This window comes from Apilactobacillus zhangqiuensis (assembly GCF_019656215.1).
GTDB classification, from domain to species: Bacteria; Bacillota; Bacilli; order Lactobacillales; family Lactobacillaceae; genus Apilactobacillus; species Apilactobacillus zhangqiuensis.
Map to the genome: position 1 here is coordinate 288,358 of NZ_BPLK01000003.1, position 57,671 is coordinate 346,028.

Below are 57,671 nucleotides of genomic sequence, written 5' to 3' on the forward strand. Positions count from 1 at the left end.
GATCTTCATTTTGGAGTTTGTATTTACGATAAGCGTTCTTATTTGGTTTACCATCCACAAACTGAATCATGGCTGAAACAATGTCCGCCCCTTGAATATGTGAGTGGTCAAAGGCTTCAATCGTTTTAGCTGAAGAAATGTTCAAGGCAACCGCTAATTCATCAGCAGCGCCCTTAGTCTTGATGTTATCTAGTTCCATCAAGCGGAACTTTTCATCCAAGACTAGCTTGGCATTCTTTTGTGCCATGTCAATTAAGTCCTTCTTTTGTCCCCTTTGTGGAACTCTAACCGGTGTCCCAATCGCTTCTGAAATCAAATCAGCATCCAACGTTTCTGGAATTAAGACTTCCTTTGGTGTTTGATGATTTTCTTCAGAATAGAACTGACCAATAAAGTCCTCCATTGTTTCAACCGGATCATCGACAATTGGGAAACTACGCTTAACTCGTTTTAATAAACGAGCTTGTCTGATAAAGAAGATTTGAATTGAAATCCATCCGTGGTTCACGTAGTAATTGAAAATGTCACGAGGTGTGGTGTCATTTGAAATAATCTTTTGTTTTTCTACAGTGATTTCGATGTACTTTAATTGGTCCCTGATTTCAGCGGCGCGTTCGTATTGCAATGAATCAGCCGCAATCTTCATCTTTTCGGTTAACATCTTCTTGGCAATTCCCACATCACCATTTAAAAAAGACTTAATGTGGCGAATTTGGTTTTGATATTCAGACTTAGGGACCTTTTTAAAACAAGCCCCTAAACATTGCCCCATGTGATAGTAAAGACAAGGTCGATGTTGATAACCATTACATCTTCTTAAGGGATAAACCTTTTGTAAGAAGTGCAAAGTTTCATCAGCAGCGTATACATTTGGATAAGGGCCAAAGTAGTATCCACCGTCTTTTTTAATGGTATTAACAATCTTTAGTTGTGGATCGCGTTCGTTTGTAATCTTGATATATGGGTATCCACCATTACCTTGTTTTAATTGAATATTGTAGTAAGGTCGGTGCTTTTGAATCAATGTGATTTCTAGTAAGAATGCTTCTTTATCATTAGTCGTAATAATGGTTTCGAAGTCCCTAATTTGTGAAACCAGCTTGGCTGTTTTTCCCTCATGGCTACTCTTAAAGTATGACCTAACACGATTCTTTAGATTTTTAGCCTTACCAACGTAAATGATTTTACCTAGTTTATTCTTCATCAAATAACATCCAGGTAAATCTGGTAATAATCTAAGTTTATGTTCAATGTGTGAAGTTGCCATTTTATCACCTCATTTGAAAAAACACTTCAATATGACAAATTCGATTTAATTTGCTATCATATACCATAAATAAGGAGATGCATAATTATGGGTTTAAATATTCAACGCAACAACGACTTAAATGCTATGTTCGATAAGTTTGCCAAACTGGACACTAAGAACGAAGATCGCGATAAATTTTTAAAACGTAAAGATAAAAAATCAACCGATAAAAAGAAAGAAAAATAATATAATTTAGGCATCACAATTAAATTGTGATGCCTATTTTTTATTGTTTATTTAGGCGGTTAATATTGAATTCAGCAATTTCTTCAAAATCAATATTGTTCCATTCTGCAACTTGAGATAGGTACCAAAGCACGTCACCCATTTCCTTAACTAGCTTTTCACGATCTAGTGAATCGCCATGGAAAGTGTACTTCTTAACTAGGTCAACAACTTGACCAGTTTCACTAGCTAATCCTAGTGCACAGTTAGTTAAGACTTGTTCATTTCCGTGTAGTGTTTTGTTTGCAGCTTTTTGGTAATCGTTAAATTCCACTTATTTTACCCCCGTTTTACTTTCAATCCAATTCCAAACCTCTTCTTTTCCGTACTTACTTAGAGCAGAGAATAATTGTATTTCATCACCATCGTTTAAGTCAACAGTCTTGTTCAAAATACTTACTTCTTTATTCCACTTGCTCTTAGGAGTCTTGTCCATCTTAGTAGCCAAGACTAAAGTTGGAATGTCATAGTATTTTAGAAACTCGTACATTTGCAAGTCGTCTTGACTTGGTGCACGTCTACCGTCAATTAATAAAACAACCCCTTTTAGTTGTTTTCTTGTGGTTAGATATGTTTCAATCATTTCTCCCCATTTAGCACGTTGTGCCTTTGAAATTTTCGCATAACCATAACCTGGAATATCAACAAAGAATATTTTTTCATCTAAGTTATAGAAATTCAATGTTTGAGTCTTTCCTGGCTTGTTAGAGGTTCTAGCATAACCGTTACGGTTAATTAACACATTGGTTAAAGAAGATTTTCCCACATTGGAGCGACCAACCAATGCAATTTCTGGATATCCATTACTTGGGTATTGTTTTGGTTCCACCGCACTGATATCGATATTGACGTTGTGTACATCCATCTTAATTCACTCGTTTCTGTAATTTTATATATCAATTTTACCATAAAAAAGGCACCTTCATAAATGCATTTACTACAAAAATACCTTTTAATTATTAAAAAAACAAAAGGCCCTACAATGCTAAACACTGTAAGGCTTTTTATTATTGAGCTTCTTTTACAATCTTTGGTTCTGACTTTTTCAAAACAGAGTCAGCGGTAACGATAACTTTCTTAACATCCTTATCGCTTGGTACTTCGTACATAATATCTCTCATAGTATCTTCCATGATTGATCTCAATCCACGAGCACCAGTCTTTCTTTCAATGGCCGTGTGAGCCATTTCCTTTAGCGCATCGTCTTCGAATTCTAATTTGACACCATCGATTGACATTAGTTTAATGTATTGCTTAACCAATGCATTCTTTGGTTCGGTTAGAATTCTAACCAAGTCTTCTTCACTTAACTTGTTTAAGGCAGTAAGAATTGGTAAACGACCGATAAATTCAGGAATTAGACCAAATTGTAGCAAGTCACTTGGGATAACATGTTGCATGATGTTATCATCGTTAACTTTAGCTGCTTCGCTGGAATCTGTACCGAATCCAATGGTCTTGTCTCCTAAACGGTGTTTTACGATGTCTTGAATACCATCAAAGGCACCACCAACAATGAATAAAATGTTCTTAGTATCAATTTGAATCATTTCTTGTTGTGGATGCTTTCTACCACCATTAGGTGGAACACTAGCAACAGTACCTTCTAGGATCTTCAATAGCGCTTGTTGAACACCTTCACCAGAAACATCACGTGTAATTGAAACATTTTCAGATTTCTTAGCAATCTTATCAATTTCATCAACATAGATGATTCCCTTTTCAGCTCTTTCAACATCAAAGTCAGCATTTTGAAGTAACTTTAATAAGATGTTTTCAACATCTTCACCAACATAACCAGCTTCAGTAAGGGTTGTAGCATCTGCAATTGCAAATGGAACATTTAAAATACGAGCTAGTGATTGAGCAAGGTATGTTTTACCTGAACCAGTTGGTCCAATGATTGAAATATTACTCTTTTGTAGTTCAGTATCCTCGTCATCATCTAAGTTATTAACACGTTTGTAATGGTTGTATACAGCAACTGCTAAGGTCTTCTTAGCTTCATCTTGTCCAATTACGTAATCGTTTAACTTATCAACGATTTCCTTCGGACTTAATGATTTAATGGTTGTATCTGCATTTTCTTGTGCTAATTCTTCGTCGACGATATCTTTACATAAATCTATACATTCATTACAAATGTATACGCCAGGTCCCGCGACGATTTTCTTTACTTGATCTTGTGATTTACCACAAAAAGAACAAGTAATGGGGCCTTTTCCTTCATTATCTTCAAACAAAAACTTCACCCCTATATAATTCCGATATTATTTTAAATAATACCACATTATTAATGTTGATAACATCATAATGCTTTAGTTTAAAAAAGGTCCAATTAACGAATTGTTAACTGGACCTTTAATATTAACAAAAGTCGAAATTATTTGTTAATTTTTGACTTTGGTTCTTGTTTTGCGTTGTCAGTGATTAACTTAACAGCGTTTTGGATTGAAATATCATGTTTCAACATGTCTTCAGTTAAAGCACCACGTACGGCTTCTTCTTTCATACCGTATTGAGCAGCTAAGTCCTTAACTTGTTGATCGATTTCTTCTTGTGAAGGAACGATGTTAGCATCCTTAACAATTGCTTCTAATACAAGGTTAGTCTTAACACGTTCGTCAGCACCTTGAGCAAATTGTTTCTTCAAGTCTTCTGGCTTAGTACCAGTTAGTTGGAAGTACATTTCAGCATTGATACCTTGTTGTTGCATGCTTGCAAGGTATTGATCCATTTGACGTTGAACGTCTTCATCGATCATTGCTTGAGGAATTTCTTTAACAGTAGCGTTTGCTACAGCACCCTTAATAGCTTCGTCTTCAACTTGAGTTGCACCTTCGGCCTTCTTTTGGTCCTTTAGTTGGTCCTTAATCTTAGCCTTTAGTTCTTCTAGACTGTCAACATCTTCGTCAACGTCCTTAGCAAATTCGTCATCTAGTTCAGGCATTTGCTTTTCTTTAACTTCGTGAATCTTAGTCTTGAAAGTAGCTTCTTTTGATGCTAATTCTTTAGCTTGGTAATCTTCTGGGAAAGTTACCTTAACATCAACATCTTCACCAGCTTTGTGGCCAACTAGTTGGTCTTCAAAGCCTGGGATAAATGATTTTGAACCTAATTCTAGTGAGTAGTTAGTTGCTTGGCCACCATCAAATTGTTTGCCGTCAACGTAACCATCAAAATCGATAACAACAGTGTCACCGTTTTCAGCAGCCTTGTCTTCTTTAAGAACTAGTTCTGCTTGGTTCTTACGCATGTCTTCAATCTTAGCGTCTACATCTTTTTGGTAAACACGAGTGTTTGGTTTTTCAACAACGATTCCTTTGTAGTCACCTAGTTCTACATCTGGCTTAACAGTAACGTTAGCTTTTAGAACCCATGGTTGATCCTTTTCTAGACTATCAATGTTAACTTCTGGTTGAGCAACTGGTTCAATGCCAGTTTCCTTGATAGCTTCACTGTATGCTTCTGGTAAAAGAATGTTTAAAGCGTCTTGGTATAGAGCTTCTTCACCGTACATTTCGTTAAATACTTGGCGTGAAACTTTTCCCTTACGGAAACCAGGAACAGTGATGTTTTTCTTGTTCTTGTTGAAGGCTTGATCTAAACCTTCTTTTACTTTGTCAACACTAATTTCGAATGTTAATTCACCGTCATTAGTGCCTTTTTTTTCCCATTTAGCTGACATTATTTTCCCTCCGACATGAAAATATAATTTTTACAATTTTCTTCTAATTGCGCACCTCTATATTTTAACGTAACACATGTAAAAAGTAAATAATTATAGGTTTTTCGCTTTATTTTATGTACAAAAAAAGATCCAGATATAAATCTGAATCTCTTTTCTAGAATTGATTATTCTTCGATGTCTGAAACAACACCGGCACCAACAGTGTGGCCACCTTCACGAACAGTGAACTTAGTTCCCTTTTCGATGGCAACTGGCTTAGTTAGCTTAACGTCGAATTCAACGTTATCACCAGGCATAACCATTTCAACACCGTCTTCTAGTTCGATAACACCAGTAACGTCAGTGGTGTGGAAGTAGAATTGTGGACGGTAGTTTGAGAAGAATGGAGTATGACGTCCACCTTCATCTTTACTCAAAGCATATACTTGAGCCTTGAATTCAGTATGAGTCTTGATTGAACCAGGTGCAGCGATAACTTGACCACGTACAACTTGATCACGGTTTACACCACGAAGTAACATACCAACGTTATCTCCGGCTTCACCTTCGTCAAGAGTCTTACGGAACATTTCTAGACCAGTAACAGTAGTCTTCAAGATGTCTTCAACAAGACCGATGATTTCAACTTCGTCACCAACCTTAACAACACCACGGTCGATACGTCCTGAAGCAACAGTACCACGACCAGTGATAGTAAATACATCTTCAACAGGCATTAGTAATGGTTTTGAAGCATCACGTTCTGGAGTTGGAATGTATTCGTCAACGATATCCATTAAGTGTAAGATTACGTCTTTTTGTTCTTGGTCGTCTTGTAGAGCCTTTAGAGCTGAACCACGAACAACTGGAATATCATCACCAGGGTAATCGTATTCTGAAAGTAATTCACGTACTTCCATTTCAACTAAGTCAACTAATTCATCATCGTCAACTAAGTCAGTCTTGTTTAAGAATACAACAATGTATTCAACACCAACTTGGCGAGCTAGAAGAATGTGTTCACGAGTTTGTGGCATAGGACCATCAGTTGCGGCAACAACAAGGATGGCACCATCCATTTGAGCGGCACCAGTGATCATGTTCTTAACGTAGTCAGCATGTCCTGGGGCATCAATATGAGCGTAGTGACGCTTTTCAGTTGAGTATTCAACGTGAGCAGTGTTGATTGTGATACCACGTTCACGTTCTTCTGGAGCAGCATCGATTTGAGCGTAATCAGAAGCGTCTGCTAGACCCTTTTCTGAAAGCACTTTAGTGATAGCTGCAGTTAAAGTAGTCTTACCATGATCAATATGGCCAATAGTACCAATATTTACATGGGGTTTTGTTCTTTCATAATGTTCTTTTGCCATTTATGAAAACCTCCTATAAATTTCGAAAGATTTGAGTTAGCCAATGCCAACTCATCTTTATGATTTATTATACTACATCTTCTCAAAAAGACAAAATCACATATCAGTCTCAAGAAGAATTCCTTTAATATTATAGCTACTGTATTTTTATTTGTAAACACAAAAAAGCATATTTAACAATTTTCTTCTATTTAATTGAATTAAATTGTCTCTTTATAATTTCGATTAATTTTACATAATCATCATTATCATCATCGGTGTACTCTTTTGCACTCAGATATGCCTGTATTGACAGGTCATACCACCTATTTGCATCCAGGATTATTTCATCATTGAATGGATACATCAAAATTGATTGATGTTGGAAATAACTACTCAATAGCATGAACTTTTCTGGATCCATCATATACTCGTCAGTTAATCGATTGAAGATGAGTTGATATGAGTTCATATCTTGAAGTGATTTAATTTCACCCATCTTAACTTTCTTTGTCTTTCCATCAATCCACATCATGTCAACGACCTCATTTGAACCGACATTTCTTAACGTGTCGATTACCTCTGCTTTAATCACAGATTGAACAAATGGGTCCATCAAAACAAATCGACTGTATTTTAAAAATTCATCGTATGGTAAATGTTGGCCATTTAAAAATGACTCCTTTTGCCAATACATCGTTTGCTTACTACTTATATGGTAGAACTTTTGTGCAAGTTGATGGATTTCTTCACTTGAATTACTTCTAAAAGAAGCTTCGCTTTCTTTAATTAGCTTTAAGCCACCATTATAATAGCTATCATTTGCTTTAAATGTTTCTACAATTTCTCGAGATTTAATGTATTCGTTGTTCTTCAATAACACATCAATCATTAATAAAAAGTCCTGCTCGTTTGTAGTAAACGCATTTGGATTTTCCATGACTTCTTTTCTTGCTTCAACATATTGCTTTAAGCTAAAAAGAGATTGAACTAATAATACTTCAATCTCATCGCTTGGCTGATCTTCTAAGTAATCTCTGGCTTTGTTAATAGCTAATTGATATTGTTTTTCATCAATGTTTGATTTAATATCTTTGGCTATTTGTGAACTATGTTCATCCATTAAAATCACTCCGAATAATTAACCTTATTTATTTTTGTGGACGCTTCTTTTTATGATGTTGGTTTACTTCCATAATAACTGGAAGAATTACCGGACGACGTTTTGTCTTATCAAATAAGAAGTGACTGATTTTTTCTCTTACTGATTGTTTCAAATGACTCCAGTCAAATTCCTTGTTATCAAGGTTTAATTGAATGGTCTTAGAAACAATTTGAGCTGCTTCATTCATTAGGTCCTTGTTTGACTTAACGTAAATGAATCCTCTTGAAGTTATCTTAGGACGAGAAATGATAATCTTTTTCTTTCTATCGATTGTAACAACAACGATAAAGATACCATCTTCTGATAATACCTTACGGTCACGTAAAACAATGTTACCAATATCTCCGACACCGATACCATCAATCATAGTGTTACCAGCTTCAACGGCGTTACCATGATGGAATTTAGCACCATCGTATTCGATAGTTTCACCCTTGCTTAGGATTAGAATCTTATCTTCATCTACACCCATGTTAGTAGCAGCACGTTTGCTTTCGTTCATCATCATGTATTCACCACTAACTGGAATGAAATATTGTGGTTTCAACAAGCTGATTAGCATTTGGATATCTTCGGCACTTGCGTGATCAGAAACGTTTAGGTCGTTTGAAATAACCTTAACTGTACCGTCTGCATGGTATACCATGTCATCGGTCTTAGCCATACTGTTATCCATTGCTGGAGATGGTGAGGTAACGATTAATACAACATCACCAGATTCGATGTTGATATCTTTTTGTTGTTGGGCAGCCATTCTTTGAACTAGCTTGATTGGTTCGCTAATTGGATTAGTTTCCAATATAACAATTTCGTCACTTTCTAGTTTCTTTAATTCTTCGATATCTTCAATTAATAGTTCTTCTGGTACAGTAATGAATCCAGCATCGATTGCAAGTTTAACCTTTGCATCTAAATGTTTTCCAACAAATACTTTTCTTTCAGACTTTTCAGCTGCGTCAAATACTTGTTGAATTCTTAATAGGTTAGCAGAGTTAGCTGCAACAATCACACGACTCTTGCTATCTTCGAAAGTATCAAAGATGTATTGGCTAGCTTGAATTTCGTTTGCCATTGGGAATGGATTGTCAGCATTTTGTGAGTCTGCTAGTAAAGCGATTACCTTCTTGTTACCAACTTTGGCGATTGAACTGTAATCAGTTGCAAAACCGTTACGTAATGCTGGATCAAACTTAAAGTCACCAGTGTATACGATTTGACCTTCTTCAACAGCCAATGAAATTCCCATTGAGTCAGGAACTGAGTGACTAGTCTTAAAGAAGGTAACTGTAACGTCATCAAAAAGGATTTCACTCTTTTCGTTGATTATGTTGAAGTTGTTAAACTTCTTTGATCTTTCGTTATTCTTCACTTCGTACTTAGCCATCTCAATGGTTAGTTTTGATCCAAATACAGGAACATCGAATTCACTGACGAAATATGGTAGTGCGCCAATTGAATCCATGTCACTATTAGATAGGAAAACTCCGATAATCTTTTCCTTGTTTTCACGTAAGTATGTGAAATCAGGAATAACTACATCAATTCCTAACATATCATTTTCAGGGTATTTTAGACCACAATCTAAAACATAAATTCCATTGTTAATCTCAACGGCATATAGATTCTTGCCACTCTCCCTTACTCCTCCTAAGGGAATGATTTTTACACTATTTTTCATGATTCACCTCATATAATTTTATGTATATTTTTTATTATGAAATAAAATAATTATTTTCAATACGATCTCATTTAACTATCTATAGTGTATCATACTTTTAAAGTGAATAATAACTGATAAGTGCATATATGTATGTATAAAAAAATGGAACCGCTCATAGAGCAGTTCCATTTTAAAAATATTAACGACGTAGACCTAAACTCTTGATTAAATCACGGTAACGTTGAACATCTGTGTTACGTAAGTATCTTAGTAAGTTACGACGGTGACCGATTTTCTTCAACAAACCACGTTGTGAATGGAAATCCTTCTTGTGTTCTTTCATGTGACCATTAATTTCGTTAATGTCAGCAGTTAGTACAGCAATTTGTACTTCAGCAGAACCAGTGTCACCATCATGTCTAGCATACTTCTTGATGATGTCGTTCTTTTCAGCTTGTGTTAGAGCCATTGTGTTTCCCACCTTTCAAAAGTAAATATACCAGATACTGAGTAGAGCGCCAGATGAGAGCAGCGACAAAACTAAGTATCGGTACCGTAGTTTTAAACTACGATAATCATACTACTATGATTACCTGAAAATAGCAAGGTAATATCACTATTAATATGATCGGACAAATCCGAATTATATAATTCTATTGCTTTTTTAAGTTGTCTTTTGTATAATAAAAGTCGTTGAAATTTAAGGATTTTAAATAAAATTCGACTTTTTTGGAGGTGAATTTCATGCCTGTTATTAAATCTGCTATCGAACGTGTAAAAACTAATGAAAAAGCAAACAAACGTAACGCATCTCAACTAAGCAAGATGAGAACTGCTGTTAAGAAGTTTGAAAAAGCTGATGCTAACGCTGACAACCGTGAAGAACTATTCAACAACGCTGTTAGTGCATTAGACCATGCTAAGTCAAAGGGCTTAATCAAAGCTAACACTGCTGCACGTAACAAATCACGTCTAGCTAAGTTAAACAAGTAAAAAGAACTCAGTTTTAACTGAGCTTTTTTTATTCCTAAAAAAGGACATCTCGTTTGAGATGTCCTTTTTTGTTTATCCAATTTGATTATCGACAAATTTCAAAGTAAACATTTGAAATAGTAGTTCTGGTGATTCCGGTGTTGATTTTAGTTTTTCTTCAACATCAACTAGTCCTAAATAAGCATCCCTCAAGCTACCAAATCGATACTTACGCACATTTTGCATTGCCAGTTTCACTCTAAACGGATGAACCCTTAGTTTCTCAGCAATATTTCCTTGGCTGTATCCCTTACGGCTTAATACATTCACTTGTAGTAATAGTCTAAATTGAGATAACAAGACAGCATTGATTTGTAACGGTTCTTGATCCTCTACGATTAGATTACGGTATAAATCGATGGCGTTTTTGGAATCTTTTTTCATGACATAGTCGATTAAATCAAAAACGTTTTGGTCCAATGACTTGGCAACCAAGCTATCGATACTGTCCTTAGTAATGACCTTATCCTTTTGACAGTATAGGAATAACTTTGGGAGTTCGTTCATTGCAGAAGATAAATCATTAGATACCCTACCTAGTAATTCTTGAAGGGCATCCCCTTCTGCCGTATATCCATTATTCTTAATGTTATTGGCAACGTATGATTGAATGGCACGATCATCTAGTTTTGTTAAATCAATCACCTCTGCATTGTTTTTCAACTGTTTGGTAACTTTTTTTCTAGAATCTAATTTTCCGTATGGTGCCATAATGACCATAACTGTGCTATCAACTGGATGATTAACGTATTCAATAAAACTATCGATGTCGTGATCTAAGGTCGACTTACTACGTTCACCGGTTAAAAAGTACGGATTGTTTACGACAACCAATCGCTTTTCACCAAAGAATGGCAAACTTTCAGCATCCCCAACGGCAGTGGCGATGTTTTGACTTTCCATATCATAACTAGCGAAGTTCATAGTTCTTTCTTCTTCCGGGATTAATTCCACGAAGTGTTTTTTAATTTCATTAATTAAATAGTCTTCTTTACCTAACACTAGATATATTGGGTTAATATTATTATTTTTAATTTTTGTTAATAGTTCGTTTACTTTCATTATTATTCCCCTTGCAATTTAAATATCCAGTGATTTCCTAATAATCCATATTTATATGATATCATACCCTGTTTTTGTGTGTTCACGTATGCTAAATTATTATCCTTTAATCTTTGCAGTGTTTCAACACTTGGATGGTGATAACGATTATTACGTCCCGCAGAAATTATCGATAACTTCGGATGGATGAATTTTAAAAATGCATCACTGCTGGAGGTATCACTACCATGATGACCTAGCTTTAAATAATCCGCTTTTAGCATCGGATATTTTTGCATAATATCACTCTCACCACTTGATGGTAAGTCACCCATAAACAGCCAACTGCGATTTCCTTGCATTGTGCCCAAGACGACCGAGTCCTCGTTTTTACCAAGACCACTTTCAAACGGATGATAAATATCAAACGGAAAGTCAGGTAGCTTTTGGTTTGCTTTAATTAACACTAGTTTTGTTTTATTCAAATAAGGACGGATTTTTCTCATTATCGATGGATTGTTCTGCAAGCCGTCACCGACAATAATCCGGTCTACTTTTAAATCCGCCAAGATTGCGGAAACATCCCCCGTATGATCAGCATCCTGATGACTCAACACTAGATTATCAAGATGGTTAATACCGATACTCTTTAGATAATTAATCGACGTTTTTTCCGCCTGATAGGTCACCTTACTGTTTTGCCCGCGTCCAAATTGCAACTTACCACCCGTATCAATCATGGTGATTGAATGGTTAAACGGCTCGCGAATTAAGATGCTATCACCCTGGCCAACATCGAAAAAAGATACCTCACCCTGCAATGGGTAGTGGATATACATAAATGTGATTAGATACATACATATTAGCATCGACACTCTTTTAAAACTCACTCTATCTATTACCAACAAAGTCATTACCAATAATACTGTCGCCACATACAGGTTGGGTTTCCCAAAATTAATCTGTCCTGGCAAGGCACCTAACCAATTGACCGCAGTATCAAAACTGTTTAATATCACCGCCACCACCGAACTAACCCATCCAGCAACTGGATATGTAATGACCGCAATTAATATCATTGGCATAATTAGCGTCGAAAATAGCGGAATTACTAAATAGTTGGCTATCATCGTCAGCGCATGCCACTGAAATAGTTTGTAAATAATAAAGGGCAAACTGACCAAGTTCATCATCACCGTTTGCTTAAGCGGTTTCATTTTATTCGTATAAATTAAACCGAATGCCAATGCATAACTTAATTGTGAACCAAATTGTAATAACATCTCTGGTTCAATTATTAAATTGGCCATCAGGGTAATCGAAAAGACATCCAAACTGCTTAAGCGTTTCTTTAGCATTAACGCAATAATCCTGATTTCAACCGTTAATATCGACCGCATCAACCCAATCGATGATCCAGCAATGACAAAGTACGTTGGTAAAAATATCAATGTAATCCACCGGGTCTTCTCCCGTGTCACACGGAATAATCCCAGTATCATCCTCAACAGGTTCACGATGTAAAAGACATGCAAACCTGAGATACTAAACAAGTGAATGAGTCCCAGTGTTTTCACGCCTGATAGTTCATCGTTGAAAGAATTATCCATGGCACCTAAAAACAAACTGCTGGCATAGAGGTTCAAGGGATGCGGTAATTGGTTCGTGTATTTTAGCATCAATGCGCGAAAAGAATGAAGACTACCAACGATTGAAAACCGATGTTGTTCTTCTACACTGTTTAACTGCTTAACCGTTAATCGACTGTAGATACCCATACTCTCATAATATTCTTTAGCATCAAACTGATTAAAGTTTCTAGCCTCATCAAATGGTTGAACAATCCCAGACACATTCATGACAATTGGCCTTGAATATTGCTTTACCCTCTTCGCGTCATTACTGTAGATCATTACCTGTTTACCGGTATCAGTAATAGTGCCGATACCATAGAACGAATCATCACTATACTTGATGTTATCCGGATAAATCAAAACACTTTGAGTTATTGATTGTTGCCCATCTAATTGATTATCACGATTTTGTTTGTACCTATAACCGCAAACCAGACAAAAAATAACCACCAAAATGGTGGTTATTTTTACTACTGTCGCGTTTTTTAATCGAATGATACGAATCATCCATAGACAAAAAAGCAGTAAACCTAGCTTTAAATCACCAAAGAAAATAATGCTTAATATTCCAATCGCAATCGATGGAAAAATATATAAATTATTAATTTATTTTGGTAAATAAGAGCTAAATTCGATTTGTTTGATTGTTTCTTCGTCCAAGATTACTTGGTTCAATTCAACATTGTTTTGTTTAATTAATGACAATGCATATTCGTCATTGTGATAGTTTCTTAAATAGTTAATCTTTTTGATTCCCGCTTGTAATAATACTTTTGTACAAGGAAGGCATGGAAAATCAGTTACATAGATTTCTGAACCATCTGTGGATTCACCAAATTTGGCACACTGAGAAATTGCATTCATTTCAGCGTGAATCGTTCTTAAGCAATGGCCATCTCGCATGTAACATCCTACATCAATACAGTGTTCATCACCCGCGACTGATCCGTTATAACCACCGGCAATGATACGCTTATCTCTAACGATGGTGGCTCCAACAGAAAGTCGATTACAGGTTCCACGTGTTGAAAGTAATACAGCTTGTAGCATGAAATATTGATCCCATGGAATTCTGTGTTTAGTCATAATTAATTACTCTCCCTCTTTTACTACTATTCATAGTATAGCAAAGATTATACTTGTAAAGAATCTTTTAATCTTTCAAATGTCTTATCACCAAATCCACTAACTTGTTTTATCTCTTCAATTGAATGGAATCCATTGTGTTGATTTCTATAGTCAATTATCTTTTGGGCTTTCTTTTCACCGACACGATCAAGTTTTTGCAATTCGTTTAAATCTGCAGTATTTAAATTAACTTTAACGTTATTGGAACTACTGCTTGTACCACTTACACTGCTAGAAAATGAAGAACTCCCGGATGCACCCTTTTTATTAACAACGACGACATCTTGGTCGTTTAATACCTTAGCCAGGTTAACGTTTTGTTCGTCGGCATCCGCCTTGAAACCACCAGCCTCTTTAATTACGTAGGTTACTCGACTATTGGATGGAATTTGGTAGACGCCGGGATGCTTAACCTCTCCCTTAACATCAATATACAAATTCTTGGTTGCAGTACTGCCATCATGGCCGACAGAAGATGAGGAAGCCACCACGCTACTTTGTTCTGAGTAATCTGTTGCAACGTTTCCAGTATCGTCGCTATTTTGATTCATAATTAAAATAATAACTAACCCTAAACTAAACGAAATTAATAACAAACCAATCAAAATTTTATATGCATGTTCATCAATAATTCCTTTTATTTGCGCCGAAAAATCTAATATCTTATTCACCTTTTCCTCCTTTCCAAAAACTAGATACGAAAAAAGGAATGTAATTTATTCAATTACATTCCTTTTTATTTTATTTTTTTCAATGCATTTAAAGCATCGCTAAATGACGTTACCGGAATAACTTTCATGTTTGGTGCATACTTCTTAGCTGTCTTAACAGCTAGTTGGTAATTGGTCATATGTTGATCTTCATACTTAAGAACTTCTTTGGTTGGTTTAACATATGGCGCTAAGAAATACTTAGCTCCAGCATCCCTGGCAGCAATAATTTTCTTATCAATTCCGCCAATTTCACCAACATTTCCGTTTTCATCAATCGTACCTGTTCCGGCAATGTTTTGTGAATGTCTGATGTTTTGTTGAGTTAGTTGGCCATAGATTTGAAGTGAGAACATTAGTCCTGCTGATGGTCCACCAACGGCACCCGGATTTACCTTAATCGGAATCTTGGTAGAAACCTGATTATCATCTGATAAAATAATTCCAATTCCGGCTTGATTAGTCCCAGCTAGCTTATAAAGTTTTCTAGTGATTTGAATTTTTTTATTGTTACGGTAAACGGTCAGAGTCATTTTAGAGCCAATCTTTTTAGACTTAACATAATTTCTAAACTGTGCTGAACTCTTAAATTGATGACCATTCAATGAAATAATCGAATCACCTGCTTTAACCTGGTTATAGAAATTAGAGTTACTATCAACAGCTAAAACATAAATACCACGATATTTTAAATGAACGTCTTTTTTGGCGTAATGAAATGCGTTGTAAATCGCATTGTTAATGGCACTTTCCATGTAAACATTTTGCAAGTTCATGTAGCTTTGTTGGTCTTGATTACCAGTTACATCGCTAATACTTTCAATTGTTTGGTGTGGATTAAACTTTGCAACAACATATGAAGCAATGGATGCCTGTGATTCGCTCACAGTGGTAAACATAAATTTACCCTTAAATTTGTCGTTATGTCCTTTTATTGAAACAACTGGTTTTAAATTTGGAGATGTTCCAGGACTTTCGATATATTTTGGTAAAAATGGAATATTAATGATAATCGCAATTGCTGCAATTGCCACGAACAGTGCGATTAATTTCTTTTGGCCTTTTTTCTTTAACATTAGCTCAACTTCTCTTTCAATGCCTTAGCAACGTTTTGTGGTACATAAGGTGTGATGTCACCGCCGAAATGAGCAATCTCCTTAATCAAACTGGATGAAACAGATTGAAATTCTGGACGTGTAATTAAAAATACTGATTCAATCTCGTTATCCAAATTGTAATTCATTGATGCAATTGAACTTTCTGCATTAAAATCACTGGAATTGCGAAGTCCTCTAACAATTACAGTTGCTCCAACTTGATTGGCAAGTTCTACTGTTAAACCATCTGCTGAGGTCACTGAAACATTTTCAATTTCTTTAATGTTGGGTTTAATGAGACTCATTCTTTCATCATAACTAAAGACACCATTTTTGCTGGTGTTTTTTGCCACAGTAACTACGACCTCATCAAACATCTTACTGGCGCGCTTAATTAGATCTAGATGTCCCTTAGTCAATGGGTCGAAGCTTCCCGGGAAGATTGCCTTTGTCATAACTATCCCCTCTTTATTCTGTAAATAGAAATAATAGTAATTCCGTATTTCTTTTGTTTAATCAAATCATATCCATCTACATCATCTTGTAAAACAACGTTATCATCGGTTTCACAAATAACGATTCCATCTTCATTAAGTAGGTCATTATCTTTAATGATATGTAGTTGGTCGACCATCTTTTGGTCTTTGTATGGTGGATCCAAGAAAATATAATCAAATTTGTCGTTTTGTTCAGCAAAACGATTTAATGCCATATCAGAATCCATCTTGTAAATTCTGAAAGCATCCATTTCCTTGGTCATCTTAACGTTTTCTTTAATCGTTTTAATCGCTAGGTATTGGTGGTCAACTAAAACAGCACTATCGATTCCTCTAGATACTGCTTCGATTGCAACCGAACCAGAACCTGCGTATAAATCTAAAAATGAACCACCCTTAAAAAATGGACCAATCATATTGAATAAGGATTCCTTCACTTTATCGGTTGTTGGTCTTGTCTTACTACCTGGCACAGGTTTAAGGCTACGACTACCAAATTTACCTGAAACAACTCTCATTTATTCAAACTCCTTAATAATCTTCATCATCATCGACATCTTCAAAATCACCTTCAAGAGATAGTTCACTTGAAAGTTGTTCGTAAGGTGTCTCTTCAATTTTCTTCACAATTTTTAAACTACCTATTTTTTCTTTAATCCAATCATAGTTATCTGAGTTCACATACATAACCACGTAGTGCATTTTTTGTGAGACATAATATATTAAGCCATACTTCTTTAATTGTCTGACTTGCTTAGTCGAATAAACATAAACAATTAGGCTTTTTCTATTTTCGATTGTATCTGTCAAAAAATTCCCTCCACTTTACTAACGGATTCTTCTAGTTTTTTGTGATTTTTGTTTAGCACTAATTACTAAAATCATTCCAATACATAATGCCAAGGTTAACATACTTGATCCACCATAACTAATAAATGGGAAAGTAACACCGGTGATTGGTAGTAAACCAATTACACCACCGACGTTGAAGTATGCTTGCACTAGCATGTATGTTCCAACACCATAGCAAATTAAAGTATCATATGTACTTCTTGAACGGATTCCTAGTTGAAATGATCTAACAATAATTGTAAGTAATAGGAATAATATGAACAATACCCCAATTAGTCCTAATTCTTCAGCAATAATAGCCATGATAAAATCGGTATTGGGTTCAGGAAGATAACCAGTTTTTTGAATACTGTTTCCTAAACCAACACCAAAGATTCCACCATTACTCAAGGCGTAGTAGGAATTAACCAATTGTTGTCCAATTCCATTAGCATATTTAAACGGATTACTGTAAGCAGTGATACGTTGGATTTGATAAATACTTGTTCCATCTTTAAACACGAAAGACAATATTTTTAGTGATATCCATCCGAATAGTAATCCAGCAGATGTAAGTAATGTTGCACCTCGCCAATTAACTCCGGATCCAAATAGGATGGCAAACATAATCGCTAAATTAATAACGGTACCACCCAAGTCGGGTTGGATAAAAACAAGGAACAACATAACGATGATTGAAAAAACTTGCACATGCGTTCTTGATTTTTCACCATTAATGACTCGATTTTCTCTAGAAGCCAAGAATTGAGACATTCTTAAAATGATATAAACCTTGGCAACTTCAGCTGGTTGAACATGCAAAGGTCCAATTGGAATCCATCCAGCAGACCCGTTAACAGAATGTCCAAATGCTTTTAACAAGATCAAAGCAAAGAATAATGCAAAAAAGAAGTAACCTAAAAATTTAGGTTTTCTAACGAATTGATTATCCCCAGCTAAACAAATTAAAATAATAACTAAACTAACTACCACAAACATGCTTTGCTTGATTAAGTATCCAGTTGGCGTCCCACCAATTTGAGTTGCAACGTTTGAACTGGCTGAATAGACCATGATGATTCCAATTACTGATAGTAGTAGAAACGGAATGAAAATATAGTAGTCCATTGCATCAATATTAAATTTCATTCTTTTTAAGTGCTCTGACATATGCCACTTGTGCCAATACTTGACGAATATGCGTATCATATTTTTTACATCTCCAACGTAACCTTTTAATATAACTAACATTATAGCATATCTAAACTATTTGCTTTAGTATTTTAAAGCTAACAAAAAAGGATGGACAAAATGTCCATCCTTTTTATTTAACGTAAAAGTATTAGCTGTTGTGGCGCTTGCGCTTAGCTTGCTTTTCACGTTCATTAGTGTTTAGAATTTCTTTTCTTAGACGAACGTTTTCTGGAGTTACTTCACAAAGTTCATCTTCGTTCAAGAATTCTAGTGATTCTTCTAGAGTTAAGTGTTGTGGTTCCTTAATCTTAGCAGTTTCATCCTTAGCAGAAGCACGAACGTTAGTCATTTGCTTACCCTTAGTGATGTTAACTGAGATATCGTTGTCACGACTGTTCTTACCAACAATCATACCTTCGTATACTTCAGTACCTGGATCTACGAAGATAGTACCACGATCTTCGATACCCATAGTAGCGTAAGTAGTAGTCTTACCTTCGTTAATTGAAACTAAGGCACCATTTCTTCTACCAGGGTTCCAGTTCTTGATAACTGGTTGGTAACTATCGAATGTGTGGTTCATAATACCGTAACCACGAGTGATTGATAGGAATTCAGTTGAGTAACCAATCAAACCACGAGAAGGTGCAAGGAATGTCAAACGAGTTTGACCGTTTCCAACACTTTCCATGTTTTGCATGTTACCTTTTCTTTCTGATAATGTTTGGATGATAGTACCTGAGTATTCATCAGGAGTATCGATTTGAACTGATTCGAATGGTTCACATTGTTCACCATCAACTTCTCTAATAATAACTTGTGGACGAGAAACTTGTAGTTCGTAGCCTTCACGTCTTAAGTTTTCAATTAAGATTGATAAGTGAAGTTCACCACGACCAGATACAGTCCATGAACCTGGTTGATCAGTTTCTTCAACACGTAGAGAAACATCAGTGTGTAGTTCTCTTTCTAGACGGTCTTGTAGTTGACGAGCAGTAACAAACTTACCTTCTTTACCAGCAAATGGTGAAGTGTTTGTACCGAAAGTCATTTGTAGAGTTGGTTCGTCAATTCTTAGGATTGGTAGAGCTTCTTGGTTAGATGGATCTACAACAGATTCACCAACGTTAATTTCTTCCATACCTGAAACGGCGATTAAGTCACCAGCTTTAGCTTCGTTGATATCTAATTTCTTTAGACCAAAGAATCCCATAAGCTTAGTAACACGGAAGTTTTGAGTTGAACCATCAAGTTTCATAACAGTAACGCTGTCCCCAACCTTGATAGTACCTCTAAATACACGACCAATACCGATACGACCAACGAAATCATCATAATCAAGCATAGCAACTTGGAATTGTAATGGTTCGTCTGAGTTGTCGATAGGAGCAGGAATAGCCTTAATGATAGTGTCAAATACAGGCTTCATAGTGTGTTCTTGAGTTGATAGGTCTTCATCATAACTTGAAGTACCGTTCATAGCTGAAGTGTAGATAACAGGGAAGTCTAGTTGTTCATCATCAGCACCTAATTCGATGAATAGGTCCAATACTTCATCAACTACTTCACTAGGACGTGAACCTGGACGGTCAACCTTGTTAATAACAACAACTGGAGTTAGGTGTTGGTCTAAAGCTTTCTTTAGAACGAAACGAGTTTGTGGCATAGTTCCTTCAAAAGCATCAACAACTAGTAGAACACCATCAACCATTCGCATGATACGTTCAACTTCTCCACCGAAGTCAGCATGTCCTGGTGTATCCAAGATGTTAATTTGTTTGTCTTGGTATCTAACGGCAGTATTCTTTGAAAGGATTGTGATACCACGTTCCTTTTCAATATCGTTAGTATCCATGGCACGATCATCAATTTGAACGTGTTCGTCTAAAGTATCTGATTGCTTTAGTAATTCGTTAACCAAAGTTGTCTTACCGTGGTCAACGTGGGCAATAATAGCAATATTTCTAATATCGTCTCTTGTCTTCATTATTAGTTTCCTTCCCTTCGAAGCATAAATATTTGTTTCTTTAATACTTAGCAACTCGGACCAAGTTTATTACATTAAATAATTAAATTTGCATAAAAAAACTGTGACATCAGTCACAGTCAGAACCGTACTTAACAATATTAAGTATGTCCTTTTGTGCAATCTTCGTCGCTACCAATACAATGTCTGATGATACCACATCAATTATATTTCCGTCAATATCCGACACCTTAATACCAAGCGTATCACAAAGCACCTTTCCAGCTGCAATGTCCCACGGCTTTAAAGTAGAAATGTATCCCACTAATTCACCTTTTAGCACCGCAATAATCTGGATACCGGCACTTCCGTATATCCTGGCACCTTCACTAGCTTTAGAGATTGCTTGCATGTTTTTCTCATTATTTATTAATAATGGTCCGCTTAGTCCCATTAAACCTTCTGATAAAGAAATATCTTCAGGTGGATTAATTTCTGTATCATTTTCATAAACTTTACCATCCCAATTGTGATAAAGTTTGTCATTCATAACATCTAAAATATAGCCAAGCTCTTCTTGTCCATCGATGTATAGGGCCAGCATTATCGCAAAATGATTGTGCTGTTTAACAAAGTTCATCGTCCCATCAATCGGATCTACTATCCATACGTGACCATCTAGATTAGTAACTTCATCTCCAAAGCCCTCTTCTCCTAAAATATGGGCCTTTTGATCAAAATCCCTAATCTTTTTGATGAAAAACTGTTCGTTTGATTTATCAACATCGGTGACCAAATCAGTTCGACTCGACTTAGTGGAAACGTCATGAATTTGATTAAGTGAACTGACAGTAAATTCACGAATTTCTTTAAACCAAGATTGAATGGCCTCGTCTGCATTTTTTAACCATAAATCATTCATACATATCTTCCTTAAAACAAATTACATTCTGATGTTTTTAGTATTAGCTTTTGTGGCTGCTTGAAAAGCCTTGTAAAGACTGTAACCAGAAATGCTTTCAAAGTCGCGGTCAATCTGCTTTTGTTCCATCTTGGCCGGATTAATCTCTCTAAAACGGTTGTATAGATTTACCACCTTTTCAGCATTAACCCCGTTTGCATCTTCATATGCACTTTCAACGGCATTGTATAAAGCCATCATGTCCATTAATTCATCTTTGGTCCAATCAGGGAAAATTGGATAAGAATAGTTATTCATAATAATTCCTACTTACTTTCTAAAATTTCATCAATTATTTCATTAGTATATTGTTTGGCATCATCAAAAGCTTGTTTTTCTTTATCTGATAATACTAATTCTACTGTCGGAACCAACCCAGTTTGATTCAACATAATCGGTTCACTAGTTACTACTATTTTACCATCTATTTGACTAACGTGTCCCACACTTGCTAGACATGAGTTACCCATATAAAAGGCATCTAGAATTACGCCAATGGCCTTAGCCTGAATCACTTCATCACAAGGCGTGTCAGACTTGTTGATAATTTCTTCTGCTTTAGCGAAAATTTCAGTGCTAAACATATTGTTAGGGTTGGCTAAGTACGCCAAAATTGGTGACTGCCCAATATAAGCTCTACTCCAAGAAATTAAGTTTTTAGATTCACTACCTAATACACTGACATTAATATCGGATAAACTAATATCGAAATAACGACGTAGCGTGTGCTTTAATAGTAGTGTCTTTGATAACATTCCGGTTGATACAACCTTGTTATTTTCTTTCCCAGAAAATTTCGTTGCAAAGTACGCAAACACTTCATCATGAAAACCATTAACGATAATTTTTCCGCTAAATCCTTCCTTAATCACTTGGTTTAGTGACTTTCTAAAGTAATCTAGGTAAGGTGATAAGAATGAAGTGACTTCGCTTTTTTCTTCAACTGTTGTCTTTGGAAAATCATATAGATACATGTACCCGTCAAAGTCATGATAATCCATTTTGTCATCAGCTAATTTGACTTCAAAATGTTCACATAGCAAATTAGATTGAAGTTGGTTGATAAAATCGTTCATCTTCAAGTTTGCAATGGTTAGGTTAACTGGATAATCCACTAAAATCATGAATTCAATTAATGATTCAATTCTTTTTTGCTCCCCATCAACTACCAAATTAGTTTTCATAATGAGCCTCCGTTTATTTTTGTATCTGTAATTATACCATTTTCTAAAAATAAGCAACTCTTAGGTATTATATTAGTATCAAACAATTTCCTTTATTATGTTATAATACAATAATAAACTTTTTGGGAGGTCATATTAGTGATACTAATGAAAGACATCGTTCGCGATGGAAATAAAGTATTAAGACAACAAGCTAAACAAGTTAAATTCCCACTTAGCGAGGAAGACAAAAAATTAGCTGAAGACATGATGGAATATCTTGAAGTAAGTCAAGATCCAGAACTTTGTGCAAAATATAAATTAAGAGCTGGTGTTGGTCTAGCTGCACCTCAAGTTGGTGTGTCAGAAATGATGGCCGCTGTACTTGTGCCAAACGACTTTGAAGGTGAAGGAGAACCAATCTTTAAGGATGTCATCATTAACCCTGTCATCCTGTCAAGCTCTGTTCAAAGATGTGCCATCACTGAAGGTGAAGGATGTCTATCAGTTGATGAAGACGTTCCTGGCTTCATTCACCGTGCCGCTAGAATTACTCTTAAGTATCAAGATGTTGATGGTGAAGAACACACAATCAGACTTAAAAACTATCCTGCAATTGTTTGCCAACATGAAATTGATCACTTACACGGAACTTTATTCTACGATCACGTTGATAAAGAGAACCCATTCTCAAAAGTGGACAACGACTTGTTCATTGAATAATCAAAAAAGACCTAACAAACTGTTAGGTCTTTTAATTTACCCTATTTAACTGTTGCATATCCAATACGTATTCGTACGTCGCAGCATTTAATAGATATGCTAAATCAACATGGACTTGGTTATTCCTGACAAATGAATCCGTTAATACCACTTCATGATTAAACATTTTGTCATCATTAGCTGATTCAATTGCTGCTTTGATTTTATCGATTAGTTCATGACTTTCTTCATCAGATTGGTCTTTTGAAATAATATATTCAAATGCATATATATTTCTTCCCCAAACATTGGATAAATCATGAACTTCTATAATTTCATTTTTTTCTTTTTCTAAGATGCTATTAACTAATCCATTCAATATTTTTAATGTTTCGTTATGACCTCTATCAATTGGCCTTGTTATAAAAAAATAATGGATTAAATTGTACGCTATAACAGCGACAATAAAGCCAATTACAATTTCAATAAAAAGTGACAAAATCATCTCCTCCTTGTAAATATAATCTGATTTTATTCTATCATTTTATCAAACTATTGGTTACTATACTTATCATTATTAATATGATAAAATTAAAAACAATTAGATGTGTATTACACAATCGATCGGTAAAAAAAACATAGAAGGAGATTTAATTTTTTATGATATTTAAAGTTTTATACCAAGAAGATACTAAGGCTAATCCTAAGAGAGAATTCACAAAATCACTATACTTAGATTGTGATACAGAAGTTGAAGCAAGAGAACTTGTTGACAAGAACACTGATCACAACATTGAATTTATTGAACCTCTTGAAGGTAACCACTTGGCTTACGAACAAAAGAGCCCAGATTTTAAAATTACGGAGTTTAAATAATTATGAACAAACTAAACGTCAAAAATAACGAAACAGCTATTTATGGCGTTGGTGGACTTGGTGAAATTGGAAAAAACACTTACGGTGTTCAATTTCAAGATGAAATCATCTTAATCGATGCAGGGATTAAATTCCCAGAGGATGATTTATTAGGGGTCGACTATGTTATCCCTGATTATCAATACCTAGTAAAAAACAAGGACAAAATCAAAGCATTAGTTATCACCCACGGACATGAAGATCATATCGGTGGTGTTCCATACCTAATCCGCGATTTAAATGTTCCCATTTACGCTGGTCCATTGGCGTCAGCATTAATCAAGAACAAGTTAGAAGAACATGGATTATTGAGAAGTACTGAAATTCATGAAATTAATCCACAAACCGTCTTAAAGTTTAACAAGACAAAAGTTTCATTCTTCCGTACCACCCACTCAATTCCTGATACTTTGGGAATCGCGGTTCACACCCCTTCTGGAGTGATTGTCGAAACCGGGGATTACAAGTTTGATTTGACCCCTGTTACGAGACAGCCGCCTGATTTACAAGAAATGGCAAGATTAGGACGTGAAGGTGTCCTTTGTCTTATGTCGGATAGCACAAACGCTGAACGACCAGTTTGGACTAAGTCAGAAAGTTGGATTGGATCTGCAGTTGAACACATCTTTGATGAAGAAACTGGAAGAATTATTTTTGCGACTTTCGCATCAAACATTTCCAGAATTAAGACAGCTTGTGATGCTGCCCTAAGACATGGTAGAAAAATTGCCGTTTTCGGAAGAAGTATGGAAGCAGCAATTGTGAATGGACAAGAATTAGGATACTTAAACGTTCCTGATGGTACATTCGTTGATGCTTCTGAATTACAATCTCTTCCTGCCGAAAAGACACTTATCTTATGTACAGGTTCTCAAGGTGAAACTATGGCTGCCCTTTCCAGAATTGCTAACGGCACTCATAGACAAATCGCAATCCAACCAAACGATACTGTAGTATTCTCAAGTAATCCAATTCCTGGTAACAAGGTTAGTGTTAACCGTGTTATCAACGAATTGGAAGAAGCAGGTGCTAAAGTTATTCATGGTAAGATTAACAAGATCCATACTTCTGGTCACGGTGGACAAGAAGAACAAAAGCTTATGCTTAGTTTAATGAAGCCAAAATACTTCATGCCTATCCACGGTGAGTTCAGAATGTTAAAAATTCATACTGAACTAGCGGAACAATGTGGTGTTCCAATGGAAAATAGTTTCATTATGAAAAATGGTGATGTCTTAGCACTAACTAAGGATTCAGCAAGAATTGCTGGTCACTTCGCTGCCGGAGATGTATACATTGATGGTAACGGAATTGGTGATATTGGAAACGTTGTTTTACGTGACCGTCAACTATTATCAGAAGAAGGATTAGTTGTAGTTGTTGCTACAATTAACCTAAAAGATCAAGAAATTCAATCTGGTCCCGACCTACTATCCAGAGGTTTCGTATATATGAGAGAATCTGGTCAATTACTAGACGAAGGAAGACGACTAGTGTTTAGAACTATTCGTCGTGCTATGCGTAACAAGAATGCCAACGAATCAAGCATCAGAAACGCTATCATCGATGATTTACAAGAATTCTTATATAATAAGACCGAAAGACATCCTTTGATTTTACCAATGTTAATTATGAATAAAAAATAATTTCAAATTGATGCTTATTAAAAACGAATTCTTAATTGAATTCGTTTTTATTTTTACATAGAAAGGAGTATTTAAGTTGAACACTGATTATTTAGTCATCTTCAATCCAGTGGCTAATAAAAGAAGAGCTAAACATCAATGGCCTGAAATAAAAAAGCAATTGGACGCAAATGATATTAAGTACCGTCTAAAAATTACTAGACGCCCTCTTCACTGCGTATCCATTATTTCGCATTATTTAGTTACATCATTTAGAAGCGACTCACTACCTAAAGCCATCATTGTTATCGGTGGAGATGGAACAGTTCATGAAACCATCGAGGGCATTCATGCTGCTCAAACAAAGAATGAATCAATTCCAAACATTCCGGTATTGATAATTCCAACGGGAGCTAACAATAACTTCTACACCCACATGAAACAAGAACATAACATAAATGATAACTTCATCGAACAAATCAATAATCATCATGTCGAAAACCATGAAATTGGATTATTTGATGAACACATAAAAAAGCAACGTGGTATCTTCCTAAATAACTTAGGAATTGGTCTAGATGCCAACGTCTTTAACCTAAAAAATAATTTCATTTCACATAAGATCAACTTAAAGACCAGAATGGAATACTACCTTTCAATATTCCCTACCATCTACAACCTAAGCACATTTCCTGTAGAGGTTAAGGCTAACGGTGAAAAACATAAGATTAAAAACGCATTTATGGTGACAGCCTTAAATCATGATAGTGACAGCAACATTGAATTACTAGTATTAACTAGAAAAAATATTTTCCAATTATGCTACTTAATCATGCAAGTGTTATTTAAACGTGATTTAAAGACCAAATCTGCATTTAGAGTCACGAGCGATAACATTCATGTCGAAATTCCATCGTTGGAATACGCTCATGCTGATGGTGAAACATTGGGAAGCCGTTTTTACGATATTGAATACCGTAAAACTAAATATCCATTTATATACTAAAAAAAGAGTGATATTAATCACTCTCTTTTTATATGGTAATTCCACCAGTAACTAGTTCATAAATCGCAATTACGGCTAAGATAACCAATGCAATCGCTAATAATCTTTCTAGTTTGGTAAAAATACGATCTTTTTTATTATCAACCTTTTGTAGGTAGCAATAAGCTGGTAGCCCTGCTGCAAACAAGATAGTGGTCAACAAGATGTAGTTTAATCCTGCTGCATAAATCAACCAAATTGAATATGCACTAGCAATAATTCCAAGAATTAAGTTACGTCTACGGTCGCTAGCACCCTTATCCAAGTAAGAGTACTTAACTTGGTATAAAGCTGAAAACGCGTAAGGAATTAATACTGCTGAACTTGAAATTGATAAGAACAAGTTATAAGCACTTGATGACAAGAAGAATGAAACCATAAATAATTCAACCAATACATTAGTAAAAATTAGTGAATTAACAGGTGTCCCGTTCTTGTTTTCCTTCGCAAAGAACTTAGGGAATGATCCAACTTTTGCTGCTTCATAAGGCACTTCTGCGGCAAACATTGTCCATGATAACCATGCCCCTAATACGGCAATGATTAATCCAATGTTTACGATGATGGCTCCCCATTTACCCATGACGTGTTGTAATAAATCAGCCATGGCTGGTTGACCCAATTGAGATAATTGAGCTTGGTGCATGACACCAAATGATAGAAGTGTAACTAACATGTAAATCATGGTTACGGCAATGATTCCCAGAACCGTTGCTCTACCAATATCTTTTCTCTTCTTAGCATAGCCTGAGAAGATGACTGCCCCTTCAATTCCTGAGAACACGAAAACTGTAACTAGCATTGTACTCTTAACTTGTCCCAAGACATCTGAGAAGTTAAATGGTCTGCCGTGCATTAACCAGAAATCGCTGGTAAACACATTTAGTTTGAATGCAGTAATCGTAATCACAATGAATAAGAAGATTGGAATCAACTTAATAATAGTAATAATTGTATTGATAAATGATGCTGAATGAATTCCTCTTAACACAAGGAAATGCCCACCCCATAGAATAATGGTGGCAGCAATGAATGATACTAAATTATGACCGTTATCAAAGATTGGGAAGAAATAAGTTAGTGAACTCATCAATAGAGTAGCGTAACTAATATTTCCTAACCAAACTGATAACCAGTATCCCCATGCTGAGTTAAACCCGATATAGTGACCAAATCCTGCATCAGCAAAACTGTAAATTCCAGCTTGTAAATCTGGTCGCTTGTTAGTTAAATTTTGAAATGTGAATGCTAAACAAAGCATTCCGATGGCTGTGATAACCCAACCAACTATCACTGAACCGACACCAGCTTGTGATGCCATGTCGTGCATAAGGTTGAAGATTCCTCCACCAATGATTGAACCAATAACTAAACCAATTAGTTCCGTTAAATTCAGCTTTTTAGCGGAATCTTTCATTCTATCTCTCCTTTATTAAACGATTGAAAACAATTTATTATTATAACGCATTTAAACCATGTTTGTCATATAAAAAAAGAGCAGTCCTAAAAGACTACTCCTCTTTATCAAATTTATTTTTTCAAAATTTCGTTGATACGTGTTAATTCATCTTCGGTGAAGTCTAGGTTATCTAAAGCCTTTAGGTTTGAATCTAAATGCTTAGGATCTGACGCACCAGTAACAACACTTGTAACGACAGGATCGTGTAACAACCAAGCCAAACTCATTTGAGCTAGTGATTGGTCTCTGTTCTTAGCCAATTCATTTAATTGGTTTAGACGTTTTACAACTTCATCCTTGTTTTCCATCATGAAACTGTTAGTAAAGTGAAGCTTCAAATCATCAGGTAATCCATTTAGATACTTGTCAGTTAGGATTCCTTCAGCTAATGGACCGTATGCAACTAAACCATCGTTATTTTCTTTTAAGGCATCGATGGTTCCGTCTGTTTCTGCAGAACGGTTTAACATATTGTATGATGCTTGGTTAACAACGAATGGTGTGTGTAATTCCTTGAAATACTTAATGATTTCACGAGTTTGTTCTCCATTGTAATTAGAAATACCAACATATAATGCTTTACCAGATCTAACAGTACTGTCCAATGCTTCGGCAGTTTCTTCTAAGCTAGTGTTTGGATCGAAACGGTGACTGTAGTAAATATCTACGTAGTCTAGACCCATTCTTTCTAGTGATCTGTCCAATGCAGCAATCAAAGTCTTTCTAGCTGAGAATGAACCGTATGGTCCAGGCCACATGTGGTAACCAGCCTTAGTAGTAATCACTAGTTCATCACGGTATGGCTTCAAGTCGTTCTTGTAGACTTGACCAAACATTCTTTCAGCTGCTCCTGAACCGGGACCGTAGTTATTAGCTAAATCATAACTAAAGATTCCTTTATCAAAAGCATTTAGCATTACTTCGCGACTGTCCTTAAAGTTGGCGTCATCACCGAAGCTATGCCACATTCCAAATGATAATGCGGGTAATTGTAAACCGGAATTTCCGGCTCTTCTAATTTTCATATTATCGTATCGTTCATCTGAAGCTTTATACATTTTAAACACCTCAATTTTCATAATACTACATCTATATTTTAAATTTTATTAGGTCTCAAAGCAAGAAAACAAGTAAACAAAAAAGCTCACCCCATTATGGGTGAACTTACTATCTAAATAATTTACCAACAGATTTGTTGTTATGGATACGTAAGATTGCCTTACCCATTAAATCTGCGACAGACACGATGTCTAATTTATCAATTTTCTTTTCGTCACTAATGTATACTGAATCAGATACAATCACCTTTTTGATTGGTGATTCTTCGATACGTTTAATTGCATCCCCAGCAAAAATACCGTGTGTAGTAACTAGGTATACTGCTGAAGCACCGTTCTTGGCTAAAACGTTTGCTGCCTTAACAGCACGTGAAGCAGTATCAATCATGTCATCAGCCACGATTGCAACCTTATCTTTTACATCACCAATGATGAATGTTGGAATGTGCGCATCGTTTTCAGGATCTCTGTTATCAATAATTGCAATTGGTGCATCAATTAATCCTGCAAAACCTCTGGCTCTTCCTACTCCACCATGATCAGGTGAAACGACAACGGCGTTATCCAAATCGTAGTTGTCTAACATGTGCTTAGCCATTAATTTATCAGCCTTTAAGTTATCAACTGGTTTGTTGAAGAAACCTTGGATTTGAGCTGCGTGTAAATCAAGCGTTAATACACGGTCAATTCCTGCTCTTTCTAATACACGTGCAATCAACTTGGCAATGATTGCCTTTCTTTCACGTTTCTTAGCAGAGTGTCTAGCATAACCATAGTAAGGAATGATTACATTGATTGATTTTGCACTAGTTCTTCTAACAGCATCAATCATGATGAATAGTTCCATGATATTAGCGTTAATTGGTTCACTTAGTGATTGAATGATGTAAACAGCATCCCCACGGATACTTTCATCAATCTTAATTTGAATTTCGCCATCACTAAAACGATTAATTGTTGCTTCACCAAGCTTAAGTCCACAAGTTTGGGCAATCTTTTCTGCTAACGGTCTGTTAGAACTTAAGGAAAAGATTTTCATATTTTTATTATCCATTGACTCCACCATGAAAGTGCTCCTCTCGAGTTCTTTTAATTCTTAAATTTTACCACAAAAACTGCAAATTGATATAACAATTATGGTTTGATTCCGTGCATCCCAATCATCGGATCAACCTGATTCAATAAAATCATATCCTTAGTTAAACGATATGATTTAGGTTTATCATCAAATGTTGCTTCATCAAAAGGTGATTCTTCATCAGTTGCAGCATTGCTTTGTGTAGTATCTGAAACTGAATCAGCTTTAGGTTCTTCCACCGGTTTATTATCAACAGGTGCTTGTGTCTTCTTTTCTTCAACAGCTTCCTTAACAATACTACTTTGGTCGTTGACGGATGTTGTAACTGGTTTAACCTCTCCATCCAACAATGATTGAATTCGTTGCATCAAACTAGTATTTCTGTTGTCTGATTCGCTTTGCGCACATGATAGGAATGAATTGTAATCCCCAATCATAATCAAAGTATCACTGGCACGAGTAATCGCTGTGTACAACAAGTTCTTTTTCAACATTTTGGTAAACTGAGGAACAATTGGCAAAATTACCATCTTAAATTCGCTACCTTGAGCCTTATGAATGGTTGTACAGTATGCCAATGTGATTTGAATCCAATCTTTACGTTGATAAGTGACTTCACTTTGATCAAAGGCAACGGTTATCTTATCCAAGCTTTGCTTGCTACCCTTTTCAATATCGATAATTTGACCGATATCACCGTTAAAGACATTATCTTCAGGACTATTTACCAATTGTAAAATCTTGTCACCTAGGCGGTAATGAATTCCACGGTATTCAACCTGGTTATCTGTATTGTTAGGATTCATAATCTCTTGGATGACTTCGTTTAAGTGATTAACCCCGGCATTACCACGATACATTGGTGATAATACTTGGATGTCAGTGGCACTGAATCCCTTTTGTTTAGCACGTTTAACAATTTGTTCGATTACCGAACTCATTTGATTGGCATTACAAGGAATGAAACTACGATCTGATTGTTTATCGTTAAAATCATCAGGTAGTTTACCCTGTTGAATACTATGAGCTAATGGAATAATCGTTGAGTTGCTATCTTGACGATAGATAGTAGTCAATTGCATGCTATCGATTCGTTTTGAATTCAATAAATCTGTAAAGACCTGACCGGGTCCCACTGATGGCAATTGATCCTTATCACCTACAAACACAACTTTCATTTGGTTTGGAATGGCGCGCACTAACGCTCTGAATAGAAAAGTATCAACCATTGACATTTCATCGACGATTAACAAGCCACCTTCAATGTCTTGTGTTCCTTCGTCGCTATCTTCATAACCATTCAATCCTAATAAACGGTGAATTGTGCTTGCCGGAATTCCTGTGGTTTCTTGCATTCTCTTCGCAGCTCGACCAGTTGGTGCTGCTAAAAGAATTGGAAATTCGCGTTCCTTATACTTATTAATATCCAAAGATAGGTCGTTTAAATAAGCATACAAGTAAATGATTCCCTTGATGATGGTGGTTTTCCCTGTTCCAGGACCACCGGTTAATAGAAACATTTGTGACTTGATTGCTTGTTTTAACGCATTGGTTTGTGATTTGTCATAGTTAATATTTAGTTTTTTCTCGATTAAACGAATCTTCTTATCGATAGTTTCATCGTCAAACTTTTTAACGACCGGATTCTTGATAATTCGACTGATGTGTTCGGCAATGCGCCATTCATCATCATATAATTCTTTTAGATAAACACGGTCCTCTTCACCAACAATCTTTTGATTCTTGGCCAATTCCAAAAATTGAGCGGATAGGTCTTCACCACTAACCGGTTCAGCATTACCGTTATTCAATAATTTTAGCGTTTCATCAAGGATTGGACCCGTTTGAGTGTAAGTATCCCCATTACGTAAAGAAAGCGTCTTAAGGGCAGAAATTAGCCCCGCACGAATTCTTCCAGGATTGTTTGCAGACATCCCCATTTGTTTGGCAATATCGTCGGCCTTTTTAAAACCAACCCCATCGATATCTTCAACCAACTTGTATGGATTTTCTTGGATGACTTTTAAAGTATCACCCTTGTACTTGTTATAGATTGCAGATGATAGACTGCTCCCAAACCCATAACTGTTTAATCCAATAATCACCTGTTCCATCCCATTGTTCTTGTTCAATGTTTCCAGCACAGTTGATTTTTGCTTGTCAGATAATCCAGCTCGATCCAACAGTGAGTTGTTCTCCAAAACATCAGAAATAAGATTGGTGCCTAACGCATCAACCATTCGTTTAGCGGTTTGTTTACCAACACCTGGAAAGTTATCACCAGACAAGTATTCTACTAGTCCCTCTTTTGATGTTGGTATCGTACTTTGGTAGTTATCCGATTTGAATTGTTTTCCATACTTAGGATGGTCGACTAATTCACCATAAAATTGATATTCGCTTTCTTCAGCGATATCTGCAAAATTACCAGTTATTACAATTTCATCTTCATGCCAATCTGAAATGTTGGTTTCAGAAATTTTTACCAATAGTACCTTAAAGAAACTATCGGGACTTTCAAAGAAAGTAGCCGCAACTTTACCTTTTATAAATAGCTCTTGATTGTCTTCAATATGTTCGTCATTGTCGTCCATTGAGAACAAATTCATTGATTCTGCCACGGCCTATCTCCCCTTATTTTTTACCATTTTTTACTTGAATAAATTTTTCAATATCTGCTAGACGTTTTTGACCCTTTTCAAAGTACTTAGGATCTTCTCGCTTGGCAACTTCAAAGTATTGATTAAAGTCTTCTTCCAATACCATTGCGACGATTCCACGGTCAAAATTAGCCTTACCATCCTTTGGCTTAGCTTGTAGGACCTTATCGTAGAATTCTGCAGCTTCGCTAAAGTTCCCCAATGCCAATAAACTACTTGCTAGTAGGTAGTTTATTTCTGGGTCTTGTCTTCTAAAACCTTGTGCGGTTAGTGCAAATACGACTGCTTTTTTGTAATCTTCTTTGGCCATGTAGCTTTGTGCCAACATGATGTAGGCATCTGTCTTCATGTCACCATCTGATAAGCTACTAAATTGTTCAATCGCCTTATCATATTCACCGGCTGCATAATAGACATTACCTAAACCGTAAACTAAGGTTTCCTTAGCCTTCTTACTTCTGTCAGCAAATAGTCCTAAAGCCTTCATCATTAGTTCTTCGGCTTGGGTATAGTTATGTAATTGAACTAAAAAACTTCCTAAGTCGTAGTAAGTACGGTAATCATCTGGATGATTATCAATATCTTGAACTAATTTATGAAGAGTTTCATCCGCCTTTTTTTGTTGTTCTTCGCGTTTCTTTTCAACAGCTTGTTGCTTTTCTTTAATTTCTTCAGACTTTTGATCCATTTTAATCACCTACATATTAAATTACGTCAGTTTTATCTGTTTTCTTTGTAAGATATTCAGTATTATTCCAACTTACTAGTTCAAATGTTTTGCCACCATCGGTTGTTTCTAAGACGGTTGTACTAGTGTTGGCTAGTCCGCCACGTTTTCTTAAATCCTTAATCTCAACACCCAAAAGTGAATTGATTAATGCATTTAAGGCAGCACCATGACTGAAAATAATAACATTATCTTCATTATCATTTTCGCTAACAACACGTTTAATAGCATACTGCATTCTGTTAATTACGTCATTAAAACTCTCTCCGCCAATTTCATTGGCATCGTATTTTTCAGGGTGGTTTCTAAAATTATCGAAACTTTCTGGAAATCGTTTTTTAACATCGTCAAACTTTTGACCTTCCATCTTACCTAAATGAAACTCTTCGAATCGGTTCCATAAGCTCAACTTAGGTTTACGATGGAAATGTTGAATTACTCGATAAGCGGTAATACGGGCACGCTTAATTGGACTGGAATAAGCACGACTAAACTTAACATCCTTTAGGTACTCACCTAATTGGTCCATTTGTTTATAGCTTTCCGGTAACAACTCGGAGTCTCCTCCGGCACCCTGGTATCTGCTTTCTAAATTCCATTCAGTTTTTCCATGTCTTACAAAGTAAAGTTTCACTTTTATCCCTCGTTCATTTTAATTTATATATATTATCTCAATTTATGCGGATAAATTCAAAGTTTATATAAAAAAGATGCTTAATAAATAAGCATCTTTTGGTTTTAAATGTATTGTAATTCTTTATCATCTTGGTATGCTGCATCGATAATTGCTGAACCTAGACATTCATCACCATCGTAGAATACAACGGCTTGTCCTGGTGTAACGGCTCTTGCAGGATCATCAAAATCAACACGTAATGACTTACCATCATCGTTTAGATGAACAGTTACGCCAACGTCTTTTTGACGATATCTGAATTGAGCTGTACAACGGAAGTCGTTGCCACGATCAGCAATGTTATTAATCCAGAAAATATCTGAAGCTTCTAGGTAATCTGCGTATAGGTGCTTGTTTTCATAGCCCTTACCAACATACAATATGTTCTTTGAAAGGTCTTTTCCAACTACGAACCATGGACGATTATCTTTACCATCTCCACCGATGCCTAATCCCTTACGTTGACCGATTGTGTAGTACATTAGGCCATCATGGTTACCCTTTACTTCACCATCAAAAGTCATCATCTTACCAGGAGTGGCTGGTAAGTAATTACTTAAGAATGACTTGAAGTTCTTTTCACCGATGAAACAGATTCCCATTGAATCCTTCTTTTCAGCAGTGGCTAGACCAGCTTCTTTAGCAATTTCACGAACTTTAGGCTTTGGCATGTCACCTAGTGGGAACATAACACGGTCTAATTGTTCTGCGGATAATTGACTTAAGAAATAAGTTTGGTCCTTATTGTCGTCGCTTCCGCGAAGTAAGTGGTTGTGTCCATCTGCATCACGTTGTAAACGAGCATAATGACCAGTAGCGATGTAGTCTGCACCTAAATCTAAGGCGTAGTCTAGAAACGCTCTGAACTTAATTTCCTTGTTACAAATAACATCAGGATCTGGAGTTCTACCTTTTTTGTATTCATTCAAGAAATAAGTGAAAACGCGATCCCAATATTCTTTTTCAAAATTAACAGAGTAGTAAGGTATTCCGATTTCTGAGGCAACTTTGGCTACATCCTTGTAGTCTTCTGTTGCGGTACAAACACCATTTTCATCAGTGTCGTCCCAGTTCTTCATAAATACACCTACAACGTCATATCCTTGTTGTTTCAAAAGGTAGGCGGTAACGGATGAATCCACCCCACCTGACATTCCGACAACAACACGGGTATTACTATTGTCTGCCATTTAAAATCACCATCATTTCTTTTAGATTCTTAGAATCTACGATTTGAAGGTCGTATATTCCATAAAAAACATAATAACCCATTTACTGCATCAATTGCAATGAAGATGCAAAAAAGAGGGCTATTAAGCCCTCTTTTTAATTATTTTCTCACGAAAACTTTTCTTTCCACAAAATCATCCATCAAGAAATTAAATTGTTCAACTAATGCATCAGCATTTTTGTTGGTAAAAATATTAACCTTATTTAAACCATTTGCAGTAATAGTACTCATCTTAAATGTTTTCAAGTCACTCTTAAAAACAATCTTTAACTTAATACCGTTGTAAGGATCTTCAGGATCTAATGTTCTTTCAAATTGAAAGTTACCAGCATTAGTCTTTACAAAACCCATGTCAGATAGTGTGAATTTCTTGATTTCAGGACTAACTGCGTATGTTTTAGAATCACCTTGTAATTGATTTGCTGTTTCAAAAGCCATATTAGTCAACCTTCTTTATTCTCTTAATTACCTTTACTAATGCAGTGGTAAAGGCATCGATTTCTGAATCTGTTGTGAATTTACCAAAACTAATTCGAATTGATTGAGATGAACGATTGGTATCATTACCAAACATTGCCATCAAAACGTGAGATGGTTCGATGTTTCCAGCTGTACATGCTGATCCAGCTGAAATCGCAATTCCTTCTAAGTCCAAATTAGCCAAAATAATGTCTGAAGCAATGCCCTTAATCCAAATGTTAAATACATGTTGGACTGGGTTGTCTTCAACAGTTCCGTTAACAACGAAATCAATATCATTATCGTTTAAAGCATCAATGATTTGATGTTTGAATCCATAATAACGATTGTGTAGTTCGTGCTTTAATTCAGGTGTAATTTGAGAAACCGCGGTCGCAAATCCGGAGATTGCAGGAATATTTTCTGTTCCGGCACGACGCTTCTTTTCTTGGTCTCCACCTTTTACAAAACTTGGAAAATCTACCCCAGTTCGTTTGTATAAGAAACCAGTCATCTTAGGACCATTTATCTTATGAGCTGATGTTGATAGTAAATCAATGTGGTCCTCATTTACATCAATATCTAACAAACCATAAGCTTGAACGGCATCGGTATGGAGCCATGCTTGATGATCCTTTAAGATTTCACCAATTTCATGAATTGGCATGTGTGAACCAACCTCATTGTTGGCGGTCATGATGGTTACCAAGATGGTATCATCGTCTAACGCATCCTTGAAGTCGTCTAAACTAATTACCCCAGTTTCATCAACTGGTAGATAAGTTACTTTAAAACCTTGTTCTTCAAGATAAGCAAGTGGCTTTAACACTGCTTCGTGTTCAATGGCAGTTGTAATAATATGGTTTCCTAAATTCTTTCTCACTTCAGCAGTTTGAAGAATTGCGGTATTATCACTTTCACTACCACCACTTGTAAAAATAATTTCGTCTGGCTTCGCATTAATACTGTTGGCAATAATGTCTCTGCTATCTTCCAAAACGGTATGAGCTTTTCTACCGATGCTATACAAGGTAGAAGCGTTACCGTAAACGTTTTGCATCTTATCGTACATGTCATTCAAAACGTTCTTATCCATTGGAGTAGTTGCGGCATTATCTAAGTAGATTTCAGTCAAGTATACCTAAACCCCTTCTATTTTTGATTTGCGAATAAGTCTAATAACATTTGAGCAGATTTCTTACCTGCATCAATGATGAATTCATCAAAGCTACGATCAGCATCACCATTGGCGTTGTCTGACATCGCTCTAACTACAACGTATGGGATATCAAATTGGTTAGCAACTTGTCCCACAGCTGCCCCTTCCATTTCACATGAAAGTGCGTCAGGGAAGTTCTTTAAGATGTTGTCAATCACTGCTTGGTCGGCAACAAATTGATCACCTGTAACGATTAATCCCTTTTGAACGTTTAAACCAACTTCCTTAGAAGCTTCGGTAATTTCTTTTACCCATTTTTCTGAAGCTTTAAATCTTGCTGGTTGACCTGGTAATTGGCCGTATTCGTAACCAGCGGCTCTAGCATCAACATCATGGTATGCAGTTTCTGTTGAAACAACAACATCACCAACAGCTAAGCCTTGGCCAATTCCACCGGCTGAACCAGAGTTGATAACGATATCAACATCAAAGTTAGTAATTAATTGAGCAGTAGTTAAACCAGCTTCAACTTTTCCAATTCCTGAACGAACAAGCACAACTTCTTGTCCAGAAATGTTACCTTCGTAGAAAGTCATTTCTTTGATGTCAACTTTCTTAGTGTTGTCTAAGTTATATAGCAATGATTTGATTTCTTCGTCCATTGCGCATAAAATTCCAAATTTCATAAATATCTCCTTAAGGATTGACGTAGATTAATATCAAGTAGACCACAATGATTGCGAGGATTAGAAACGCAATCGCCCAGTTAAGTCGACGACCTAAGCGTTTCGTCTTTTCTTCCACAGTCATTGCATGAGCGTTCGCCTTTTTTTCTTGACGGCGAGTTTCCTTGAATGTTGGTTCGTCTTCAACTGGTTTGTCTCTTTTTATAAAATCATCGTCAATTTTATTTCTCTTTTGACTATCCTGATACTCTTTTCTAGTTATCATATTGGACTTGCTCCTTCATCAATTAAAGACCAATTTTGTCATGTAACTTCCAATAATAAATAGCAGTAATTGTTTTCGCATCCTCGATTTCGCCACTTTCAATCATTGCCATGGCTTCATCAAGTGAGTATTCCTTAATTCTCAAGTATTCACCTTGATCTCTTGGTAATTCATCTTCAACAGGTTCTAAATCTGTTGCCAAATATAGATCCATGTATTCATCACAAAAACCAACACTTGAGTAAAATCCGGTGATTCGTTTGATGTTATTAGCCTTGTATCTAGTTTCTTCGTTTAACTCACGAACTACTGTATCTAATGCAGTTCCGTGATCTCTACTATCAACTTTACCGGCAGGAATTTCAATTGTTGCCTTTGCAACAGGAGCTCTCCATTGGGTCTCTAATAACATCTTGTTGTTCTTAGTTAAGACTAAAATACCAACGGCGTTGGAATGGTGAACAACATCTCTAGTTGACGTTTCACCATTTGGCAATTCAACAGTTTGTTTTTCAACATTGATGATTGCACCATCATACTTAGGTTCAACCCCTAGTACCTTTTCCTCTAAATCCATAATATCAGCCCTTTTTTAGTTATATATTCATTCTATATATATTTAATTATTTTTTCAATGGACTGACTATTCAATTACCCGAATTTTAACTGCTTGTGGTCCCTTCATGCCTTGTGCAATTTGGTATTCCACTTGTTGGCCAATTTCGATTTCATTTCTGGTCTTGTTTTCGACCGCTGAACCATGGAAGAAGACTTTGTTCTTGTCTTCACCCTTTAAAAAGCCAAAATCGTGATCTGGGTTAAAATTATTTACTTTACCTTTAATCATATTATTTCTCCTTAAAAATAAAAAACTGGGATAATCCCAGTTTTTTATCGATTATTCTTCGAATCCTTCAGTAGCTGTCTCTGGGAAGTTATCACGAACAATCTTAGCACAACGTGCACAGAATTGTGGATAATCTGCATCAGAACCAACATCTGTAGAGATTAGACGACAACGTTCACAAGTGTCACCTTCAGCGTGTTCAACCACGATTGAAACACCGTCGTTAAAGCTTTGTGCATCACTTGGAGCATCTGATAAGTCTTTTACTTCTAGTTGTGAAACCATCAAGATTTGACCAACATTTGTGTGTAGGCTATCTAATAATGATTTAACTTCATCGTTAACAAATAATGATAGTTTAGCTTCAGAAGCCTTACCAATTAGCTTGTTATTTCTAGCTTCTTCCAATGCCTTCAAGACGTCATCTCTGATTTCCATGAACTTGTTCCAGTTAGCTGAAAGTTCATCTGCACCAGGTAAGTCCATTGTTTCAGGCATTTCTGATAATTGAACGAATTCTTCTTTTTCAGATAAGAATGGCCAGATTTCTTCAGCAGTGTGAGGAAGAATTGGTGTGATTAACTTAGTAATTGCAACAGCTGCATTGTATAGAACTGTTTGCATTGATCTTCTTTCTACACTGTCTTCAGCGTAGATGTATAAGATATCCTTAGCGAAATCTAGGTAGAAAGCTGAAAGATCAGCATTGATGAATGAAAGTAGACGACGGTTTAGACTTAAGAAGTCAAAATTATCGTAGTCTGCCTTAATATCTTTTACAAAGTTGTTTAACTTAACCGTCATGTATTGGTCAGCTGACTTCATGTCTGCAAAATCAACACTGTTTTTCTTAGGATCAAAGTCAGAAGTGTTGGCAAGCATGTATCTCATGGTATTTCTAATCTTCTTGTATGAGTCAGAAATCTTAACAAAGTTTTCCATCGATACACGAACATCGGCAGAAGTATCTACAGAAGTTACCCATAGACGCACAATTTCTGCACCCATCTTCTTAATAACTTCATCAGGAGCAATTGTGTTACCAAGTGATTTACTCATCTTGTGGCCTTCGCCATCAAGAGTGAAACCTTGTGATAATAATTGCTTGTATGGAGCCTTACCACTAAATGCAACACTGGTGATTAAACTTGAGTTGAACCATCCACGGTATTGGTCAGAACCTTCTAGGTATAGGTCTGCTGGGTAAGTTAGGTAATCACGTTCGGCACAAACACCTTGATGTGATGAACCTGAATCGAACCAAACATCCATGATGTCGTTTTCCTTAGTAAACTTACCATTTGGTGAATGTTCACTTGTGAATCCTTCAGGTAATAGGTCCTTGGCATCTTTTTCGAACCAAATGTCTGAACCATGTTTTGCGAATAAGTCAGCAACGTGGTCAGTAGTTTCCTTAGTGATGATAGGAGTACCATCTTCACCATAGAAGATTGGTAGTGGAACACCCCAGACACGTTGTCTTGAGATTACCCAGTCACCACGGTCTTTAATCATGTTGTATAGACGTTTCTTACCCCATTCAGGTTTGAATTGAACGTCTTCGATAGCATTTAGAATGTCATCTCTAATCTTATCAACAGAAGCAAACCATTGATCAGTAGCACGGTAAATAACCGGCTTCTTAGTTCTCCAGTCAAATGGGTAACTATGAGTAATTGGTTGGTACTTCAATAATAAGTTCTTTTCTTTTAGCTTGTTTAGAGAAATTTCGTTTGCATCATCGTAGAAGACACCTTCGAAATCAGGACCAGCTTCCTTAGTTAGGTAACCTTGAGCGTCAACATCAACAAAGATGTCTAAACCGTATGATTTACCAACATAGTAGTCATCTTCCCCAAATCCAGGAGCAGTATGAACTAAACCAGTACCAGTATCGATAGTAACGAAATCACCTAGCATGGTTAATAGTTGTCTGTCCATGAATGGATGTTGAGCTAATACGCCTTCTAGTTCTTGACCTCTTACAGTCTTTACGATTTCGTAGTCTTCCCAACCGAACAATTCGGCATCTTTTTCAACTAGTTCTGCAGCTAAAACAAACTTACGATCATCGTTAGCTGGTTTAACAACAGCGTAGTCGAAGCCGGCATCAATTGTGATACCCATTGAAGCAGGAATGGTCCATGGAGTAGTAGTCCATACAACCATGTATGTGTTATCTTCGTCTAAAACACCTTTACCATCGACAACTTTTTCAGCATAGAAAGCTGAAGGTGATTCGATATCATGGTACTCTACTTCTGCTTCAGCTAGAGCTGATTCTGAAGACCATGACCAGATAACTGGCTTCTTACCACGGTAGATTAAGCCTTTTTCAGCCATCTTACCGAATACACGAATTTCAGCAGCTTCAAATTCAGGTTTTAGAGTTAAGTATGGGTTATCCCATTCACCAGTAACACCTAAGCGTTTGAAACCTTCTCTTTGACGATCAACTTGCTTCAAAGCATATTCATGACAAAGTTTTCTGAATTCATTAGTATCCATTTTCTTTCTGTCATAACCTGCTTGAGTAAGCTTTTGTTCGATTGGTAAACCGTGAGTATCCCAACCTGGTACGTAAGGTGCTCTAAATCCGTTCATTGACTTGTATCTTACGATAAAGTCCTTTGAAATCTTGTTTAAAGCGTGTCCCATATGAATGTCACCATTAGCATATGGAGGTCCATCATGAAGAACAAATGATGGTTTTCCTTCGTTTAGTTTTTGTCTCATTTGGTAGACGTGATTGTCTTCCCATGCTTTTTGTCTTTCAACTTCTTTAACAGGCAAGTTTCCACGCATCTTAAACTTGGTCTTACCTAGGTTCAAAGTATCTTTTACACGCATAACACACACTCCCTTTTCAAATTATAAAAAAAAGACTTCATCACAAGGGACGAAGTCTTCCGCGGTACCACCCAAATTAGGACATTAAAAAATAATATCCCATCTTTATTTACTACATTAAAAGAGATTAACCAGAGGTGATCTGCATAGAATGATTTACAACTGACCTCCCACCATTTGTCAGCTCGCTATATTGTTTCGAATTCTAAGCTTTCTATTCTCTATCTCAAGTTATTCAATTGCTTTGAATGAGCCATCAGGATAAATCTTAATAGTTGCATCTGCTGGCATTTCTTTACTTTCAGATTGTACAACTGTTTCCTTAAAATTGTCAAGGTTATTAATTTGTTCATTAACCTTGTCGAAGTTACCGTCAATTCCGGAAATCATTTGATCCCATTCTGGACTGTTAACAAATTGCATTTGGCTTTCAAGTAAAGTTCTGATTTTTTCTCTAAATGATTCAGTTGTCTTTCTTAAATCATCATTTGCAATAAGTAGTGCTTTAGATTGGTTTGAGATATTTTCAACGATGTCTTTAGCCTTTACGCTAGCATCATTCAAAATTTCATCAGCTTGTTTTCTTGATTGTTCAGTTACGCTGTTAGCTTCGTTTTGAGCTTCAACCTTAACCTTATCAGCAGCGTTTTGTGCAATGATAATTGATTGATTTAATGAATCCTTCATACCATTAAAGTATTTTAGTTCATCTTCAGCTTGTTTTAAACGATTCTTCATATCGACATTTTCGGATAAAGTTAATTGGTAATCCTTGATAATACGATCTAAAAATTCGTTTACCTCGTCAATATTGTAACCTCTCATTTTTACAGAAAACTCTTTATTATGAATATCTTGTGGGCTAAGTACCATTGTATCTCTCCTCCAACCTATTTTTTTAATACAGAAATAATGGCTCTATATTTACCTTTTTTGGTTTGACCTTCCTGGCGCTTTATACGAATTCGACCAAATCTTCTAACTGAGACAATATCGTGTGTTGTAATTTCGTAATCAGGTCGACTGTTTACTGCCCAGTTAAGGTGAACCTTTTGATGACTGACTAACTCTTTAGCATCATTTCTAGAAATATTAAATCCTTCAGAGATTAAGTTATCCATTCTAAATGATGATAGAGTCGTCGATTCATCTCTCCATTCATTTTCCGGCGTTATCACGTCAGAAAATTTTGTTTCAATTAGTGAAACCTTGGTTTTACCAACTGAGTTAATTTGCATTTTTAAGAAATCAGCAATTTCTCTTGTACATAATAATTGCCATCTTGTTCCATCAGTTAGAATGTCTCCAATCGTTGACCTTTCAACACCTGAACCTAATAAAGTCCCCAATATCTTACTATGACGTAGTTTTGAGAACTTTACTGGATATCTAATTTCGAATAATTTCACTTGATAATCATCTTCAGATGGTTCGAAGTATTCAGGATATATCAAGCCCCTCTTCATTTCTGAATTAGGATAACCTCCGAAAAAAGCAACAGATAAATCACTGTGACGGTTAACTAAAGTCGTTAAAATATAAACCTGTCTGGGATTTAAAAACTTAGTTAATATTGGACGATACTGATTAATTGATTCATCAATTAAATCTGCACAAGAATCGATGAATGGAACCTCTTCTTTTCTAAAATGTTGTTCAATATTTTTATCCATTTTATCTTAAACGTTCGTTCATTTCTTTTCTGATTTCTCCGTCTACGTAGTAGTTATGTGGAGTGAAAAGAAAGACTAATTCAGAAATTCTCTCAATATTTCCATCAATAGTGAAAACAACTCCATTTAAGAAATCAATAATTCTTCTAGTTGCTTCATCACTAGCAGCATCAAAATTAATGATTACAGCGTTGTTATCGATTAATTTTTGCGCAATTGTTTTTACATCAGCATAAATCTTAGGTTCAAAGACAGAAATTTTACTTCCACGACTTTGACTTGAGTTTTTGCTAATTGAAACTACCTTATCATTGTTCTCCACTTGGGAGTTATCTTCTTCGTAAACGTCTTCGTCTTGATCATAATCAGTACCGAAGAATTTACTAAAACTAAATTTAGCTGTCATTTCAATTCATTCCCTTCAAAGAAATCTAAAAAAAGTTATTAGTTCTTACGACGGAATTTGAAGAATGGAGGTAAATCATCATCGCTTGATTTATCATCTTTTTGATTATCACTTGAGTTGTTAGCATCAAATGGATCAAATTCTTTCTTTTGTACGTTTTCAAAACGTGTATCAGCTGGCTTGCCGCTGTCCGCATTTTCGTCGCTTGTTCTAACGTTACCTTGGTCTTCCTTGTGATGTCTTGGGCTAACTACCTTACCAGGAGTTTCAGAAGTTCTTGATGGACGACCTGCTTGGCCATTTAGCAGTTCTTCTGGACTAGTTTCGATTCCTGTAGCAATTACAGTAACCTTAATTTCGTCGCCTAAGTCTTCATCAATTGAAGTACCGAAGATAATGTTTACATCGCTAGTTGCAGCTTGAGCAACAATATCTGAAGCATCTTGTGCTTCAAATAGTGACATATCTGGACCACCAGTAATGTTTAATAATACTTGTTTTGCACCATCGATTGAAACTTCCAATAATGGTGAAGAAATAGCCTTCTTGGTTGCTTCAGCAGTTCTGTTTTCACCAGTAGCTGTACCAACACCCATAAGTGCTGAACCAGTGTTTTGCATAACAGTCTTAACATCAGCAAAGTCCAAGTTAACGTAACCAGGACTTGTAATTAAGTCTGAAATACCTTGGACACCTTGTCTTAATACGTTGTCAGCTTCTTGGAAAGCCTCCATCATAGGTGTTTTCTTATCAACCATTTCTAGTAGACGGTTGTTGGCAATTACGATTAAAGTATCAACGTTTTCTTTCAATGCTGAAACACCTTCAGCAGCGTATTTAGATCTTCTTGGTCCTTCAAAAGTAAATGGTCTAGTAACAACACCAACAGTTAAGGCACCTGAGTCCTTAGCAATTTTTGCAACGATTGGAGCAGCACCGTTACCAGTACCACCACCCATTCCGGCAGTTACGAATACCATGTCTGCACCTTGAAGTGCTTCTGAAATAGCTTCTTCACTTTCTTCAGCAGCTTTAGTTCCAACTTCTGGATCTGAACCTGCACCTAAACCACGAGTTAGCTTAGGTCCTAATTGGATTTTGGTTTCTGCTTTTGATGTGTTTAATGCTTGAACATCGGTATTTGCAACGATAAATTCAACACCTTTAACATCTTCAGCAATCATACGGTTAACGGCATTACTACCACCGCCACCTACACCAATAACTTTAATTTTTGCGCCTTGGTTTTCAGTAGAATCTAATGAAAATTCCATTTTAACTTCCTCCGTGTACTTCTGTTATTTTATTCGAAAAAGTCTTGATAAAAGCGTTTAAGTCTTCCCTTAGTGCTTTTAGCTAGTTTTGATTTTGACTTTTTAGGTTTACTTGGTTGTTGTGGTTGATTATCTTGTTGAATGTAATCAGATGAGTTATCGATTACATCATCACCATAATCATTACCAATGAAATCATCATTGGATTGAGTGTTGTTCACTACAGTTTTGCCCTCTAGTGATGATCTTACTAACACTTGAATTTCACTCATGTTAGCACGATAAGTTACTAGTGACAATGGAAGTGAAAATGATGGATGTCTTAATCCCATTTGATCTGGAATGTAGACTCTAACGTTAGTATCAAATCTATCGGCTGCTAATTCTGAGATTCCAGGTAAAGCTGCAACTCCACCAGTTAAAACAATCCCACCAGGTAGGTTTAAAGCAGAAATACTGCTTAAACTCTTGTACATTCTAGTGAAGATTTGATCCACTCTAGCTTGAATGATTTCAGCTAAGTATTTTTCAGAAATTCTAACTGGTTGGCTTTGACCAACAACTTCGATTGGAAATTCATTACTTTCTGAAGCTTCTATTTCATCAGCGTAACCATAATCACGTTTGACCTTTTCGGCACTTTCCAATGAAGTATTTAGCACAACAGAGATGTCTTTAGTAATGTATTCCCCACCTTCACTATCTACAGTAGTGAATTTTAGTTGGTGATCATGAACAACAGAAGCAGTTGTTTGGCCACCACCTAAATCAATAAGAACAGTTCCGAAGTCTTGTTCACCATCATCTAGGATAGTCATGCCTTGTGCTAATGGCATGTTGATGATTGAAGATGGATTTAATCCAGCTCTTTGAACAGCTTTTCTAATATTATGAATAATAGTCTTTGGTCCGGTAATGATGCGACCCTTCATTTCAAGTCTGACACCAACCATACCTCTTGGGTCCTTAATACCATCAAATCCATCAACGATGAATTCGTCAGCTAAGGTATCCATAATTTCTCTTTCTGGTGGTAGATTTTTAATCATTGCAGATACAGTAACGTTCTTAACGTCTTCATCTGAAATTTCTCTTGATTGATCTGAGATAGCAACCATACCGCTGCATGGTTCAATCTTTAATTGGTTGGCAGGAATACCAACGATTACATCATGAATCTGAATACCAGCTTTTTCTTCTGCCTGGTTAACAGCTCTTCTAATTGATTCAGAAGCCTTGTCAATATCAACGATGATGCCTCGACTAACACCTTCTGAACGTTCATTTCCTAAACCTAAAACGTTCATTTGGCCTTTTACCTTTTCGGCAACAATCACTTTAATTGACGTAGTTCCAATATCCAATCCAACATACATTTCTGAATTCATTATCTAAGGGAACCTCCAATTAAGCATAATTATTCTTAGATACTCTATTTTATATTTAAGTTAGTTATAAGTTAATTTTAACACAAGAGCAGACAACTCTAAAGAACCATTATTAGTTTCTTTTTTTAGTTGTCGCTGTTGTTTTCTTAGCATCCTTATTTAGCGTTTCATTTAGCTTGATTTTAGTGTTTGTTTTAGCGGGAGTTTTGCTACTTTTTTTCTCATCATTGATTGGGAATGAGTATGCACCAACCTCTAAATTAATAACACTTTTTGTCTTTAACTGAGTAGCAATCGAGCGATAAAATCCCATCTTATAATTAAAATCGTGCAATAAGATAATAACTCGATTACCATCTCTCATGTAAACGTGTAGTTCATCTGTGTACACCTTAGTTGGTGAGTATGAAATCACACGAACGTTGTCTCTAACGTCTTTAGGGAGCTTCAAATACTTTTCAATCATTGATTTTAATAATGATTGATTATTAAATTTTACTATATAGGGCATCTTAGAATCATTAGGATTCTTTACAGCAATATTAGTAACCTTTCCATTTTCTAATATTAGATACTGCTTGTTGCCACGAGTTTCATAGCCGATTTCTTTATATGGTGAAACTTCAACAGAAAGATGATTAAATCCCGTAAATTTAAAATCTAACGATTTAACGCGATGATCATCATTAACGACTCTTTGGTTAATATTGTTTTTATGACCAATAACTTTAAAAATACTGTCCCCTTCATCTAACTGAAGTTCTCTCTTGATTTCTTTTTGAGAGATATACCCATTTCCTTTAATGCTAATACTACTAATTTGACTTAAAGGAGAAACCAAATAAATCAAAATTAATAATAGAACGACTAATGGAATGATGATATATGAAGAAGATTTCATTTTGTTTCTTCTCTTTTGCTTATGCAATTCAACAAAATCATCGGATATTCTTGAAGTCCTATTCGAGGATTTTTTTGAGGAAAATAATTTAGACTTCATGGTAGAGTTCCTCCATTAATGACAAATTGATTTTGCAACTTCCAACAGACGACTTGCGGCATCACGACAACCCATTTTTCTTGAGTTCTCAGCCATTTCATTTCTCTTTTCTTTATCATTCATGATAAAGTCAGAATTTTCAATCAATGTTTTAGCATTTAAATCATTTTCAGTAATGATTAAAGCGGCATCGTTCTTAACCAAACTTAATGCATTCTTAGTTTGATGGTCAGCAGTAACGTATGGACTTGGAATTAAAACTGATGGAATTCCAAGTGCGGTAATTTCGGCTAAACTAGTAGCACCCGCTCTACCAACAATTGCATCAACCTTTGGTAATACATTTGGCATGTCAGCAATGTAATCCTTAATGACAACATTGTCATTGATTTTTTGCCCCTTTAATTGTTCCATCACATCGTCATAACGTTTTTTACCAGTAACGAATACCACTTGATAATTCTTTTCGTTATATTGACGAATACTTTCGCAAACAACTTTGTTAATCTTCAATGCACCTTGACTACCACCGAAGATTAAAAGTGTTGGGACATCATTTTTTAATCCATATTGATCCCAAGAAAAATCTGACTTTAGATTAGCAACTTGTTGGGCACGTGGGTTACCAGTGTATACCGTCTTTTCCTTTGGAAATTGACTGATAGCATCTTCGAATCCAACTGCAATCTTATCAACGTGTTTGCTTAGGAAACGGTTGGTTAAACCAACCACGCTATTTTGTTCGTGAATCATTGTAGGTATCTTCATTTGTGATGCGGCATATACAACGGCACCAGAAACGTATCCACCAGTTCCAATCACGATATCTGGTTTAAATTTCTTAATTAACTTCTTTGATTTATGTAGACTCTTTAAAAACAAACTAACAGTTTTTACGTTGTATAAAGAAAGAGAACGTTTGAATCCTTGGATTTCTAATTCTTCAAAAGCAATGTTGTGCTTTGGAACGATATCCTTTTCCAAGCCTCTAGTTGATCCAACGTATAAAACTTCAGCATCGGGATCAACTCTGCGAAGTTCTTCAATTAATGCTAGTGCAGGATAGATGTGGCCACCGGTTCCTCCACCTGAAATCATTAGTCTCATTAGTTTTCTTCCTTTCTACCTGTTTTTTGTTCTACTAGTTGGATGAATTCGTCCCCTCTTTGTTCAAAGGTATCATATTGATCCCAACTAGCGTTAGCTGGAGACAATAGAACAATATCTCCTTCATCACTCATTGACCAAGCTTCGTCAACTGCTTCTTTCATGTTGTTAACAATCTTGATATTTTTAACACCGGCCTTTTTAGCAGTGTCAGCTAGTAAGTCCTTGGTTTCCCCAAACAAAGTGATTGCCTTAACATGATCTGAAAAATCTTTTTCCAACTTTTCAAAGGTGTATCCACGATCTAATCCACCGGCAATTAAAACAACGTTATCTTTAAAACTTCTTAAAGCAACTTGAGTTGCTTCAATGTCGGTTGCTTTTGAATCATTGTAGAACTTTCTACCATCAGCAGTTAATACATATTGCACACGGTGTCTGACACCACCAAATGTGCTCAATGCTTTCTTAATTGCAGAATTGCTCTTACCCATAATTTTGGCAACAGCGATGGCTGCTAATGCATTTTGAACGTTTTGTTGTCCAGGAACTCGGATTTCATCGACATTCATAACAAATTCATCTTTAAAGAAGATTTGTTCATCCTTCACGTATGCACCGTCAGTATTTATTGCATCGTATGAGAAAGGAACTACCTTGGCCTTACTACGTTTGCTTAGTTCACGCCATTCTTCATTATCAAAGTTCACGACGAAAAAGTCGTTTTCATTTTGATTTTCAGTAATGCGCATCTTGGCATTAACGTAGTTTTCTCTGGTCTTATGGTAGTCAAGATGATTAGAGAAGACGTTGTTTAAAACGGCAATGTGTGGATGTAATGTCTTAATCCCCACTAACATGAAACTAGATAGTTCTAAGACGATATCATCATCCTTAGTTGCCTTAGTGGTAACAGTACTTGCTGGAACCCCAATGTTTCCGGCAACGTATGAATGACCGCTTGTTCTTTCTTCGTTTAGGATGTCATTAATCATAGTTGAAACAGTTGTTTTACCATTACTACCAGTAACTCCCACGATTGGTGCTTCACTGATTTGACTGGCAATTTCAACCTCAACGGTGATTTCAATATTTCTTTTAATTGCTTCCTTAATTAATTCATTATCGTAGAAAATTCCAGGGTTCTTGACGATTAGATCAAAATTGTAATCATCTAAAATCTTTGGACTTTGTTTAGCATCAATTACCTCAACGCCATTTTGTTCTAAACCTTCTTTTACGTCCGATTTCAAAGGATTAGCGTCATTTAACCAAACGTTAGCGTTTAATTTTTTTAATAATTTAGCTGCATTGATTCCACTCATTCCAGCACCTAAGACTAAAATATTTTTATTTTGATAATCGTCAATATTTTTCATAATTCATGCTCCCAAAAATATTATTATAAAATAATTGATAAAACTCCGGTAATTGCCAAAATAGCACCTGCAGACCAGAAGACAATATCAATCTTCCATTCTGACCAACCTAACATTTCAAAATGGTGGTGAATTGGTGACATTAAGAACACTCTCTTACCAGTAAGTTTAAATGATGTAACTTGAATCATTACACTTAATGTTTCCAATACAAACATAAATCCAATCCAAATCAATGAAAGTTCATGATGGACTAGGATTGATACAGCAGCTAATGAACCACCTAGTGCTAATGATCCCATGTCACCCATGAAGATTTTAGCTGGCTTGTGGTTAAATACCATAAATGCTGATAAAGCACCAACAACAGCAAAACAAAAGATGGCAACATCCATTTGGTGTTGTACTAATGCAACTATTGCATATGCTAAAAAGGCAATGATTGATAATCCACTAACTAGTCCGTCTAAACCATCAGTTAAGTTAACTGCGTTTGAGAAACCAGTTAGGTAGAAGATGATGAAAATTGCATAGAACCAACCTAGGTGTAAGTCACCCATGAATGGAATCTTTAATGCCAATGGGAAGTGTTTAGCGTAAACAACGGTGAAAATTAATCCACCAACAATTTGTCCACCTAATTTTTGCCATGCTTTTAGACCTTCATTTTGACGTCTAAATAACTTAATGCTGTCGTCCCACATTCCTAATAATCCATATAACACTAAGATAAACAATAGGATTAATAGCGTTGGATTCATCATGTGAGCAACCCCACCACTAATTAGTGATGCAATAATAATTGCAATGATGAAAAGAAGACCCCCCATTGTAGGTGTTCCTGATTTCTTTTCATGCCACTTAGGACCTTCTTCCCTAATCATTTGGCCTTCGTGCTTTCTTCTGAAGTAGCCAATTAGAGATGGCATAAAGATTAATGTAATTAAAAAACTAATTATGATTGGTAAAACAATATTCATAAACATCCTGATTTCAATCCCCTATTTAAATTTTATGGTTACCTTGGTTCCACCATCTAGACTTGCCCCTGGTTTAACAGATTGTTTGTATGCATAACCATCACCATCAAGCTCAGAATCAATACCGGCCATTCGACAGTAAGTGGCAACATCATATCTAGACCAGCCTTTTAGGTTAGCCATTGTCTTACTACCATTGGTTTGAACGATTACCATACGATTCTTTGAAACTTTTTCGTTGGCATCAATTGATTGATCTAACACTTTATCCCCGTCACCAACAATTGCGTATTTCAAGCCGGCAGCTTTTAGTTTTTCTTTTGCTTCACTGGTTGATTTACCAGTGATGTTTGGAACCTTTAGACTATTATCATTTTCAGCATTTACGTTTTCTTCCAATGCTAATCTCATTACTGGATTGAAGATTTCAGCCATTAGTTGTGAAGCTGTCTTCGTACCAGTTAAATGAGGTTGCTTCATTGTTATATATAAGATGTATTTTGGATTATTTGCTGGTGCAATTCCGGCAACTGAATATAGGTAACTATCATCACCAGATTCATATCCTGATTTACCATCACTGACTTGGGCAGTACCAGTCTTGGCGGCAATCTTGTAGCCAGGAATCTTGTACGCTCCACCAATACCATATGATTTGTAAACTACATCTTCCATATGTTGAATAACTTGTTTAGCTGTGTTTGAGGTAATTGGATGGCCAACTACCTTCTTTGGAAATGACTTAATGACTTTCTTAGTCTTTGGATCCACAATCTTTGTAACAAGTCTTGGTTGTAACATTGTACCACCGTTAGCAATTGAAGTTAAAGCTCTCATCATTTGCATTGCATTAACTTGAATACCTTGACCAAAAGCTGTATTAGCTTGTTCGATTGGGTAGTTGAATTGAACGCTTCCTGTTTCTTCTCCAGGGAAACCTAGATTAGTTGAAGTAAAGAATTGGAATCTGCTCATGTAATTGCGCCAAGTCTTGGCACCCATTTGTTGTTCTAGATGAGCCATGGCAACGTTACTTGATAGCGCAAACCCTTTATTATAGGTAATGTTTCCCCAACCGTTAGTATTCCAATCGGGAACAATCTTACCGTCAACTAAGTATTTACCAGAATGATATGTGGCATTTCCATTATAGTGACCACTATTGATAGAAGACGCTACAGTGAAAATCTTCATTGTTGAACCTGGTTCGTATGAATCTTGGATCAACGTATTACGCCAAATGTTGCTTAGTCCTTGCTTAGTAGTAGCGTTAAACGTTGGACGTTGAGTAGCAGCTAAAATATCACCTGTCTTAGCATTCATCAAGACGGCGTTCATTGTCTTTGGATGAACCTGGTTGTAAACACTGGTCATTTCAGTTTCTAGTAATGATTGAAGACGATAATCCAAGGTAGTGTATACGTCATCACCATTCTTGGCTGGCTTATTGACGCTTTGACCGTTATCGACCTCTACCCCAGCATTATTTAGTTGGCTGGTCTTGTATCCGTTCTTACCAGTTAATAGTTCGTTATATACTTTTTCGATTCCCATTTGACCAGTTAAAGATACTTTACTTTTACTGGAATCGGAATTAGCGGAAGCATATCCAATGATGTGAGAAGCAAAGACACCGTTTGGATATAATCTTGAAGGTTGTTGTAAGAAGTTCAAACCAGAAATGTGGTATGAATCTAATTTTTGTTTTTGAGTTAACGAAATGTTAGTACCCGCTGAACCAAATTCCACTTGGAAAGCATTGGTATTTGGAGAAAGATCTTTCAATGCTTGATTATAAGAAATTGGCAAAACAGAAGAAATGGCTTTAGCAGCCTTTTTCTTGTCTGTGATGTACATTGGTTTGTTATCCAATCCAACCTGTTTCTTATTCAAAATTGCATACATAGTATAAACGTTAGTATCTTCAGCAAGAGGTTGCCCATTAGCATCGTAAATAGTTCCTCGCTTAGCAGAAATAACGTTACTTTGGGTATACAAACTCTTAGCCATTTCGCTTAGATTGTACCCACCAACGTTTTTAAATACTGATACATATGTAAATCTCAATACCATACACAAAAAAACGCCTAGACATAGCAATAGTAAAAATTGTCCATAGCGGCTACGGTTTTCTCGGCGTTTTTTTTGTTTGTTCCGATTATTTAATTTATTCATTTGCTAACATTCCTTACGTTTTTATTGGACAAAGATAAATCGGCTTGTTTAGCAATTTTTTGTAGACGATTTCCGCTTTGAAGTTCACTAACTTCTTGTTTTAGTGTACTGTTATCATCTTTAACCTTGCCTAATAAATTAGTTGTTACTTGAAGTTCTTCGGCATGGTTACCTAGTGAGATCTTTTCACCAACTAAACCAACCATCAAAAAGAATACAAGTGAACATCCCAATATTACAACAGTTTTTTCAAATTTTGACAATCCAAGTCTTACATTTGATTTTACTTCTGGATTTTGTTGTTTTTGTTGTTCCCCTGCGGAGTAATAACCAGGGGTAGCGTATACGCTATTAGCTAGATTATTTTGTGCCATCAGATTAACTCTTCTCTCTATTATTTATTAATTCTCTCAATAACTCTCAATTTTGCACTGTGCGAACGATGATTATCTCTCAGTTCATCATCACTCGGTAGTATTGGTTTTCTATTAATTAGTTTGTAATCAGGTTTCATGTTATCTGGAATAATCGGTAAACCACTTGGTAAATCTTCAATTGTGGTCTTTTCCTTAAACATTGTCTTAACTAATCGATCTTCTAATGATTGGAACGTAATTACACTTACTCTTCCATTTACATCAATTAAATCGATTGCCTTTTCCAATGATTCTTCCAACGCACCTAACTCGTCGTTGACGGCAATTCTCAATGCCTGAAAGACTTTCTTAGCAGGATGTCCACCGTGGCGTCTTGCCGCAGCTGGAATTCCTCCCTTAATTACGTCAACAAGTTGTTCGGTTGTATCAATTGAATGGTTTTCTCGGTTCCTTTCAATTGCTCTGGCAACTTGCTTAGAAAATTTTTCTTCCCCATAACGGAAGAAAATCTTCACTAACTTTTCGTATGGCCATTCATTAACGATTTTCCATGCATCTAGTGGATTTCTCTGATCCATTCGCATATCCAGTCTAGCATCGTGTTGATAACTAAAGCCTCTACTTGCGTCATCAAACTGTGGAGATGAAACCCCTAAGTCATATAAAATGCCATCCACTGATTGAATGCCTAATTTGTTCATTTCTTCTTGAATGTATCTAAAGTTGCTTCTAACAAAGGTAACCTTATTTTCTTCTATGTATTGCTTGAGGTTAGTTTTGTTATATTCGATTGCCACTTCATCTTGATCGAATGAGTAAAGATGACCAGATGTTAATTGTGACAAAATTCGGGCACTATGGCCTCCCCCACCGAGGGTACAATCGATATAAACACCGTCTGGTTTAATATTTAGTCCGTCAACTGCTTCTTTAAGTAGTACAGTTTCATGATGAAATTCTGTCATAATTAGTCACCTTCTTTTCTAAAAATCAATTAAGTCTTCAGCAATATCGTCGAACTCTTCACCAGCAGTTGCTGAGAATTCGTCCCACTTTTCCTTGCTCCAGATTTCAATTCTTGTGGAAACTCCCACAATCACACATTTCTTTTCGATACCTGCATAGTTAATCAAAGTATCTGGAATGTTAATTCTTCCTTGGCTATCAACCTTGCTTTCATCAGCAGCTGAAAATAGAAAACGAGAAAAGTATCTTGCTGACTTCTTACTTACAGGAAGTTGATTAATCTTTTCTTGAACCTTTTTCCATTCATCCATAGGATAGCCGAATAAACATCCATCGAGGCCACGTGTGATGATGAAGTTAGCACCTATTTCTGATCTAATCTTGGAAGGAATGATCAAGCGCCCTTTTGAATCTATTGAATGTTCATATTCACCCATTAACACGCTTCTTCACTCCTTCCAATTTATATTACCTTGATTTTACCACTATCCACCACTTCGTACCACCTTATTATTAAATTTCTTCCAACATGTACTAATTTTCACCACATTTAGATTAAAATATACTAATTTTAGGCAATAAAAAAAGAGCTACCAACGTTGGTAGCTCTAGGTTTTAAAGCGTTTTTGCTGCAATTATCAAAATGGTGGAGGGCCAGACCACAAAAAAGTAGATTATTGAGAATCTCCACCAAAATTTGTAGAAAATCCCCACTTTGGCATTACTACGTGTTAATAAATAGTAGATTGCGTAGATAATCCCAATGATAACAAGCCCCAACCACACATATGGTAAGAATGATTGATCGTGTTTATCCAGTGATAATTGGTAGATATAATAACTCATGATTATTGGAAAGAAATCGCTCGCTCTAATCGAAATCTTATAAAGTTTGCTAATAATTTTTTTGATGATATTGAACAGTAAAGAAAATAGAAATAAGAATACCACCTGTACTAATATCATGGTCAAAAATCCAAACGGAGAAATAAGAATCACCTCAATATGAATTAGTTTGCATTATTCGCTTATGAACTGTAAACTTTAAAATATATTATTAATTGCGGAAAGTGGTGTTAATAATGGCTAAGAAAAAGAAATCCAGATTTCAAATCATTACCATGATTTTTGTCTGGTTAATGATTATCTCAACTGTTGGCGGTTTAGTACTAGGTGCTGCCTTCCAACTATTTGAAAACTAATAAAAATGGAACCTATCAAAATGATGGGTTCCATTTTTTAGTCATTATCAGGTTGTTTATAAACCTCTCTTGGTTTACTTCCTTCCTGAGGGCCAATGTAACCACGTTGCTCTAAGTCATCAATAATTCTAGCCGCACGATTATAACCGATTCTAAAATTACGTTGTAGTAATGATGTACTAGCCTTTTGTTCCTTTACAACAAAGGCTAGTGCGTCATCAAACAAATCATCTTGGTCTTCATTTTCTTCATCAACCTTGATTTCTTCATCCGTAACAATCATATTATCGTCGTAATCGGCAGGTTGTTGTTCCTTAATATAATCTACCACATTTTCAACATCTTGATCAGATATAAATGCACCTTGCACACGGCTTGGCTTATTCTTGTCGATTGGTAGGTATAACATATCCCCACGACCTAATAGTTTTTCAGCACCATTAGTATCTAGGATGGTTCTAGAATCGATTCCACTTGAAACCGCGAAAGCAATTCTAGATGGAACATTAGACTTAATTAAACCAGTAATAACATCAACTGATGGACGTTGAGTTGCTAAAATCATGTGGATCCCGGCAGCACGTCCCATTTGGGCCAATCGAATAATGGCGCCCTCAACGTCATTGGAAACTGTCATCATTAAGTCGGCCAATTCATCAACAACTACTACAATATACGGAAGTGTTTTTAAATCGCCACGTTCTTCTTCGGTCATCCCTTTTACATATTCATTAAAAGTACTAATCTTTCTTTGATTATGCTTAGCAAACAAGTCATATCTGTGTTCCATTTCTGCGACAACCTTGTTAAGAGCTCTTGCAGCCTTCTTTGGTTCAGAAACAACTGGTGAAAGCAAATGTGGAATGCCATTGTAAATTCCCAATTCAACCTTCTTAGGATCGATTAGCATCATCTTAACTTCACTTGGTTTGGCATTCATTAAAATGCTAGTAATAATTCCGTTGATGGCAACGGACTTACCACTACCAGTGGAACCAGCAATTAGCAAGTGTGGCAACTTAGTTAAGTCAGTTGTAATAACATCCCCACTAACGTTTCTTCCCAATGGAACCGTCAATAAGCCATGTTTAGATTGTTGAGAAGTCTTAACGACATCCTTAAATGACACCATTGCAACCTTTTTATTTGGTACTTCAATTCCGATTAATGACTTACCAGGAATTGGTGCTTCAATACGAATATCCTTAGCAGCCAGTGCTAATGCTAGGTCATCTGCTAAATTAACAATCTTGCTAACTTTAACACCGATTGCAGGATGTAATTCGTATTCGGTAACTGAAGGTCCCAGATTAACGTTTTTAATTTCGGCATCCACGCCAAAACTATTCAACGTCTTCTTCAATACGGTTGTGTTGTGATCGATATTCTTAACTTCATCTTTTTGATCACTTCTAGCCACATCAGATAATAAACCGATTGGTGGCAGTTGATAGTTAGTGTCATCAATATCTTTAATATCAATTCCCTTACTATTGTCTTCTGTGTGACCATTGATAATTTCAGATAGCTTTGGTTTATTTCTAGTATCCTCATTGTAGTCATCTGCTGACTTAAAGTTTGAACGATCTAGGTTCGCTTCTGGTTTACTCTTTACATCTGGCTTGTCAGTATCATTGTCCATCCAACCCGAAAACTTGATGTTTGGT

The 57,671-nt window shown here is 36.0% G+C and carries 59 protein-coding genes (2 of these 59 only partly in view); 7 read left to right on the forward strand and 52 right to left on the reverse strand.

The genetic code is table 11. The features are described from left to right. Window positions 1-1,267: the 5' portion of an excinuclease ABC subunit UvrC gene (uvrC, locus tag K5Q07_RS04085; protein ID WP_041152373.1), read on the reverse strand. Its footprint begins 521 nt before the window's first position; only the first 1,267 of its 1,788 coding nucleotides appear in the window; it begins with the start codon at window positions 1,265-1,267; the stop codon falls past the left edge of the window. A gap of 87 nt (window positions 1,268-1,354) precedes the next feature. Between uvrC and K5Q07_RS04090 the strand changes: the two genes are divergently transcribed. Continuing rightward, on the forward strand, window positions 1,355-1,495 hold the full coding sequence (locus K5Q07_RS04090) for an SPJ_0845 family protein (protein ID WP_167540463.1): 141 nt from the start codon (window positions 1,355-1,357) through the stop codon (window positions 1,493-1,495). Window positions 1,496-1,535: 40 nt separating this feature from the next. Here the strand turns inward: K5Q07_RS04090 and K5Q07_RS04095 are convergent, their stop codons facing one another. From K5Q07_RS04095 to rpsO, 8 genes are all read right to left on the reverse strand, one after another. Beyond that, window positions 1,536-1,808, reverse strand: coding sequence for a nucleoside triphosphate pyrophosphohydrolase family protein (locus K5Q07_RS04095; protein WP_034531728.1), 273 nt, complete (start codon window positions 1,806-1,808; stop codon window positions 1,536-1,538). After that, the gene (gene yihA, locus K5Q07_RS04100) at window positions 1,809-2,399 is read right to left on the reverse strand and encodes a ribosome biogenesis GTP-binding protein YihA/YsxC (RefSeq protein WP_220729783.1); all 591 of its coding nucleotides are present in this window, start codon (window positions 2,397-2,399) and stop codon (window positions 1,809-1,811) included. It abuts the gene before it with no gap. Window positions 2,400-2,541: 142 nt separating this feature from the next. Continuing rightward, window positions 2,542-3,777: an ATP-dependent Clp protease ATP-binding subunit ClpX gene (gene clpX, locus K5Q07_RS04105; protein WP_220729784.1), complete on the reverse strand. Its 1,236-nt coding sequence runs from the start codon at window positions 3,775-3,777 to the stop codon at window positions 2,542-2,544. A 140-nt stretch (window positions 3,778-3,917) separates the two neighbouring features. Then, window positions 3,918-5,222 carry a trigger factor gene (gene tig, locus K5Q07_RS04110; protein ID WP_054606682.1) on the reverse strand — a complete coding sequence of 435 codons (1,305 nt, stop codon included), beginning with the start codon at window positions 5,220-5,222 and terminating at the stop codon, window positions 3,918-3,920. Window positions 5,223-5,389: 167 nt separating this feature from the next. Continuing rightward, window positions 5,390-6,577, reverse strand: coding sequence for an elongation factor Tu (gene tuf, locus K5Q07_RS04115; RefSeq protein WP_054606683.1), 1,188 nt, complete (start codon window positions 6,575-6,577; stop codon window positions 5,390-5,392). Between the two features lie 187 nt (window positions 6,578-6,764). Then, a complete protein-coding gene (locus K5Q07_RS04120) occupies window positions 6,765-7,679 on the reverse strand; it encodes a hypothetical protein (protein WP_220729786.1) in 915 nt (304 codons plus the stop codon). 28 nt (window positions 7,680-7,707) lie between these two features. Then, window positions 7,708-9,399 (reverse strand): ribonuclease J, encoded by a 1,692-nt coding sequence (locus K5Q07_RS04125; protein ID WP_220729788.1) that lies wholly within the window; start codon window positions 9,397-9,399, stop codon window positions 7,708-7,710. A gap of 181 nt (window positions 9,400-9,580) precedes the next feature. After that, entirely contained in the window at window positions 9,581-9,850 is a 270-nt protein-coding gene (gene rpsO, locus K5Q07_RS04130; RefSeq protein ID WP_034531743.1) for a 30S ribosomal protein S15, read from the reverse strand. 275 nt (window positions 9,851-10,125) lie between these two features. On the opposite strand from rpsO, the gene rpsT reads away from it, so the two are divergent. Continuing rightward, window positions 10,126-10,374 (forward strand): 30S ribosomal protein S20, encoded by a 249-nt coding sequence (gene rpsT, locus K5Q07_RS04135; protein WP_034531745.1) that lies wholly within the window; start codon window positions 10,126-10,128, stop codon window positions 10,372-10,374. Between the two features lie 72 nt (window positions 10,375-10,446). Here rpsT and holA read toward each other — a convergent pair whose 3' ends face one another. The 13 genes from holA to K5Q07_RS04200 all read right to left on the reverse strand — a co-directional run bounded on the left by holA (window position 10,447) and on the right by K5Q07_RS04200 (window position 22,656). After that, window positions 10,447-11,475 (reverse strand): DNA polymerase III subunit delta, encoded by a 1,029-nt coding sequence (gene holA / locus K5Q07_RS04140; RefSeq protein ID WP_220729790.1) that lies wholly within the window; start codon window positions 11,473-11,475, stop codon window positions 10,447-10,449. 2 nt (window positions 11,476-11,477) lie between these two features. Beyond that, window positions 11,478-13,595, reverse strand: a complete 2,118-nt coding sequence (locus tag K5Q07_RS04145) for a DNA internalization-related competence protein ComEC/Rec2 (RefSeq protein WP_220729791.1) — start codon at window positions 13,593-13,595, stop codon at window positions 11,478-11,480. A gap of 99 nt (window positions 13,596-13,694) precedes the next feature. Next, window positions 13,695-14,174 (reverse strand): ComE operon protein 2, encoded by a 480-nt coding sequence (locus K5Q07_RS04150; RefSeq protein WP_034534666.1) that lies wholly within the window; start codon window positions 14,172-14,174, stop codon window positions 13,695-13,697. A 47-nt stretch (window positions 14,175-14,221) separates the two neighbouring features. Further along, a complete protein-coding gene (locus K5Q07_RS04155; RefSeq protein ID WP_220729793.1) occupies window positions 14,222-14,887 on the reverse strand; it encodes a helix-hairpin-helix domain-containing protein in 666 nt (221 codons plus the stop codon). 65 nt (window positions 14,888-14,952) lie between these two features. Further along, window positions 14,953-16,002 (reverse strand): SepM family pheromone-processing serine protease, encoded by a 1,050-nt coding sequence (locus K5Q07_RS04160; RefSeq protein ID WP_220729795.1) that lies wholly within the window; start codon window positions 16,000-16,002, stop codon window positions 14,953-14,955. Further along, window positions 16,002-16,478, reverse strand: coding sequence for a pantetheine-phosphate adenylyltransferase (gene coaD, locus K5Q07_RS04165; protein WP_220729797.1), 477 nt, complete (start codon window positions 16,476-16,478; stop codon window positions 16,002-16,004). Before coaD ends, K5Q07_RS04160 begins: the two co-directional genes overlap by 1 nt. Before the next feature lie 2 nt (window positions 16,479-16,480). Beyond that, window positions 16,481-17,038 carry a 16S rRNA (guanine(966)-N(2))-methyltransferase RsmD gene (gene rsmD, locus K5Q07_RS04170; RefSeq protein ID WP_220729799.1) on the reverse strand — a complete coding sequence of 186 codons (558 nt, stop codon included), beginning with the start codon at window positions 17,036-17,038 and terminating at the stop codon, window positions 16,481-16,483. Window positions 17,039-17,051: 13 nt separating this feature from the next. Continuing rightward, the gene (locus K5Q07_RS04175; protein WP_220729801.1) at window positions 17,052-17,330 is read right to left on the reverse strand and encodes a DUF2129 domain-containing protein; all 279 of its coding nucleotides are present in this window, start codon (window positions 17,328-17,330) and stop codon (window positions 17,052-17,054) included. 18 nt (window positions 17,331-17,348) lie between these two features. Then, window positions 17,349-18,500, reverse strand: a complete 1,152-nt coding sequence (locus K5Q07_RS04180) for an FtsW/RodA/SpoVE family cell cycle protein (RefSeq protein ID WP_220729802.1) — start codon at window positions 18,498-18,500, stop codon at window positions 17,349-17,351. Window positions 18,501-18,693: 193 nt separating this feature from the next. Further along, window positions 18,694-20,532 carry a translational GTPase TypA gene (gene typA, locus K5Q07_RS04185; protein WP_220729804.1) on the reverse strand — a complete coding sequence of 613 codons (1,839 nt, stop codon included), beginning with the start codon at window positions 20,530-20,532 and terminating at the stop codon, window positions 18,694-18,696. 109 nt (window positions 20,533-20,641) lie between these two features. Further along, window positions 20,642-21,433, reverse strand: coding sequence for an inositol monophosphatase family protein (locus K5Q07_RS04190; protein ID WP_220729806.1), 792 nt, complete (start codon window positions 21,431-21,433; stop codon window positions 20,642-20,644). Window positions 21,434-21,454: 21 nt separating this feature from the next. Further along, on the reverse strand, window positions 21,455-21,730 hold the full coding sequence (locus K5Q07_RS04195; RefSeq protein WP_220729807.1) for a UPF0223 family protein: 276 nt from the start codon (window positions 21,728-21,730) through the stop codon (window positions 21,455-21,457). An 8-nt stretch (window positions 21,731-21,738) separates the two neighbouring features. Continuing rightward, window positions 21,739-22,656: a Rossmann-fold NAD(P)-binding domain-containing protein gene (locus K5Q07_RS04200; protein WP_220729809.1), complete on the reverse strand. Its 918-nt coding sequence runs from the start codon at window positions 22,654-22,656 to the stop codon at window positions 21,739-21,741. A 138-nt stretch (window positions 22,657-22,794) separates the two neighbouring features. Between K5Q07_RS04200 and def the strand changes: the two genes are divergently transcribed. After that, the gene (gene def, locus K5Q07_RS04205) at window positions 22,795-23,358 is read left to right on the forward strand and encodes a peptide deformylase (RefSeq protein WP_220729811.1); all 564 of its coding nucleotides are present in this window, start codon (window positions 22,795-22,797) and stop codon (window positions 23,356-23,358) included. 31 nt (window positions 23,359-23,389) lie between these two features. Here the strand turns inward: def and K5Q07_RS04210 are convergent, their stop codons facing one another. Continuing rightward, the gene (locus K5Q07_RS04210) at window positions 23,390-23,716 is read right to left on the reverse strand and encodes a hypothetical protein (RefSeq protein WP_220729812.1); all 327 of its coding nucleotides are present in this window, start codon (window positions 23,714-23,716) and stop codon (window positions 23,390-23,392) included. 281 nt (window positions 23,717-23,997) lie between these two features. Here K5Q07_RS04210 and K5Q07_RS04215 point away from each other — a divergent pair, with 281 nt between their 5' ends. The 3 genes from K5Q07_RS04215 to K5Q07_RS04225 all read left to right on the forward strand — a co-directional run bounded on the left by K5Q07_RS04215 (window position 23,998) and on the right by K5Q07_RS04225 (window position 26,883). Beyond that, entirely contained in the window at window positions 23,998-24,213 is a 216-nt protein-coding gene (locus K5Q07_RS04215) for a DNA-directed RNA polymerase subunit epsilon (RefSeq protein ID WP_054606700.1), read from the forward strand. 2 nt (window positions 24,214-24,215) lie between these two features. Next, window positions 24,216-25,898: a ribonuclease J1 gene (gene rnjA, locus K5Q07_RS04220; protein ID WP_034531767.1), complete on the forward strand. Its 1,683-nt coding sequence runs from the start codon at window positions 24,216-24,218 to the stop codon at window positions 25,896-25,898. A gap of 76 nt (window positions 25,899-25,974) precedes the next feature. Further along, on the forward strand, window positions 25,975-26,883 hold the full coding sequence (locus tag K5Q07_RS04225) for a diacylglycerol/lipid kinase family protein (RefSeq protein ID WP_220729814.1): 909 nt from the start codon (window positions 25,975-25,977) through the stop codon (window positions 26,881-26,883). A gap of 28 nt (window positions 26,884-26,911) precedes the next feature. Here K5Q07_RS04225 and arcD read toward each other — a convergent pair whose 3' ends face one another. The 28 genes from arcD to K5Q07_RS06875 all read right to left on the reverse strand — a co-directional run bounded on the left by arcD (window position 26,912) and on the right by K5Q07_RS06875 (window position 55,768). After that, complete coding sequence (arcD, locus tag K5Q07_RS04230; protein WP_220729815.1) at window positions 26,912-28,339, reverse strand: arginine-ornithine antiporter; 1,428 nt, start codon at window positions 28,337-28,339, stop codon at window positions 26,912-26,914. A 113-nt stretch (window positions 28,340-28,452) separates the two neighbouring features. Beyond that, entirely contained in the window at window positions 28,453-29,439 is a 987-nt protein-coding gene (locus tag K5Q07_RS04235; protein ID WP_220729817.1) for an aldo/keto reductase, read from the reverse strand. Between the two features lie 109 nt (window positions 29,440-29,548). After that, window positions 29,549-30,505 (reverse strand): ribose-phosphate diphosphokinase, encoded by a 957-nt coding sequence (locus K5Q07_RS04240; RefSeq protein ID WP_220729819.1) that lies wholly within the window; start codon window positions 30,503-30,505, stop codon window positions 29,549-29,551. 68 nt (window positions 30,506-30,573) lie between these two features. Further along, entirely contained in the window at window positions 30,574-33,126 is a 2,553-nt protein-coding gene (gene recD2, locus K5Q07_RS04245; protein ID WP_373310037.1) for an SF1B family DNA helicase RecD2, read from the reverse strand. Between the two features lie 25 nt (window positions 33,127-33,151). Then, complete coding sequence (locus K5Q07_RS04250) at window positions 33,152-33,865, reverse strand: tetratricopeptide repeat protein (protein ID WP_220729821.1); 714 nt, start codon at window positions 33,863-33,865, stop codon at window positions 33,152-33,154. 16 nt (window positions 33,866-33,881) lie between these two features. Next, window positions 33,882-34,538 carry a histidine phosphatase family protein gene (locus tag K5Q07_RS04255; protein WP_220729823.1) on the reverse strand — a complete coding sequence of 219 codons (657 nt, stop codon included), beginning with the start codon at window positions 34,536-34,538 and terminating at the stop codon, window positions 33,882-33,884. Between the two features lie 104 nt (window positions 34,539-34,642). Continuing rightward, on the reverse strand, window positions 34,643-35,770 hold the full coding sequence (mnmA, locus tag K5Q07_RS04260; RefSeq protein ID WP_220729824.1) for a tRNA 2-thiouridine(34) synthase MnmA: 1,128 nt from the start codon (window positions 35,768-35,770) through the stop codon (window positions 34,643-34,645). A 140-nt stretch (window positions 35,771-35,910) separates the two neighbouring features. Beyond that, a complete protein-coding gene (locus tag K5Q07_RS04265) occupies window positions 35,911-36,249 on the reverse strand; it encodes a DUF1831 domain-containing protein (RefSeq protein WP_220729826.1) in 339 nt (112 codons plus the stop codon). Between the two features lies 1 nt (window position 36,250). Beyond that, a complete protein-coding gene (locus K5Q07_RS04270) occupies window positions 36,251-37,405 on the reverse strand; it encodes a cysteine desulfurase family protein (protein ID WP_220729828.1) in 1,155 nt (384 codons plus the stop codon). 17 nt (window positions 37,406-37,422) lie between these two features. Further along, the gene (locus K5Q07_RS04275) at window positions 37,423-38,115 is read right to left on the reverse strand and encodes a 5'-methylthioadenosine/adenosylhomocysteine nucleosidase (protein WP_220729830.1); all 693 of its coding nucleotides are present in this window, start codon (window positions 38,113-38,115) and stop codon (window positions 37,423-37,425) included. A gap of 10 nt (window positions 38,116-38,125) precedes the next feature. Next, window positions 38,126-38,380 (reverse strand): hypothetical protein, encoded by a 255-nt coding sequence (locus K5Q07_RS04280; RefSeq protein WP_220729901.1) that lies wholly within the window; start codon window positions 38,378-38,380, stop codon window positions 38,126-38,128. 22 nt (window positions 38,381-38,402) lie between these two features. Next, the gene (locus K5Q07_RS04285; protein WP_054606712.1) at window positions 38,403-38,957 is read right to left on the reverse strand and encodes an NUDIX hydrolase; all 555 of its coding nucleotides are present in this window, start codon (window positions 38,955-38,957) and stop codon (window positions 38,403-38,405) included. Between the two features lie 66 nt (window positions 38,958-39,023). Beyond that, on the reverse strand, window positions 39,024-39,227 hold the full coding sequence (locus tag K5Q07_RS04290; RefSeq protein ID WP_054606713.1) for a cold-shock protein: 204 nt from the start codon (window positions 39,225-39,227) through the stop codon (window positions 39,024-39,026). A 51-nt stretch (window positions 39,228-39,278) separates the two neighbouring features. Beyond that, on the reverse strand, window positions 39,279-42,077 hold the full coding sequence (gene ileS / locus K5Q07_RS04295) for an isoleucine--tRNA ligase (RefSeq protein ID WP_220729832.1): 2,799 nt from the start codon (window positions 42,075-42,077) through the stop codon (window positions 39,279-39,281). Window positions 42,078-42,308: 231 nt separating this feature from the next. Continuing rightward, window positions 42,309-42,950, reverse strand: a complete 642-nt coding sequence (locus K5Q07_RS04300) for a DivIVA domain-containing protein (RefSeq protein WP_220729834.1) — start codon at window positions 42,948-42,950, stop codon at window positions 42,309-42,311. 17 nt (window positions 42,951-42,967) lie between these two features. Beyond that, window positions 42,968-43,750, reverse strand: coding sequence for a YlmH family RNA-binding protein (locus K5Q07_RS04305; RefSeq protein ID WP_220729836.1), 783 nt, complete (start codon window positions 43,748-43,750; stop codon window positions 42,968-42,970). 1 nt (window position 43,751) lies between these two features. Next, window positions 43,752-44,156 (reverse strand): cell division protein SepF, encoded by a 405-nt coding sequence (locus K5Q07_RS04310; protein ID WP_220729838.1) that lies wholly within the window; start codon window positions 44,154-44,156, stop codon window positions 43,752-43,754. Between the two features lie 38 nt (window positions 44,157-44,194). After that, on the reverse strand, window positions 44,195-45,430 hold the full coding sequence (ftsZ, locus tag K5Q07_RS04315; protein WP_220729840.1) for a cell division protein FtsZ: 1,236 nt from the start codon (window positions 45,428-45,430) through the stop codon (window positions 44,195-44,197). 29 nt (window positions 45,431-45,459) lie between these two features. Further along, a complete protein-coding gene (gene ftsA, locus K5Q07_RS04320) occupies window positions 45,460-46,821 on the reverse strand; it encodes a cell division protein FtsA (RefSeq protein WP_220729896.1) in 1,362 nt (453 codons plus the stop codon). Between the two features lie 109 nt (window positions 46,822-46,930). After that, a complete protein-coding gene (locus K5Q07_RS04325) occupies window positions 46,931-47,818 on the reverse strand; it encodes a cell division protein FtsQ/DivIB (protein WP_220729842.1) in 888 nt (295 codons plus the stop codon). Between the two features lie 15 nt (window positions 47,819-47,833). Beyond that, window positions 47,834-48,925, reverse strand: coding sequence for an undecaprenyldiphospho-muramoylpentapeptide beta-N-acetylglucosaminyltransferase (murG, locus tag K5Q07_RS04330; protein ID WP_220729844.1), 1,092 nt, complete (start codon window positions 48,923-48,925; stop codon window positions 47,834-47,836). Further along, window positions 48,925-50,304 carry a UDP-N-acetylmuramoyl-L-alanine--D-glutamate ligase gene (gene murD, locus K5Q07_RS04335; RefSeq protein ID WP_220729846.1) on the reverse strand — a complete coding sequence of 460 codons (1,380 nt, stop codon included), beginning with the start codon at window positions 50,302-50,304 and terminating at the stop codon, window positions 48,925-48,927. Before murD ends, murG begins: the two co-directional genes overlap by 1 nt. Before the next feature lie 23 nt (window positions 50,305-50,327). Further along, window positions 50,328-51,284: a phospho-N-acetylmuramoyl-pentapeptide-transferase gene (gene mraY / locus K5Q07_RS04340; RefSeq protein ID WP_220729848.1), complete on the reverse strand. Its 957-nt coding sequence runs from the start codon at window positions 51,282-51,284 to the stop codon at window positions 50,328-50,330. A gap of 21 nt (window positions 51,285-51,305) precedes the next feature. Beyond that, complete coding sequence (locus K5Q07_RS04345) at window positions 51,306-53,459, reverse strand: penicillin-binding transpeptidase domain-containing protein (protein WP_220729850.1); 2,154 nt, start codon at window positions 53,457-53,459, stop codon at window positions 51,306-51,308. Beyond that, on the reverse strand, window positions 53,456-53,833 hold the full coding sequence (locus tag K5Q07_RS04350; protein ID WP_220729852.1) for a cell division protein FtsL: 378 nt from the start codon (window positions 53,831-53,833) through the stop codon (window positions 53,456-53,458). The genes K5Q07_RS04345 and K5Q07_RS04350 overlap by 4 nt, the downstream gene beginning before the upstream one ends. A 20-nt stretch (window positions 53,834-53,853) precedes the next feature. Further along, window positions 53,854-54,801 carry a 16S rRNA (cytosine(1402)-N(4))-methyltransferase RsmH gene (gene rsmH / locus K5Q07_RS04355; RefSeq protein ID WP_220729853.1) on the reverse strand — a complete coding sequence of 316 codons (948 nt, stop codon included), beginning with the start codon at window positions 54,799-54,801 and terminating at the stop codon, window positions 53,854-53,856. Between the two features lie 18 nt (window positions 54,802-54,819). Continuing rightward, a complete protein-coding gene (gene mraZ / locus K5Q07_RS04360) occupies window positions 54,820-55,245 on the reverse strand; it encodes a division/cell wall cluster transcriptional repressor MraZ (RefSeq protein ID WP_034531808.1) in 426 nt (141 codons plus the stop codon). Window positions 55,246-55,417: 172 nt separating this feature from the next. Then, the gene (locus K5Q07_RS06875) at window positions 55,418-55,768 is read right to left on the reverse strand and encodes a DUF3397 family protein (RefSeq protein WP_220729855.1); all 351 of its coding nucleotides are present in this window, start codon (window positions 55,766-55,768) and stop codon (window positions 55,418-55,420) included. Between the two features lie 116 nt (window positions 55,769-55,884). On the opposite strand from K5Q07_RS06875, the gene K5Q07_RS04370 reads away from it, so the two are divergent. Then, a complete protein-coding gene (locus K5Q07_RS04370; protein WP_080695541.1) occupies window positions 55,885-56,004 on the forward strand; it encodes a DUF4044 domain-containing protein in 120 nt (39 codons plus the stop codon). 37 nt (window positions 56,005-56,041) lie between these two features. On the opposite strand, the gene K5Q07_RS04375 is transcribed toward K5Q07_RS04370, so the two are convergent. Next, on the reverse strand, window positions 56,042-57,671 hold the 3' portion of the coding sequence (locus K5Q07_RS04375) for a DNA translocase FtsK (RefSeq protein ID WP_220729856.1). 746 nt of this gene lie beyond the right edge of the window; the window shows 1,630 of its 2,376 coding nt (coding positions 747-2,376); its start codon lies beyond the right edge, outside the window; the stop codon is at window positions 56,042-56,044.

What these genes read in the sequence shown, in the direction of transcription:
- K5Q07_RS04195 (WP_220729807.1), bottom strand. Translation starts at nt 21,730, where the DNA reads ATGAATAACTATTCTTATCCAATTTTCCCTGATTGGACCAAAGATGAA.
- K5Q07_RS04285 (WP_054606712.1), bottom strand. Translation starts at nt 38,957, where the DNA reads ATGGATTTAGAGGAAAAGGTACTAGGGGTTGAACCTAAGTATGATGGT.
- K5Q07_RS04180 (WP_220729802.1), bottom strand. Translation starts at nt 18,500, where the DNA reads ATGAAATTTAATATTGATGCAATGGACTACTATATTTTCATTCCGTTT.
- murG (WP_220729844.1), bottom strand. Translation starts at nt 48,925, where the DNA reads ATGAGACTAATGATTTCAGGTGGAGGAACCGGTGGCCACATCTATCCT.
- K5Q07_RS04310 (WP_220729838.1), bottom strand. Translation starts at nt 44,156, where the DNA reads ATGACAGCTAAATTTAGTTTTAGTAAATTCTTCGGTACTGATTATGAT.
- typA (WP_220729804.1), bottom strand. Translation starts at nt 20,532, where the DNA reads ATGAAGACAAGAGACGATATTAGAAATATTGCTATTATTGCCCACGTT.
- ftsZ (WP_220729840.1), bottom strand. Translation starts at nt 45,430, where the DNA reads ATGGAATTTTCATTAGATTCTACTGAAAACCAAGGCGCAAAAATTAAA.
- rnjA (WP_034531767.1), top strand. Translation starts at nt 24,216, where the DNA reads ATGAACAAACTAAACGTCAAAAATAACGAAACAGCTATTTATGGCGTT.
- K5Q07_RS04200 (WP_220729809.1), bottom strand. Translation starts at nt 22,656, where the DNA reads ATGAAAACTAATTTGGTAGTTGATGGGGAGCAAAAAAGAATTGAATCA.
- K5Q07_RS04150 (WP_034534666.1), bottom strand. Translation starts at nt 14,174, where the DNA reads ATGACTAAACACAGAATTCCATGGGATCAATATTTCATGCTACAAGCT.
- K5Q07_RS04290 (WP_054606713.1), bottom strand. Translation starts at nt 39,227, where the DNA reads ATGATTAAAGGTAAAGTAAATAATTTTAACCCAGATCACGATTTTGGC.
- mraY (WP_220729848.1), bottom strand. Translation starts at nt 51,284, where the DNA reads ATGAATATTGTTTTACCAATCATAATTAGTTTTTTAATTACATTAATC.
- rpsO (WP_034531743.1), bottom strand. Translation starts at nt 9,850, where the DNA reads ATGGCTCTAACACAAGCTGAAAAGAACGACATCATCAAGAAGTATGCT.
- arcD (WP_220729815.1), bottom strand. Translation starts at nt 28,339, where the DNA reads ATGAAAGATTCCGCTAAAAAGCTGAATTTAACGGAACTAATTGGTTTA.
- coaD (WP_220729797.1), bottom strand. Translation starts at nt 16,478, where the DNA reads ATGACAAAGGCAATCTTCCCGGGAAGCTTCGACCCATTGACTAAGGGA.
- K5Q07_RS04370 (WP_080695541.1), top strand. Translation starts at nt 55,885, where the DNA reads ATGGCTAAGAAAAAGAAATCCAGATTTCAAATCATTACCATGATTTTT.
- K5Q07_RS04250 (WP_220729821.1), bottom strand. Translation starts at nt 33,865, where the DNA reads ATGGATCAAAAGTCTGAAGAAATTAAAGAAAAGCAACAAGCTGTTGAA.
- K5Q07_RS04345 (WP_220729850.1), bottom strand. Translation starts at nt 53,459, where the DNA reads ATGAATAAATTAAATAATCGGAACAAACAAAAAAAACGCCGAGAAAAC.
- K5Q07_RS04265 (WP_220729826.1), bottom strand. Translation starts at nt 36,249, where the DNA reads ATGGCTTTTGAAACAGCAAATCAATTACAAGGTGATTCTAAAACATAC.
- yihA (WP_220729783.1), bottom strand. Translation starts at nt 2,399, where the DNA reads ATGGATGTACACAACGTCAATATCGATATCAGTGCGGTGGAACCAAAA.
- K5Q07_RS04125 (WP_220729788.1), bottom strand. Translation starts at nt 9,399, where the DNA reads ATGAAAAATAGTGTAAAAATCATTCCCTTAGGAGGAGTAAGGGAGAGT.
- K5Q07_RS04090 (WP_167540463.1), top strand. Translation starts at nt 1,355, where the DNA reads ATGGGTTTAAATATTCAACGCAACAACGACTTAAATGCTATGTTCGAT.
- K5Q07_RS04235 (WP_220729817.1), bottom strand. Translation starts at nt 29,439, where the DNA reads ATGTATAAAGCTTCAGATGAACGATACGATAATATGAAAATTAGAAGA.
- K5Q07_RS04240 (WP_220729819.1), bottom strand. Translation starts at nt 30,505, where the DNA reads ATGGTGGAGTCAATGGATAATAAAAATATGAAAATCTTTTCCTTAAGT.
- K5Q07_RS04350 (WP_220729852.1), bottom strand. Translation starts at nt 53,833, where the DNA reads ATGGCACAAAATAATCTAGCTAATAGCGTATACGCTACCCCTGGTTAT.
- K5Q07_RS04215 (WP_054606700.1), top strand. Translation starts at nt 23,998, where the DNA reads ATGATATTTAAAGTTTTATACCAAGAAGATACTAAGGCTAATCCTAAG.
- tig (WP_054606682.1), bottom strand. Translation starts at nt 5,222, where the DNA reads ATGTCAGCTAAATGGGAAAAAAAAGGCACTAATGACGGTGAATTAACA.
- mnmA (WP_220729824.1), bottom strand. Translation starts at nt 35,770, where the DNA reads ATGGCAGACAATAGTAATACCCGTGTTGTTGTCGGAATGTCAGGTGGG.
- K5Q07_RS04160 (WP_220729795.1), bottom strand. Translation starts at nt 16,002, where the DNA reads ATGTTAAAGAAAAAAGGCCAAAAGAAATTAATCGCACTGTTCGTGGCA.
- K5Q07_RS04145 (WP_220729791.1), bottom strand. Translation starts at nt 13,595, where the DNA reads ATGATTCGTATCATTCGATTAAAAAACGCGACAGTAGTAAAAATAACC.
- ileS (WP_220729832.1), bottom strand. Translation starts at nt 42,077, where the DNA reads ATGCGTGTAAAAGATACTTTGAACCTAGGTAAGACCAAGTTTAAGATG.
- rpsT (WP_034531745.1), top strand. Translation starts at nt 10,126, where the DNA reads ATGCCTGTTATTAAATCTGCTATCGAACGTGTAAAAACTAATGAAAAA.
- K5Q07_RS04275 (WP_220729830.1), bottom strand. Translation starts at nt 38,115, where the DNA reads ATGAAATTTGGAATTTTATGCGCAATGGACGAAGAAATCAAATCATTG.
- K5Q07_RS04120 (WP_220729786.1), bottom strand. Translation starts at nt 7,679, where the DNA reads ATGGATGAACATAGTTCACAAATAGCCAAAGATATTAAATCAAACATT.
- rsmH (WP_220729853.1), bottom strand. Translation starts at nt 54,801, where the DNA reads ATGACAGAATTTCATCATGAAACTGTACTACTTAAAGAAGCAGTTGAC.
- K5Q07_RS04280 (WP_220729901.1), bottom strand. Translation starts at nt 38,380, where the DNA reads ATGATAACTAGAAAAGAGTATCAGGATAGTCAAAAGAGAAATAAAATT.
- K5Q07_RS04190 (WP_220729806.1), bottom strand. Translation starts at nt 21,433, where the DNA reads ATGAATGATTTATGGTTAAAAAATGCAGACGAGGCCATTCAATCTTGG.
- murD (WP_220729846.1), bottom strand. Translation starts at nt 50,304, where the DNA reads ATGAAAAATATTGACGATTATCAAAATAAAAATATTTTAGTCTTAGGT.
- K5Q07_RS04300 (WP_220729834.1), bottom strand. Translation starts at nt 42,950, where the DNA reads ATGGTACTTAGCCCACAAGATATTCATAATAAAGAGTTTTCTGTAAAA.
- rsmD (WP_220729799.1), bottom strand. Translation starts at nt 17,038, where the DNA reads ATGAGAGTTGTTTCAGGTAAATTTGGTAGTCGTAGCCTTAAACCTGTG.
- tuf (WP_054606683.1), bottom strand. Translation starts at nt 6,577, where the DNA reads ATGGCAAAAGAACATTATGAAAGAACAAAACCCCATGTAAATATTGGT.
- K5Q07_RS06875 (WP_220729855.1), bottom strand. Translation starts at nt 55,768, where the DNA reads ATGATATTAGTACAGGTGGTATTCTTATTTCTATTTTCTTTACTGTTC.
- recD2 (WP_373310037.1), bottom strand. Translation starts at nt 33,126, where the DNA reads ATGAATTTGTTCTCAATGGACGACAATGACGAACATATTGAAGACAAT.
- K5Q07_RS04325 (WP_220729842.1), bottom strand. Translation starts at nt 47,818, where the DNA reads ATGAAGTCTAAATTATTTTCCTCAAAAAAATCCTCGAATAGGACTTCA.
- K5Q07_RS04305 (WP_220729836.1), bottom strand. Translation starts at nt 43,750, where the DNA reads ATGGATAAAAATATTGAACAACATTTTAGAAAAGAAGAGGTTCCATTC.
- holA (WP_220729790.1), bottom strand. Translation starts at nt 11,475, where the DNA reads ATGAAAGTAAACGAACTATTAACAAAAATTAAAAATAATAATATTAAC.